The organism is Streptomyces sp. NPDC050161 (assembly GCF_044460025.1).
Classification (GTDB): domain Bacteria; phylum Actinomycetota; class Actinomycetes; order Streptomycetales; family Streptomycetaceae; genus Streptomyces.
In genome coordinates this window covers 112,624-158,932 of the sequence record NZ_JBITJM010000018.1, presented here as the reverse complement: position 1 = coordinate 158,932, position 46,309 = coordinate 112,624, and the positions used below count along the sequence as shown (strand labels likewise).

Annotated in this window: 38 protein-coding genes and 1 riboswitch (1 of these 39 cut by a window edge); of the genes, 24 read left to right on the top strand and 14 right to left on the bottom strand. The window is 71.8% G+C overall.

Translation table 11 applies throughout. From position 1 onward, the window contains the following. The first annotated feature begins 560 nt into the window (after positions 1–560). Together ACIBK8_RS26695 and ACIBK8_RS26690 are read left to right on the top strand one after the other, a co-directional pair. Positions 561–1,337, top strand: coding sequence for an IclR family transcriptional regulator (locus ACIBK8_RS26695; RefSeq protein WP_399044394.1), 777 nt, complete (start codon positions 561–563; stop codon positions 1,335–1,337). A 104-nt stretch (positions 1,338–1,441) separates the two neighbouring features. Then, the gene (locus ACIBK8_RS26690) at positions 1,442–1,867 is read left to right on the top strand and encodes an SsgA family sporulation/cell division regulator (RefSeq protein WP_227050771.1); all 426 of its coding nucleotides are present in this window, start codon (positions 1,442–1,444) and stop codon (positions 1,865–1,867) included. Positions 1,868–2,060: 193 nt separating this feature from the next. On the opposite strand, the gene ACIBK8_RS26685 is transcribed toward ACIBK8_RS26690, so the two are convergent. Then, on the bottom strand, positions 2,061–3,473 hold the full coding sequence (locus ACIBK8_RS26685) for a YibE/F family protein (protein WP_399044393.1): 1,413 nt from the start codon (positions 3,471–3,473) through the stop codon (positions 2,061–2,063). Positions 3,474–3,543: 70 nt separating this feature from the next. Continuing rightward, a riboswitch (TPP riboswitch) is annotated at positions 3,544–3,700 on the top strand. Here ACIBK8_RS26685 and thiC point away from each other — a divergent pair. The 3 genes from thiC to ACIBK8_RS26670 all read left to right on the top strand — a co-directional run bounded on the left by thiC (position 3,695) and on the right by ACIBK8_RS26670 (position 7,843). Then, entirely contained in the window at positions 3,695–5,479 is a 1,785-nt protein-coding gene (gene thiC, locus ACIBK8_RS26680; protein ID WP_399044392.1) for a phosphomethylpyrimidine synthase ThiC, read from the top strand. It overlaps the preceding riboswitch by 6 nt. Positions 5,480–5,574: 95 nt before the next feature. Continuing rightward, complete coding sequence (locus ACIBK8_RS26675; RefSeq protein WP_399044391.1) at positions 5,575–6,522, top strand: LysR family transcriptional regulator; 948 nt, start codon at positions 5,575–5,577, stop codon at positions 6,520–6,522. A gap of 67 nt (positions 6,523–6,589) precedes the next feature. Further along, positions 6,590–7,843, top strand: coding sequence for an MFS transporter (locus ACIBK8_RS26670; RefSeq protein WP_399044390.1), 1,254 nt, complete (start codon positions 6,590–6,592; stop codon positions 7,841–7,843). Positions 7,844–7,921: 78 nt separating this feature from the next. Here the strand turns inward: ACIBK8_RS26670 and ACIBK8_RS26665 are convergent, their stop codons facing one another. The 3 genes from ACIBK8_RS26665 to ACIBK8_RS26655 form a co-directional block, all read right to left on the bottom strand. Further along, on the bottom strand, positions 7,922–8,797 hold the full coding sequence (locus ACIBK8_RS26665; protein WP_399044389.1) for a hypothetical protein: 876 nt from the start codon (positions 8,795–8,797) through the stop codon (positions 7,922–7,924). A 213-nt stretch (positions 8,798–9,010) separates the two neighbouring features. Continuing rightward, the gene (locus tag ACIBK8_RS26660) at positions 9,011–10,114 is read right to left on the bottom strand and encodes a metallophosphoesterase (RefSeq protein WP_399044388.1); all 1,104 of its coding nucleotides are present in this window, start codon (positions 10,112–10,114) and stop codon (positions 9,011–9,013) included. A gap of 415 nt (positions 10,115–10,529) precedes the next feature. Continuing rightward, positions 10,530–11,630 carry a LacI family DNA-binding transcriptional regulator gene (locus tag ACIBK8_RS26655; protein ID WP_393684479.1) on the bottom strand — a complete coding sequence of 367 codons (1,101 nt, stop codon included), beginning with the start codon at positions 11,628–11,630 and terminating at the stop codon, positions 10,530–10,532. Positions 11,631–12,058: 428 nt separating this feature from the next. Between ACIBK8_RS26655 and hisC the strand changes: the two genes are divergently transcribed. The 5 genes from hisC to ACIBK8_RS26630 all read left to right on the top strand — a co-directional run bounded on the left by hisC (position 12,059) and on the right by ACIBK8_RS26630 (position 21,617). Then, positions 12,059–13,135, top strand: a complete 1,077-nt coding sequence (hisC, locus tag ACIBK8_RS26650) for a histidinol-phosphate transaminase (RefSeq protein WP_399044387.1) — start codon at positions 12,059–12,061, stop codon at positions 13,133–13,135. 461 nt (positions 13,136–13,596) lie between these two features. Beyond that, positions 13,597–15,105: a cytochrome ubiquinol oxidase subunit I gene (locus tag ACIBK8_RS26645; RefSeq protein ID WP_399044386.1), complete on the top strand. Its 1,509-nt coding sequence runs from the start codon at positions 13,597–13,599 to the stop codon at positions 15,103–15,105. A 9-nt stretch (positions 15,106–15,114) separates the two neighbouring features. Then, positions 15,115–16,116, top strand: a complete 1,002-nt coding sequence (gene cydB / locus ACIBK8_RS26640) for a cytochrome d ubiquinol oxidase subunit II (protein WP_399044385.1) — start codon at positions 15,115–15,117, stop codon at positions 16,114–16,116. A 60-nt stretch (positions 16,117–16,176) separates the two neighbouring features. Further along, a complete protein-coding gene (gene cydD, locus ACIBK8_RS26635) occupies positions 16,177–19,830 on the top strand; it encodes a thiol reductant ABC exporter subunit CydD (RefSeq protein ID WP_399044384.1) in 3,654 nt (1,217 codons plus the stop codon). Positions 19,831–19,937: 107 nt separating this feature from the next. After that, positions 19,938–21,617 (top strand): GAF domain-containing sensor histidine kinase, encoded by a 1,680-nt coding sequence (locus ACIBK8_RS26630; protein ID WP_399044404.1) that lies wholly within the window; start codon positions 19,938–19,940, stop codon positions 21,615–21,617. 12 nt (positions 21,618–21,629) lie between these two features. On the opposite strand, the gene ACIBK8_RS26625 is transcribed toward ACIBK8_RS26630, so the two are convergent. After that, complete coding sequence (locus ACIBK8_RS26625; protein ID WP_399044383.1) at positions 21,630–22,709, bottom strand: HAD hydrolase family protein; 1,080 nt, start codon at positions 22,707–22,709, stop codon at positions 21,630–21,632. A gap of 152 nt (positions 22,710–22,861) precedes the next feature. Between ACIBK8_RS26625 and ACIBK8_RS26620 the strand changes: the two genes are divergently transcribed. From ACIBK8_RS26620 to ACIBK8_RS26610, 3 genes are all read left to right on the top strand, one after another. Further along, positions 22,862–23,755, top strand: coding sequence for an LLM class flavin-dependent oxidoreductase (locus ACIBK8_RS26620; protein ID WP_399044382.1), 894 nt, complete (start codon positions 22,862–22,864; stop codon positions 23,753–23,755). Positions 23,756–23,933: 178 nt separating this feature from the next. Then, positions 23,934–24,833: a zinc metalloprotease HtpX gene (gene htpX, locus ACIBK8_RS26615; RefSeq protein WP_399044381.1), complete on the top strand. Its 900-nt coding sequence runs from the start codon at positions 23,934–23,936 to the stop codon at positions 24,831–24,833. A gap of 131 nt (positions 24,834–24,964) precedes the next feature. Next, positions 24,965–25,528 carry a hypothetical protein gene (locus tag ACIBK8_RS26610; RefSeq protein WP_399044380.1) on the top strand — a complete coding sequence of 188 codons (564 nt, stop codon included), beginning with the start codon at positions 24,965–24,967 and terminating at the stop codon, positions 25,526–25,528. A 148-nt stretch (positions 25,529–25,676) separates the two neighbouring features. Here ACIBK8_RS26610 and ACIBK8_RS26605 read toward each other — a convergent pair whose 3' ends face one another. Beyond that, positions 25,677–26,246: a PadR family transcriptional regulator gene (locus ACIBK8_RS26605; RefSeq protein WP_393684494.1), complete on the bottom strand. Its 570-nt coding sequence runs from the start codon at positions 26,244–26,246 to the stop codon at positions 25,677–25,679. A gap of 117 nt (positions 26,247–26,363) precedes the next feature. Between ACIBK8_RS26605 and ACIBK8_RS26600 the strand changes: the two genes are divergently transcribed. Beyond that, the gene (locus tag ACIBK8_RS26600) at positions 26,364–26,945 is read left to right on the top strand and encodes a hypothetical protein (RefSeq protein WP_399044379.1); all 582 of its coding nucleotides are present in this window, start codon (positions 26,364–26,366) and stop codon (positions 26,943–26,945) included. 4 nt (positions 26,946–26,949) lie between these two features. Next, complete coding sequence (locus ACIBK8_RS26595) at positions 26,950–28,275, top strand: carotenoid oxygenase family protein (RefSeq protein ID WP_399044378.1); 1,326 nt, start codon at positions 26,950–26,952, stop codon at positions 28,273–28,275. Positions 28,276–28,375: 100 nt separating this feature from the next. Here ACIBK8_RS26595 and ACIBK8_RS26590 read toward each other — a convergent pair whose 3' ends face one another. The 4 genes from ACIBK8_RS26590 to ACIBK8_RS26575 form a co-directional block, all read right to left on the bottom strand. Further along, on the bottom strand, positions 28,376–29,455 hold the full coding sequence (locus ACIBK8_RS26590) for a MerR family transcriptional regulator (RefSeq protein WP_399044377.1): 1,080 nt from the start codon (positions 29,453–29,455) through the stop codon (positions 28,376–28,378). Positions 29,456–29,466: 11 nt separating this feature from the next. After that, positions 29,467–30,384 (bottom strand): metal-dependent hydrolase, encoded by a 918-nt coding sequence (locus tag ACIBK8_RS26585; RefSeq protein WP_399044376.1) that lies wholly within the window; start codon positions 30,382–30,384, stop codon positions 29,467–29,469. 224 nt (positions 30,385–30,608) lie between these two features. Continuing rightward, a complete protein-coding gene (locus ACIBK8_RS26580; protein ID WP_399044403.1) occupies positions 30,609–32,339 on the bottom strand; it encodes an SDR family oxidoreductase in 1,731 nt (576 codons plus the stop codon). Positions 32,340–32,461: 122 nt separating this feature from the next. Then, positions 32,462–33,328, bottom strand: coding sequence for a M24 family metallopeptidase (locus ACIBK8_RS26575; RefSeq protein ID WP_399044375.1), 867 nt, complete (start codon positions 33,326–33,328; stop codon positions 32,462–32,464). 281 nt (positions 33,329–33,609) lie between these two features. Between ACIBK8_RS26575 and ACIBK8_RS26570 the strand changes: the two genes are divergently transcribed. From ACIBK8_RS26570 to ACIBK8_RS26540, 7 genes are all read left to right on the top strand, one after another. Further along, complete coding sequence (locus tag ACIBK8_RS26570) at positions 33,610–34,677, top strand: ABC transporter ATP-binding protein (protein ID WP_399044374.1); 1,068 nt, start codon at positions 33,610–33,612, stop codon at positions 34,675–34,677. After that, positions 34,667–35,587: an ABC transporter permease gene (locus tag ACIBK8_RS26565; RefSeq protein WP_399044373.1), complete on the top strand. Its 921-nt coding sequence runs from the start codon at positions 34,667–34,669 to the stop codon at positions 35,585–35,587. Before ACIBK8_RS26570 ends, ACIBK8_RS26565 begins: the two co-directional genes overlap by 11 nt. Positions 35,588–35,648: 61 nt before the next feature. Continuing rightward, positions 35,649–36,560: an ABC transporter ATP-binding protein gene (locus ACIBK8_RS26560; RefSeq protein WP_399044372.1), complete on the top strand. Its 912-nt coding sequence runs from the start codon at positions 35,649–35,651 to the stop codon at positions 36,558–36,560. A gap of 79 nt (positions 36,561–36,639) precedes the next feature. Further along, complete coding sequence (locus ACIBK8_RS26555) at positions 36,640–37,359, top strand: ABC transporter permease subunit (protein ID WP_399044402.1); 720 nt, start codon at positions 36,640–36,642, stop codon at positions 37,357–37,359. A gap of 211 nt (positions 37,360–37,570) precedes the next feature. Then, entirely contained in the window at positions 37,571–38,212 is a 642-nt protein-coding gene (locus tag ACIBK8_RS26550) for a DUF3159 domain-containing protein (RefSeq protein WP_399044371.1), read from the top strand. A 146-nt stretch (positions 38,213–38,358) separates the two neighbouring features. Further along, on the top strand, positions 38,359–39,576 hold the full coding sequence (locus ACIBK8_RS26545) for a cytochrome P450 (RefSeq protein WP_399044401.1): 1,218 nt from the start codon (positions 38,359–38,361) through the stop codon (positions 39,574–39,576). Between the two features lie 71 nt (positions 39,577–39,647). Next, entirely contained in the window at positions 39,648–39,842 is a 195-nt protein-coding gene (locus ACIBK8_RS26540; RefSeq protein WP_399044370.1) for a ferredoxin, read from the top strand. Between the two features lie 47 nt (positions 39,843–39,889). Here ACIBK8_RS26540 and ACIBK8_RS26535 read toward each other — a convergent pair whose 3' ends face one another. Next, positions 39,890–40,498, bottom strand: a complete 609-nt coding sequence (locus tag ACIBK8_RS26535; RefSeq protein WP_399044369.1) for a TetR/AcrR family transcriptional regulator — start codon at positions 40,496–40,498, stop codon at positions 39,890–39,892. A gap of 124 nt (positions 40,499–40,622) precedes the next feature. Here ACIBK8_RS26535 and ACIBK8_RS26530 point away from each other — a divergent pair, with 124 nt between their 5' ends. Next, the gene (locus ACIBK8_RS26530) at positions 40,623–41,366 is read left to right on the top strand and encodes an adenosylcobinamide amidohydrolase (RefSeq protein ID WP_399044400.1); all 744 of its coding nucleotides are present in this window, start codon (positions 40,623–40,625) and stop codon (positions 41,364–41,366) included. Positions 41,367–41,493: 127 nt separating this feature from the next. On the opposite strand, the gene ACIBK8_RS26525 is transcribed toward ACIBK8_RS26530, so the two are convergent. From ACIBK8_RS26525 to ACIBK8_RS26515, 3 genes are all read right to left on the bottom strand, one after another. Continuing rightward, a complete protein-coding gene (locus ACIBK8_RS26525; RefSeq protein ID WP_399044368.1) occupies positions 41,494–42,774 on the bottom strand; it encodes a CynX/NimT family MFS transporter in 1,281 nt (426 codons plus the stop codon). Positions 42,775–42,890: 116 nt separating this feature from the next. Further along, positions 42,891–43,601 (bottom strand): FadR/GntR family transcriptional regulator, encoded by a 711-nt coding sequence (locus ACIBK8_RS26520; RefSeq protein WP_399044367.1) that lies wholly within the window; start codon positions 43,599–43,601, stop codon positions 42,891–42,893. Between the two features lie 263 nt (positions 43,602–43,864). After that, positions 43,865–45,478 (bottom strand): MFS transporter, encoded by a 1,614-nt coding sequence (locus ACIBK8_RS26515; protein WP_399044366.1) that lies wholly within the window; start codon positions 45,476–45,478, stop codon positions 43,865–43,867. 268 nt (positions 45,479–45,746) lie between these two features. Between ACIBK8_RS26515 and ACIBK8_RS26510 the strand changes: the two genes are divergently transcribed. Continuing rightward, a protein-coding gene (locus tag ACIBK8_RS26510; RefSeq protein WP_399044365.1) for an Lrp/AsnC family transcriptional regulator crosses the window boundary here: on the top strand, positions 45,747–46,309 show its 5' portion. Its footprint extends 520 nt past the window's final position; 563 of the gene's 1,083 nt are visible here — the first part of the coding sequence; its start codon is at positions 45,747–45,749; the stop codon falls past the right edge of the window.

The following is a 46,309-nucleotide window of genomic DNA, read 5'->3' as shown; positions in this document are numbered from 1 at the left end:
GGGGGGGGGGGGGGGGGGGGGGGGGGGGGGGCGGGGGGGGGGGGGGGGGGGGGGGGGGGGGGTGGGGGGGGGGGGGGGGGGGGGGGGGGGGGGGGGGGGGGGGGGGGGGGGGGGGGGGGGGGGGGGGGGGGGGGGGGGGGGGGGGGGGGGGGGGGGCAGAGAACGGAAGCCAGCCGCCCACCCCTGGCCCCTCCCACCCCACCCACCCCCTCCCCACCCCAGCCCTCGCGCAGATGTGCGGCCGTTTTCCCGTACTGCGTTGCCTGAGCGGGGTGTTGGGCCTGCACGGGCAGTGTGCGGCGCTCTCTCCATGGTCACTGTCGGTCAAGGAGTGCGCCAGGTGAGTTAACTCGCAGGCCGATCGGGTTACCACTCCGATCCGCCGAGTTAGAGTGCCGTCGCAGGCGTCTTCCGGATGCTGACGTTCCGGAAAATACCGAGTGAAGCGAGATCGGGCCGGACGTCGAGGATGGGGCGGCCCTGGGAGACGCGCGCGACGCGGGAACGATCCCGCGACCGGGGCCCCCGTGCCCCATGGCGATCGGACCTGGGGGTTGACGTTGGCAGTCGTGAACGGTGAATCCGTTTCCCACCCCACCTTGATCGGATCGGTACAGCGTGCGCTGAGGCTGCTGGAGGCGGTCGGCGCGCACCCCGAAGGGGCGCCGGCCAAGCAACTCGCCCGGGAGGCCGGGCTGCCACTGCCGACGACGTACCACCTGCTGCGCACCCTGACGCACGAGGGTTATCTGCGCCGGGAGAACGGCGTCTTCGTGTTCGGTGAGGCCGCGGACTCCATCGGCCGCGCCGGGGCGCACCGCCGTCAGCGCCATCAACTCGCCGAAGCACTGGCCGTGGTGAGCAAGAAGTTGAACGCCGCTGTCTACTTCGCCGTCTACCGCGAGGGTGAAGTGGAGGTGCTGGCCGTCTCCAACGAGCCGGGCCGGCCGCCGGTCGAGGAGTGGGTGGACTTCCGCGCCACCGCGCACGCGCATGCGATCGGGCAGTGCCTGCTCGCCCAGCTCGACGAGGCAGCGCGTAAGGAACATTTGTCCCGTTACCCGGTGCAGTCGATAACCCCCTTTTCCGTACGAACTGAGGACGATCTGCTGCACCGTTTGGATACGGTGCGTCGTGGTCAGGTCGCGTATGAGCATCAGGAATATGCCCTCGGCACCGTATGTTCCGCGATTCCCATCCAGGTCGGCTCCGTGGTCGCGGCGTTGGCCGTTTCTCTCCCTGCCGAAGAACTGCACCGATTGCGCTCTGTCGCGGACCGACTACGGAAAATGGCGGAGGCGACGCTAACGACACTCGCCTTCTCTATCAGTATCTGAAAACTCACTCCTTGTGATCTGCTGGCACGTGACAGACGATGGCGTCAATAGGGCTACGGGGGACGAATCCCGGCCATCTCCGATCAAGTGCGGGGCAGTGGTTGATGACCGACACAGTTCAGGCAGAAGTGATCATGAGCTTCCTCGTCTCGGAGGAACTCGCCTTCCGGATCCCGGTGGAGCTGGACTTCGACAGCGCCGATCCGTACGCCGTACGCCTCACCTTCGACCTGCCCGGCGATGTGCCCGTTACGTGGGCCTTCAGCCGTGAGCTGCTGCTCGACGGGCTGAGCGGGCCGTCGGGGGAGGGTGACGTACGCGTCGAGCCTGCCTCCGGCGGGCATCTCAGCGACGTCTTCATCAGCCTCCAGGTCGGCGCCGAACGCGCGCTCTTCCGCGTCAGCGCACCGCCGTTGGTGGCGTTCCTCGACCGGACGGACCGGCTGGTGCCGCTCGGCGCGGAAGAGGTGTGCGACACCCTGGAAGCCGTGCTGGACCGCATCTTGACGGAGGCGTCCAAGGCGAGCTGACCCACCACCGCCCGGTCCTCCCCGGCCCTTTCGGGGCGGGCGCTGTCCCGGTGCGCCGGGCGGGTCCGTGACGAAGAGGGCGCCGGATCCTGCTCGCCCAGGGGATGGCGTGTCGGCCCGATGCCCGCTGCGCCGGTTTCCGCGCCGGTCGGCGGAGGTCAGTGGGCCGGTGCGGCCCCGGGCCGCGGCTCCGTCATGCCTTGCGGCGTCGGCCGCGCGTCCCACGCGACCCTCGTGTCGCCCGTGCGCCGCGCCGCGCTGCCGCCCGTCCCACGGTCGTGCCGGTTTCCGTCGCGCCACCCGTGCCCCAGGTGCCGTCCTCTGCTCCGCTCTCGTCCCCCGGAGCGGCCTGGGGCCTGCGGTCGGCCGAGACGACCAGCGCCGCGAGCAGTGTCGTCAGCGGTACCGATGCGACCAGACCGATGCTGCCGACCAGGGTCCGGACGATCTCCTCGGCGACCACTTCGCTGGTGGCGACCGTGCCCACGCTGCTCTGTGCGATCGAGAACAGCAGCAACAGCGGCAACGCCGCGCCCGCGTAGGCGAGTACGAGGGTGTTCACGACGGAGGCGATGTGGTCCCGTCCGATCCGCATGGCGGCGCTGTACAGCTTGCGCCGGCCCGCCGACGGGTCGGCCTCCTTGAGTTCCCACACCGCGGCGGTCTGGGTGACCGTCACGTCGTCGAGCACCCCCAGCGAGCCGATGATGATGCCTGCCAGCAGCAGTCCGCGGATCTCGATGCCGGGGTACAGCCCGTGCACCAGCCCCGTCGTGTCGTCCGTGTTGCCGGTCAGCAGTGCCCAGCCGATGAAGACCGAGCCGAGCAGCCCGATCAGCAGCAGCGAGGCGAGCGTGCCGAGCACCGCGACCGAGGTTCTGGCCGTCAGTCCGTGGCACATGTACAGCGCGATCAGCATGATGGCGCTGCCGCCGATCACCGCCACCAGCAGGGGATTTGATCCCTGAAGGATGGCAGGGAGGATGAACAGCGTCAGGACCCCGAAGCTCGCCGCCAGGGCGACCAGCGCCAGCACCCCGCGCAGCCGCCCGACGATCACGACGGCGCACGCGAAGATCGCGGCCAGCACCCACATGGGCAAGGTCCGGTCCACATCGCTGATCGAGTACTGCAGATCCTTGGGCGCCTTGGGGGAGTACGCGACGACGACCTCCTGCCCCGTCGTGTAGTGCCGCAGCGCGTCCGGTGTCACGATCGTCTCGAAGGTCCGGCCGGTGTTTCCGCCCGACGTGACCTCGACCGTCGCGCGTTCGCAGTGCTTTCCCCGCTCCGCTCCCCCGGTCGGCGGGCCGCCCGGAGTCGCCGGCTGTTGCTGCTGCTCGGCGTGCACGTCGGCGCAGTTGACCTCCTCCACCTTGGTCACCCTGGCCTGTTCGGTCGGCTGGTCGAAGCCGACGCCAGACGGCCGGTGATCGGGCGCGCCGCCCGGCCACAACACCGCGAGGCCGACCACCACGGCGGCGGCGAACGGGATCAGCACCGCGGCGATGACCTTGCGCAGATGCCGGGATACGGGCGAGGCGGGGCCGTGCCCGTGCGAGTGCGCATGGCCGTGGGAGTGCGTATGAGGATCGGTGCCGGTCACCGACCGATCATCGCAAGAAGCGCAGGGCCCCCTGTTCACCACGCCACATCGGCCGCTACCGTGGTGGCACCTTTGCAATCGCGGGAGCTCGGAGCACCGGGCTGAGAGGGCGCTGATCCTCGTCCCAGCGGCGTTTCACGTGAAACGCCCGTGGGCGGGAGCCGCTGCGTCGACCGCCGAACCTGTTACCGGGTAATGCCGGCGTAGGGAGTTGGGTCTCCATGACTCTGCAGGATGCACGCACGCCCGAAAACGGCGAGTCCGGCCAGGACGCCTCCGCCAAGGAGATCGGCTGGCACAAGGGCTACCTCACCGGATCCCGCCCTGACCTGCGGGTTCCGGTCCGGCGAGTGCACCTCACCAACGGCAAGGACGTGACGCTCTACGACACGTCAGGGCCGTATACCGACGCTCACATCGAAACCGACGTCCGCCGTGGACTGGCGCCGCTGCGGGAGAACTGGATCATTTCGCGGGGCGACACCGAGGAGTACGCGGGCCGCCCGCTGCGCCCCGAGGACGACGGCCTCAAGCACACCTCGCCGCGTGGCGGTCTGAAGAACCTCGACGCGGTCTTCCCCGGCCGGCCGCGGCAGCCCCGCCGCGGCCGGAACGGCGCCGCGGTCAGCCAACTCGCCTATGCGCAGCGCGGCGAGATCACCGCGGAGATGGAGTACGTCGCCCTCCGCGAGAACGTCACGCCGGAGTTCGTACGTGACGAGATCGCGGCGGGTCGCGCCGTCCTGCCGGCCAACGTCAACCACCCGGAGATCGAGCCGATGATCATCGGCAAGAACTTCCTGGTGAAGGTGAACGCCAACATCGGTAATTCCGCGGTCACTTCCTCCATCGAGGAGGAGGTGGACAAGATGACCTGGGCGACGCAGTGGGGTGCGGACACGGTCATGGACTTGTCCACCGGTCGCAACATCCACACCACGCGGGAGTGGGTGCTGCGCAATTCCCCCGTGCCGATCGGCACCGTTCCGCTCTACCAGGCGCTGGAGAAGGTCGACGGCAAGGCTGAGGAACTGACCTGGGAGATCTACAAGGACACGGTCATCGAGCAGGCCGAGCAGGGCGTGGACTACATGACGGTGCACGCCGGTGTGCTGCTGCGTTACGTCCCGCTCACCGCCCGGCGCAAGACCGGCATCGTTTCGCGGGGCGGTTCGATCATGGCTGCCTGGTGCCTGGCGCATCACCAGGAGTCGTTCCTCTACACGCACTTCGAGGAGCTCTGCGACATCCTCGCGGCCTACGACGTGACGTTCTCGCTCGGGGACGGTCTGCGTCCCGGTTCGATCGCGGACGCCAACGACGAGGCGCAGTTCGCGGAGTTGCGGACGCTGGGTGAGCTGAACACCATCGCCAAGCGGCACGGTGTCCAGACGATGATCGAGGGCCCGGGGCACGTCCCGATGCACAAGATCAAGGAGAACATCGACCTTCAGCAGGAGATCTGCGAGGAGGCGCCGTTCTACACGCTGGGCCCGCTGACCACCGACATCGCGCCCGCGTACGACCACATCACCTCGGGTATCGGTGCCGCGATGATCGCTTGGTGGGGCACGGCGATGCTCTGCTACGTCACGCCCAAGGAGCACCTGGGCCTGCCGGACCGTGACGACGTCAAGACCGGCGTGATCACGTACAAGATCGCGGCCCATGCGGCGGATCTGGCCAAGGGGCATCCCGGTGCCCAGGAGTGGGACGACGCGCTGTCCGACGCGCGCTTCGAGTTCCGCTGGGAGGACCAGTTCAATCTGGCCCTGGACCCGGCCACCGCGCGTTCCTTCCATGACCAGACCCTGCCGGCCGAACCGGCGAAGACGGCCCACTTCTGTTCCATGTGCGGGCCGAAGTTCTGCTCGATGAAGATCTCCCAGGACATCCGCCGGGAGCACGGCGGTGATCTGGCGGTCGACGTGGAGGCGGGCATGGCGGAGAAGTCGAAGGAGTTCGCGGCGGCGGGGAACCGGGTGTACCTGCCGCTTGCGGACTGACGCTCATCGTGCCGGAGTGCCCCCGGACCTGAGGACGGTCCGGGGGCCCGAGGCCGCCTCGACGGCCGGGACCGGACACGGCTAGCGTGACCCAGGTGCTGGAGAGACTGGAGATCGAGAGCTTCGTGATCCTGGCCGAGGAGCTGCACTTCGGCCGTACGGCCGAGCGGCTGAGGGTCACCAGGGCCCGGGTGAGCCAGACGATCCAGCAGGTGGAGCGCCGCGTCGGGGCGCCGCTCTTCGAGCGCACCAGCCGTCGGGTGCGGCTCACCCCGCTCGGCCGAGAGCTTCTCGACGACATCGAGCCCGGTTACCGCGCCATCATGCGGGGTCTGGCCAGGGCGCAGGCCGCTGCCAAGGGGATCGAGGGCAGCCTCACGGTGGGCTATCTCGGACACGCGGCAGGGGAGTTCGTCATGGAGGCGATCGACGCCTTCACCCGCCGGTACCCGGGCGTGGCCGTGCGGATCCATGAGACGCAGGTCAAGTCCATGTTCGATCCGCTGCGTGACGGTGAGGCGGAGCTGCTGGTCACCCAGTTCCCGGTCGATGAGCCAGACCTGGTGCGCGGTCCTGTGGTGCTGCGTGTGCCACGGATGCTGGCCGTACCGGCCAACCACGTGCTCGCCAAGCAGGACACGGTGTGCGTGGAGGATCTGGCCCGGGACCGGGTGTTCGCCTGCACCGGGCATGTCCCCGACTACTGGCAGGAGCATCTCGCCCCCTCCCGTACCCCCGAAGGACGGCCGGTCCTGCGCGGCCGGTCGGCGGCGACGCTGCAGGAGACCCTCGCCATGGTCGGCGCCGGTCAGGGCATCTCCCCCGTGGGCGCCGACGTTGCCGCGTACTTCGCGCCGCGGGGCGTCGCCTATGTGCCGTTCCGGGACGCCGAGCCATTGGAGTACGGACTGGTGTGGCGTGCGACCGGGGAGACCGCGCGGGTGCGCGCCTTCGCGGCCGTTGCGGTGGACAGGGCACGGGAGCGGACGGGCGGGACGGCGCGCAGCGCAGCGGAGTCGCTGCCGGCCGGACACGATCGGTAAGCCAGGCTTACCGATCATTGCGGAATCGGAGGCTGATCCGCACGCGCGCGGGCGGCAGTCTGATGCCATGTCCCATGATCTTTCTGCCGATTCGGCCACCTCCCGCGTCCCGCCTGCTCCCCTCCCCCAGGAGACGCTGCGGACCGCCCGTCCCCGGGCCTCGGGGCGTTCGGCGACTGCGGCGCTGCTCGCACTCGCACTCGGTGCGTTCGCCGTCGGCACCACCGAGGTCGTCATCACCGGGCTGCTGCCCGAGGTTGCCGGCGACCTCCGGGTACCCATTCCGACCGCTGGACTGCTGGTGTCGGGCTATGCACTGGGCATGGTCGTCGGGGCGCCGTTGCTGACCGCGCTCAGCACCCGGGTCGCCCACAAGCGGATGCTGCTGTGGCTGGTCGGCTTGTTCATCGTGGCCAGTGTGGTCAGCGCCCTCGCGCCGGGCTTCACCATCCTGCTGACCGGGCGGGTGCTGTCCGCGCTGGCCGGCGGCGCGTACGTCGGAATCGCCGCTGTCGTGGCGGCCGGACTTGTACCGGCGGAGCGGAAGGCCCGCGCCATCGCCTCCGTGTTCATGGGTCTCAGCCTCGCCAATGTCCTGGGTGTGCCCGGCGGCACCGCCCTCGGGCAGGCGCTCGGCTGGCGGGCCACCTTCTGGGCGGTGACCGCGGTCGGGGTCGCTCTGCTGATCGCGCTCACCGTGTTCGTGCCGTACGAGCCCGCCGCACAAGGCGCGGGCCTCCGTCGCGAATTGGCTGCCTTCCGGCGCGGCCGGGTCTGGCTGTCACTGGCCACGACTGCCTTCGGCTGGGCGCCCTTCCTGGCCGTCCTGACCTATGTGGCGCCGCTGTTGACCGAGGTCACCGGGTTCGGCGCGCGCACCGTTCCACTGATGCTGGTGTTGGTCGGCGTCGGCATGGTGATCGGCACCCCGCTGGCCGGCCGGCTGGCGGACCGGGCGCTGCTGCCCACGCTGTACGGGGCGCTCGCTGCCGTCTCGGTGACATCCCTGCTGCTGTTGGCGGCGGTGCACAGCGAACCGGCCATGGTCATCGGATTTCTGCTGTTCGGACTGGTCGGCGCCGCTGTCATCCCGCCGTTGCAGACATCCGTACTGGCCACTGCGCGCGGCGCCGACAACCTTGCCTCCGCCGCCAATATCTCCGCCTTCAACGTCGGTAACGCCGGCGGCCCTCTGCTGGCCGGCGCCGCCCTGTCCGCCGGCGCGGGCTACACCGCGCCCCTGGGCATCGCTGCCGCGCTGGGTGGAGTGGGCCTGCTGCTGGCGTGGGCGGCGGGGCGCGGTGCGCGGTCCGAGTCCTGAATCGCGCTGCCCGACCGCAATGATGATGCGGCGTCTCAGGGCAGCCCAGGCGCTGCCTCATGTGCCCGCACGCCCGCCCTACTGCGGCCGTTCCTCGGATCCGTCGTGGTCGGGGCCGGTGAAGTCGGGGCTGGAGTAGCGGGGGCGGGTGCCTGCCGATCCGGTGTCGGGGCTGCTGAAACGGGGACGGGAGTAGCCGAGGGACGGGATGCGGCTCTTGCGTACGCCGGTCCGGCCCGGGGTGTACGGGGCGGGGGTGTGGTCGGCGGCTGCCGCGAGGGTGTCGTGGAGGAAGGGCAGCAGGCCCTGTTCGACGAGGGCGCGGTGCCATGCCTCGCGCGCGCGGTCGAGGTCGTGGTGGCCGGTGGCCTCGCGCGGCGACGAGCCGTTGCGCAGGGCGGTGATCACCAGGCCGGCCATCGCGACCAGTGCCCCCGCCGCGGCCAGCGCGGCGAAGATCCAGCCGACGGTGATCAACGGCCGGGCGACGGCCTGTTCGGGGCTGATGGCGCTCAGGGCGTAGCCGATGAGGAGGAAGAGGACCGCCGCGATGCCCGCGAGGACCGGGGCGAGGACGGCGATCATGGCGCCGAGTCCCGCGCCGGCGGCTTCCGGTGCGCCGTCCGGGCCGGTGGCCGCGGCGGCGAACGGGTCCGCGGCGGCGGGGCTTCGGGCATCTTCGCCGTCGGCGGTCGCGGCATCGGCGGGCGCGCCGTCCGGGTCGCGCAGCCGGTCGCGCAGCCGTACGTAGTGCCGGTACTCGGCCGCGGCGTGGGCGGCGATGGTGGAGGTGGCGTCGAGTGCCAGCGTGCGCAGTTGCTCGGTGGTGAGGTGCTCGCTCGCTGCGGTGGCGAGATCCGGGCGGTGGGCGGCGGTACGCAGCGCTTCATCGAGGAGTCGCGCGAAGTCCTCGCGGTCCTCGTTGAGCAGATGCGGAGCGCTGTTCATGTGCATCCCCCGATGCTCCGTAGGGCCGTACGGGCCGACGATGGCCGGGCAGTTGGCGGAAACGGAGGAGAGCCTGCTACGGATAGCCCGATGGTAGAGCGCCTCCGGCACGGGGTGACAGGGGGTTTCCGGAAATTGGGCCCGGCCCTGAACGGAACCGTCCGGTCACGCCGTGCGCCGCCCGCCCGCCGACTTGGCTTTCACCTGCCCGGATAACGCTCAGTCAGTCAGGGGAAGTTGAACGACAAGCAATTTTCCGGCCATGGTGACCCCGCCGTCCATGGCGATGGCCAGCCCGTCGGCGTAGACGTGCGGCTCTTCGACGACGACGGGCTCGCCGTCGGTGTCCTCCGTGCCCACCTCGCCCAGGAGGTACGGGATCGGGCTGTGGCCGTGCACCACGCGCGTGCCGCCGTAGGCGTCCAGGAGCCGGCGTACGGCCTGCGCGCCGCATTCGTCACGGAAGGCGAAGCGCTTGGTGAACTTGCGGAACAGGTCCCAGACTTCGTCGGCCTCGCTACGGGTCAGCACGTCGTGGACGGTGTCGTTGACGGCTTCGATGGAGTCGCCGTATTCGAGGTAGGCGGTGGTGTCGGAGTGCACGAGCAGGTGCCCGTCCTCCTCCATCACGGCGTCTAGGCGGGCCATCCACTGGAGGTGGTGGTCCTCCAGGCGGTCCATGTCGGTCTTCTGGCCGCCGTTGAGCAGCCAGGCGGCCTGGAAGGACGCGGTGCCGGCGCCGGACTGGACGGGGGTGTCGCCGAACCGCTTGGCGCCCAGGAGCAGCAGTTCGTGGTTGCCCATCAGCGCCTTGCAGTACCCGCCGGCCGCGGCGGCCTCGGCGGACAGCTGCATGACGAGGTCGATGACGCCGATGCCGTCCGGGCCGCGGTCGGTGAAGTCGCCCAGGAACCACAGCCTGGCGTTGCCCGCCGACCAGCTGCCGTCGGCGTCGATCAGCCCTTCGGCGGCGAGGGCCTCGCGCAGCTCGTCGTAGTAGCCGTGTACGTCGCCGACGACGTACAAGGGGCCCGGCCCCTCGGCCGGTTCGCCGTCAGGTGCGGCCTCCGGGGCCGGTACGGGTCCGGCCGCCGGCTGGTCGATGAGGGTGTCGGTACGCCCTGGTGCGCCGACGACGGGGAGGTCGCGGGCGGTCGCGGTGTACTCGTCGGGCAGTTCCGTGGCGTGTGCGGGGAGCTGCGCCTGCGGTGCGGCGGGGAAGTGCGGGGGGACGGTGTCCGCCGGCGGTGCCACGGGTGCGCCGGGGGGCGGTCCTGGCGGCTGCGGGGACGCCGGAGTGTGTGCCGCCATGGTCCACGCCATGGGTCCTTGACCGGCCCCCTGAGTCATTGACCCCTCCACCATTGCGCCGCCGTGTACCTCTCGGACCTTTGCCTGGTCGACGGCGGTCCGCGGTGTCGTTCGCCCATCATAGGAACGCTGCTCGCGGGTTGTGACGCACCCGGGGGTGGTCAATCGACGGGAGCTCGGCGTTCCCTGCGGTTTTATCCCGAGATCACCCTGATTTTCCCTGGCCGTGGGGGCTGACCGGGCCGCTGCCGGTGCGTCGCCCGCGCCGGTTTCGGGAGCGTATCCAACACGCGGCGTCCGGATCATGGCGTGAATGCGACGGTCGGCGTGGCGTGGAACGTCCCGAACGGGAGGCCGGCGGGCCGGCCGGGGAGGGGCACCCGCTCGGTGCCCCTCCCTGCTGTCGGCGCTGCGCCGACGGTAGGGGTCAGTCGCCGGCCGGGCCGCGCGGCGGGCTGACGGTCGTGCGGGGGGACCGGCGCTGGGACGAGGTCCGCACGATCAGGTCGGTCGGTATGACCTGCTCCACCGGGCACCCGTCGCCCAGTCCTTCGATCGCGTCGATGAGGATCTGGACGACGGCGGTGCCGATGCGGCGGGGTTTGAGGGACAGGGTGGTGATCGGCGGTTCGGTGTTGGCGTAGACGGTGGACTCGCTGCAGCAGACCAGCAGCAGGTCGTCCGGGACGCGCAGGCCGTAGCGGCGGGCCGCGGCGAGCAGGTCCGTGCCGTTGGGGTCGAAGAGGCCGTAGACGGCGTCGGGGCGGTCGGGCCTGGCCAGCAGCCGGTCGGCGGCGACGGCACCGGCGCACGGGTCGTGTGCCGGGTAGGACTCGTAGACCGGGTCCTGGCCGACTCGTTCGCACCACCGGAGGTACGCGGTGGTCGACAGCCGGGTGTAGGTGTCGGTGGTGGTGCCGGTGAGGAGGCCGATGCGGCGGGCGCCGGCGTCGGCGAGGTGGTCGAGCAGGCCGAGTACGGCTGCTTCGTGGTCGTTGTCGACCCAGCCGGTGACGGGGAGGGTGCCGCCGGGGCGGCCGTCGGAGACGACGGGGAGGCCGTGCCGGACGAGTTCGGTGACGACGGGGTCGCCGTCGGCCGGGTCGATGACGACCGTGCCGTCGAGTGCGACGTTGGACCACACGTCGTGGCGGGAGGTCGCGGGGAGGATGACGAGGGCGTAGCCGCGGGCCAGCGCGGCGGAGGTGGCGGCTCTGGCCATCTCTGCGAAGTACGCGAATTCGGTGAAGGTGAAAGGTTCATCCCCGTACGTGGTCACGGTCAGGCCGATGAGGCCCGATTTGCCGGTACGGAGGGTGCGGGCGGCGGCGGAGGGGCGGTAGCCCAGCCGTTCGGCCACCTCGCGGACGTGGCTACGGGTGGCATCCGGAAGCCGGCCCTTGCCGTTGAGCGCGTCGGAGACGGTCGTGATCGATACGCCGGCCGCGGCGGCCACATCCCGGATGCCTGCCCGCCCCAGCCGGCGACCGGTCGACCGGCTCACCTGGTGCTTCCCTGCTGCTGTCATGGCGAGCCGATAGTAGGGCTCGGGCGGCCTTTTCGCGGGAGTCGGCCGTCGCCTTGCAGAAGGCACGTTTCTGCAAGGTGATCAGTCGTCAATACCCTTGGAAGATAAGGGAGTTGTGGGTTTCGGGTGGAGTTGGCCGGGTCGCCGAGGGTGTTCGCCTGGCGATCTCGTCAGGTATCGAAGAGGTCTCAAGTCACCTTCACGGGGGACGCGCGCCACGGAGTGAGCTACCGGCGCGCGCAGATATGGCGAGCGCGCCCCGGGGGTGAGCGGGCGGTGCGGTACGGGCGTCCGGCTCGCACCGTACGGGGGTGTCCCCCAGTGCCGTGGGAGGGGCGGCCGGGAAGCGGGGGTCTGCCGCCGAACGGGGGAATCCTCTTAAGGTGTGCAGTATTGGAGTCGAGTGGGACGGTCGAGGAGGACCTGCGGTGAGCGAGAAGACCCCGAAGCTGCGTGCTGCGCTGGACGGCATCCCCACCTACAAGCCGGGCCGGCCGGCCCCGGAAGGGCCCGCCGCGTACAAGCTGTCCTCCAACGAGAATCCCTATCCCCCGCTGCCCGGCGTCCTGGAGACCGCGGTGGCCGCCGCCGGGGCCTTCAACCGTTACCCCGACCTGGCGTGCACCGGTCTGATGGCGGAGCTGGCCGAGCGGTTCTCGGTGCCGGTGGAGCACCTGGCGACCGGTACCGGATCGGTGGGGGTGGCGCAGCAGCTGGTGCAGGCGACGGCCGGCCCCGGCGATGAAGTGATCTACGCCTGGCGGTCGTTCGAGGCGTACCCGATCGTCACGCAGGTCTCCGGTGCCACGTCCGTGCAGGTTCCGCTGACCTCCGACGAGGTGCACGACCTGGACGCGATGCTGGCGGCGATCACCGACCGCACCCGGCTGATCTTCGTCTGCAACCCCAACAACCCCACGGGCACCGTCGTGCGCCGTGCCGAGCTGGAGGCGTTCCTGGACCGGGTGCCCGGGGACGTTCTGGTGGTGCTGGACGAGGCGTACCGCGAGTTCATCCGCGATGCCGAGGTGCCGGACGGCGTGGACCTCTACCGTGACCGGCCCAATGTCTGTGTCCTGCGGACCTTCTCCAAGGCGTACGGGCTGGCGGGGCTGCGGGTCGGTTTCGCGGTGGCGCACGCGCCGGTGGCCGCGGCGCTGCGCAAGACGGCGGTGCCGTTCGGCGTCAGCCAGCTCGCGCAGGAGGCGGCTGTGGCCTCGCTGCGCAGCGAGGCGGCGCTGCTGGAGCGGGTCGACGCGCTGGTCGCCGAGCGGTCCCGGGTGGTCGATGCGCTGGCCGGGCAGGGCTGGACGGTTCCGGAGACGCAGGCCAACTTCGTCTGGCTGCGGCTGGGGGACCGTACGACGGACTTCGCGGCTGCGTGTGAGCGGGCCGGTGTCGTGGTGCGGCCGTTCGCCGGTGAGGGTGTGCGGGTGACGATCGGCGAGAGTGCGGCGATGGACCTGTTCCTGCAGGCCGCCGAGGAGTTCCGCAAGGCGTTGTGACGCGCGGTTTTTCCGGCCTTGGGGCCGCGGGCCTGACGGCTCGCGGCCCCAAGTCGTTGTGCCAGGCCCTGTCGTCGAACTCCCGTCTGCCCTGCGGCGCCTGGCACGCACGCTCGCTGCGTTGTCGGGCTCTTCCCGGTACGCCCAGTACCGGGAAGACCCTCCGCCTTGCGAGCGCACGCACCAGGCGCCGCGGGGCCTGCCCTCCGGGCAGACGACGGGAGTTCGACGACAGGACCTAGGCCGCCGGGTGCCGGCGCGGAGGCTGCGCGGTGGGTGCCGTGCTGTGGATTCCTGCGTGACCGCGGTCACGCACCCCCCGTAAGAATGGCTGGAAGCGGGTGAGAGATAATGCTTGTGAATGTGAACGCGTTCACAAGCGCGCCCTTTATGCCCCGCTTCATTGGGGGCAAAAGGGGCAGATTGCCGTAGTGCAAGCGGCGAGGTAAGGAGAGAATGACGTGGAACTGGCGTTGGCGCCAGAGACTCTGGCGCGATGGCAATTCGGCATCACGACCGTCTACCACTTCCTGTTCATCCCCCTGACGATCTCCCTCGCCGCCCTGGTGGCCGGACTTGAGACCGCCTGGGTGCGAACCGCGAAGCAGAAGTACCTCAAGGCCACCAAGTTCTGGGGCAAGCTCTTCCTGATCAACATCGCGATGGGTGTCGTCACCGGCATCGTCCAGGAGTTCCAGTTCGGCATGAACTGGTCCGACTACTCGCGGTTCGTCGGTGACGTCTTCGGCGCCCCGCTCGCGTTCGAGGCGCTCATCGCCTTCTTCTTCGAGTCCACCTTCATCGGTCTGTGGATCTTCGGCTGGGACAAGCTCCCCAAGAAGATCCACTGCTTCTGCATGTGGATGGTCTCGATCGGCACGATCCTGTCGGCGTACTTCATCCTCGCCGCCAACTCCTGGATGCAGCACCCCGTCGGCTACAAGTACAACGCCGCGAACGGCCGGGCCGAGCTGACCGACTTCTGGAAGGTGCTCACCCAGGACACCACCCTGGTCGTGGTGTTCCACACGCTGACCGCCGCCTTCCTCACCGGCGCCGCCTTCATGGTCGGCATCTCCGCGTACCACCTCATGCGCAAGAAGCACATCAAGGTGATGCGCACCTCGCTGCGGCTCGGCCTGGTCACCCTCGTCATCGCCGGTGCCCTCACCGCGATCAGCGGCGACCAGCTCGGCAAGGTCATGTTCAAGCAGCAGCCGATGAAGATGGCCGCGGCCGAGGCGCTGTGGGACAAGGAAGAGCCGGCGCCGTTCTCGGTCTTCGCCTACGGCGACGTCGACAAGGGCCACAACAAGGTCGCCATCGAGATCCCCGGTCTGCTCTCCTTCCTCGCCCACAACGACTTCACCTCGCCGGTGCCCGGCATCAACGACGTCAACAAGGCCGAGCAGCAGAAGTTCGGGCCCGGCGACTACCGGCCCAACATCCCCGTCGCGTACTGGGGCTTCCGCTGGATGATCGGCTTCGGCATGACGTCCTTCGTCATCGGACTGGCCGGACTCTGGCTCACCCGCAAGAAGTTCTGGCTCTCGCCGGGGCTGCGGACCGGGGACGAGGAGCCACCGCGGCTGGCCGTCACCAAGAACAAGGTGCTCGGCGCCCGCCTCACCAAGTGGTACTGGTCGCTCGCCTTCGTCACCCTCGGCTTCCCGCTCATCGCCAACTCCTGGGGCTGGATCTTCACCGAGACCGGCCGTCAGCCGTGGGCCGTCTACGGCGTGCTGCGCACCTCCGCCTCGGTCTCGCCCGGTGTCTCGCAGGGCGAGGTGCTCACCTCGCTGATCGTCTTCACCGCGGTCTACGCGATCCTCGCCGTCGTCGAGGTGAAGCTGCTGGTGAAGTACATCAAGGCAGGGCCCCAGGAACTCACCGACTCCGACCTCAACCCGCCCACCAAGGTCGGCGGCGACAGTACCGACGCCGACCGGCCGATGGCCTTCTCGTACTAGGAGGCGACTGTGCATCTCCACGACGTCTGGTTCGTCCTGATCGCCGTTCTCTGGACCGGGTACTTCTTCCTCGAAGGCTTCGACTTCGGCATCGGCGTCCTCACCAAGCTGCTCGCCCGTGACCGCAAGGAACGGCGGGTCCTGATCAACACCATCGGCCCGGTCTGGGACGGCAACGAGGTCTGGCTGCTCTCCGCGGGCGGCGCGACCTTCGCCGCCTTCCCCGAGTGGTACGCCACCCTCTTCTCCGGCTTCTACCTGCCGCTGCTGCTCATCCTCGTCTGCCTGATCGTGCGCGGAGTGGCGTTCGAGTACCGCGCCAAGCGCAGCGAGGAGCGGTGGCAGCGGAACTGGGAGCACGCGATCTTCTGGGCCTCGCTGCTGCCCGCGCTGCTGTGGGGCGTGGCGTTCGGCAACATCGTCCGCGGCGTGAAGATCGACGCGCACAAGGAGTACGTCGGCAGCGTCTTCGACCTGCTCAATCCGTACGCGATCCTCGGCGGTCTGGTCACGCTGACCCTGTTCACCTTCCACGGCGCGGTGTTCACCTCGCTCAAGACGGTGGGGGACATCCGCGTGCGGGCGCGCCGGATGGCGACCGTGCTCGGTCTCGTCACCGCCGTCCTGGCGATCGGCTTCCTGAGCTGGACGCAGGCGGACAAGGGCGACGCCGGCAGCCTGATCGCCATGATCGTGGCGGTCGTCTCCCTGGTCGCGGCGCTCGGTGCGAACCGGCTCGCCCGGGAGGGATGGGCGTTCGCGTTCTCCGGGGTCACCATCGTGGCCGTGGTCGCGATGCTGTTCCTGACGCTCTTCCCGAACGTCATGCCGTCGTCGTTGAACGGGAGTTGGAACCTCACGGTCACCAACGCCTCGTCCAGCCCTTACACGTTGAAGATCATGACCTGGTGCGCCGGCATCGCGACACCGATCGTGGTGATGTACCAGGGGTGGACATACTGGGTGTTCCGTAAGCGGATCGGCACCCAGCACATCGCCGAGGCCCACTAGCCGTAGCCCTACGCCGAGTTCGCCTCTTCGGGGGCGAACTCGGCCGGCTCATCTGGACGGATGTTTCACGTGAAACCGGTCGACCCGCGCCTGCTCCGATACGCCCGCGCCACCCGGGGATTCCTCATCGCGGTGGTGGTGCTCGGGCTTGCCGGGGCGGGCCTGGTCATCGGCCAGGCCATGCTGATCGCCGAGATCGTGGCCGGGGCCTTCCGGCACGCGCTCGGTCTCGGCGATCTGGTCACTCCCGTGGCGCTGCTCGCCGCCGTCTCGGTCGGGCGGGGGCTGGTCTCCTGGCTCACCGAGCTGGCCGCGCACCGTGCGAGCGCCGCGGTCAAGTCCGAGCTGCGGATGCGGCTGATCGAACGGGCGGCGCGGCTCGGGCCCGGCGCCGAACTCCGCCGCCCGGACGGCGGGACGGACGCCGGGACGCAGGCGACCGCCACCCTGGAGATGCGGACCGGCGAACTCACCACCCTCGCCACCCGCGGAATCGACGCGCTGGACGACTACTTCGCCCGCTATCTGCCGCAGCTCGGCCTCGCCGTCGTCGTCCCGGTCGCCGTGCTGGCCCGGATCGTCACCGGCGACTGGATCTCGGCGCTGACCATCGTCATCACCCTCCCGCTGATCCCGCTGTTCATGATCCTCATCGGGTGGGCCACCCAGTCGCGGATGGACCGGCAGTGGCGGCTGCTCGCCCGGCTGTCGGGCCACTTCCTCGACGTCGTCGAAGGGCTGCCCACCCTCAAGGTCTTCGGCCGGGCCAAGGCCCAGGCCGCCTCCATCCGCGCCATCACCGGTGACTACCGCAGGGCCACCCTGCGCACGCTGCGGATCGCGTTCCTCTCCTCCTTCGCACTCGAACTCCTCGCCACCCTCTCCGTCGCCCTGGTCGCCGTCGGCATCGGCATGCGGCTGGTCAACGGCCACCTCGACCTCTACACGGGGCTGATGGTGCTGGTCCTGGCACCGGAGGCGTATCTGCCGCTGCGGCAGGTGGGCGCGCAGTACCACGCGGCGGCCGAGGGGCTCTCGGCCGCCGAGGAGATCTTCGCGGTGCTGGAGACCCCGCCGCGGGCGCCAGGCACCGCCGCCGCCCCGGCCGGTACCGCGCTGACCGTCGACGGGCTGACCGTCCGCCACCCCGGCCGGAGCACCGACTCGCTGCCCGCCACGTCGTTCGAGGTGCGGGCCGGGGAGACCGTCGCGCTGGTCGGGCCCTCGGGGGCGGGCAAGTCCACCCTGCTCAGCGTGGTGCTCGGCTTCACCGAGCCGACCGCGGGCCGGGTCCTCGTCGACGGGCAGGACATCGCGTCGCTCTCGCCCGACGACTGGCGCAGCCGGATCGCCTGGGTGCCGCAGCGACCGCACCTCTTCGCCGGCACCATCGCCGAGAACGTACGGCTGGCGCGCCCGGACGCCGATGACGCGGCGCTGCGCGGGGCGCTGCGGGACGCGGGCGCGCTGGACTTCGTCGACGCGCTGCCCGACGGCGCCGCGACCCGGCTCGGGGAGTTCGGCGCCGGGCTCTCCGCGGGCCAGCGCCAGCGCATCGCGCTCGCCCGCGCCTTCCTCGCCGACCGTCCCGTCCTGCTCCTGGACGAGCCGACCGCGGGCCTGGACGGCGGGACGGAGGCGGCGGTCGTGGACGCGGTGCGCCGTCTGGCGGCCGGGCGTACGGTCCTGCTGGTCGTGCACCGGCCGGCGCTGCTCGCGGTGGCCGACCGCATCGTGCGGCTGCCGGACCCGGCGGACGGCGGCGGCGCCACCCGGGCCGGTGCGGCGCAGGTCCCGGCGCGGCCGGTGTCCGCCGCCCCGGCTCCGGTGGCCGCCGCCCCGGCCGCCGCGCCCGAGCCTGCCGGTATGGGCGCAGGGGCCGGGTCGGCGCTGTCGCGGCTGCGCCGGCTGGCCCGTGCACGCAGGTCCAGGTTCGCGCTCGCGCTGCTGCTGGGCAGTCTGGCGCTGGGCAGCGCGGTGGGGCTGATGGCGACGTCCGGGTGGCTGATCTCGCGGGCTTCGCAGCAGCCGCCGGTGCTGTATCTGATGGTGGCGGTCACCGCGACCCGGGCGTTCGGCATCGGCCGCGCCGTCTTCCGGTACGCCGAACGGCTCGTCGCGCACGACGCGGTGTTCCGGATGCTGGCCGATGTCCGGGTCGCCGTCTTCCGGCGGCTGGAGAGGCTGGCGCCCGCCGGTCTTAAGGACCGCAGCCGCGGCGATCTGCTGTCGCGTCTGGTGGCCGATGTCGACGCCGTGCAGGACCACTTCCTGCGGTGGCTGCTGCCCGTGGGGGCCGCGGTGCTGGTCGGCGCGGGCACCGTCGGGTTCACCGGCTGGCTGCTGCCGGAGGCGGGCGGGCTGCTCGCCGCGGGGCTGCTGCTGGCGGGCGTCGGGGTGCCCGTGGTGTCGGGTGCGCTGTCCCGTCGTGCGGAGCGTCAACTGGCGCCCGCGCGGGGGCGGCTGTCCACCCGGATCGTCGACCTCCTGACCGGCACGGCCGAGTTGACGGTCGCGGGCGCGCTCGCGGGCCGTACGGAAGCGGTGCGGCGCGCCGATCGGGAGCTGACCGGCATCGCGTCCCGCTCGTCGGCGGCGGCGGGAATGGGGGCCGGTCTTTCGGCGCTGCTGTGCGGGCTGACGGTCGTCGCGACCGCGGTGGCCGGGGTGCAGGCGGTGCGCGACGGGCGGCTGGACGGGGTGGCGCTCGCGGTGGTCGTGCTGACGCCGCTGGCCGCGTTCGAGGCGGTGGCCGGGCTGCCGCTCGCGGTGCAGTACCGCCAGCGCACCCGGCGGGCGGCGGAACGGGTCTTCGAGGTGCTGGACGCCCCCGATCCGGTCGTCGAACCGACGGCCCCTGCTCCCGCTCCCGCCTCGCCGTTCCCGCTGGCCGTAAGGGATCTGACCGCGCGTCACGCCGGGCAGGCCGGCCTCGCGCTGGACGGTGTCGGGTTCACCCTGGACGCCGGCCGGCGGCTCGCCGTCGTCGGCACCTCGGGCTCGGGCAAGACCACCCTCGCGCAGGTGCTGCTGCGTTTCCTGGACCGGGAGGCGGGCTCCTACACGCTGGACGGTGTGGACGCCGCGGAGCTGGACGGCGAGGCGGTGCGGCGTCTGGTCGGGCTGTGCGCGCAGGACGCGCACCTCTTCGACAGCTCGCTGCGCGAAAACCTCAGGCTCGCCCGCCGGAACCCGGACCCCGCCGCGTCCGGTGACGACGGGCAGCCGCCCGCTGACGACCAGGACCTGTGGGACGCGCTCGGCAGGGCGCGCCTCGCGGAGTGGGTGCGCGGGCTGCCCGACGGGCTCGACACCATGGTCGGCGAGCACGGGGCCCGGCTGTCGGGCGGCCAGCGGCAGCGTCTCGCGCTGGCCCGCGCGCTGCTGGCGGACTTCCCCGTACTCGTCCTGGACGAGCCCGCCGAACACCTGGACCTGGCCACCGCCGACGCGCTGACCGCCGACCTGCTGGCCGCGACCGAGGGCCGGACGACGGTCCTGATCACCCATCGGCTGACCGGTCTCGACGAGGTCGACGAGGTACTGGTCCTGGAAGGCGGCCGGGCCGTGCAGCACGGCGGGTACGCGGAGCTGGCCGCGGCCGACGGGCCGTTCCGCCGGATGCTGGAACGCGAGCGCGCGGTGGATGCGGCGTACGGCCTGGCGGAGCCGGCGTCGCGCGCACGCACCGGCGTCCCGGCCCTGCCCGCATAACTGGACTTTCCTCGGAAAAGCGTCGTTATTAGGCTCAAGGCATGGCAGCCACGGCAGGACCTCAGGACCCCGCGGACTTCCGGTCCGCCGGATCGGACCCCGATCCGATGCGCGCCGCGACCGAGGCGACCCGCAGCCTGCAGGGCCTCTCGTCCGAGCTGACCGCACGGGTGCCGCAGCTGCTGGAGGCGATGCGCACGGTCGGCGCCGGTTTCGACCTGCACATCACCCTCGACCGGATCGTGGAGACCGCCGCGGAGCTGGCCGACGCCCGGTACGCCGCGATCGGCATCATCGACGACGCGCGCGAGGGCCTGTCCGACTTCGTGACGTACGGCGTGACCGCGGCGGAGCACCGGCGTATCGGTGAGCTGCCGGACGGCCACAAGGGGCTGCTGGGCGCGCTCATCCACGACCCGCAGGCGATGCGTCTCGCCGACCTCACCCAGGATCCGCGGTCGGCCGGCTTCCCACCGGGACACCCGCCGATGCGGACGTTCCTGGGGGTGCCGATCCGCGTCCAGGGCGAGATCTTCGGCAACCTCTATCTGACGGAGAAGCGCGGCGGCGGGCAGTTCAGCGAGGGGGACCTGCACATGGTGCGGGTGCTGGCCACCGAAGCGGGCATCGCGATCGGCAACGCCAGGCTGTACGCCCTCACCCGGCAGCGGGAGCACTGGATCGACGGTTCGGTCGCGGTGACCACCGAACTCCTCGCGGGCAGCGACGTCGACGACGCGCTCGCCGTGGTGGCCGAACAGGCGCGGCGGCTGGCGGATTCGGCGGCCGGGATCGTGCTGCTGCCCGACGAGGAGGGCGGCCTGGAGATCGTCGCGGTGTCGGCGGACGACCCGACCGGGATCATGGGGACGCAGATCCCGCCGGACAGCCCGGTGACCGCGCAACTCCTGGCGGGCGAGCCGGTGTTCGTGGACGATTCGGCCACCGACCCGCGCATGATCACCGCCATCGCGCCGCGTTTCGGACCGAGCATGATGCTGCCGCTCAAGAGCGACGGCCGGGTCCTGGGCACACTCGCGACCCCCAGGAACCGCGGCGGGCGTGCGTTCACCGCCGCCGAGCGCACCCTGGCCACCCAGTTCGCCGCGCAGGCCGCGCTGGCCCTGGTGCTCGCCGACGCGCAGCGGGACCGGGAACGCCTCGCGGTCTTCGAGGACCGCGACCGGATCGCCCGTGACCTGCACGACCTGGTCATCCAGCGGCTGTTCGCCACCGGGATGCTGCTGGAGAGCGCGCAGCGCAGGGCCGAGGTGCCGGAGGTCACCCAGGGCATCGGCAAGGCCGTGGACGAACTGGACGTGACGATCCAGGAGATCCGCACCGCGATCTTCGCGCTCCAGCAGGGCCCGGCCGAGGCGCCGTCCGGGCTGCGCACCCGTGTGCTGCGGGAGATCGGCGCCGCCGCCGTGCCGCTCGGTTTCCAGCCGTCGGCGCACTTCGTCGGACCTGTCGACTCCCGGGTCGGCGAGCTGACCGGCAAGAACCTGATCGCGGCGTTGCGGGAAGCGCTGTCGAACGCGTTCCGGCACGCGCGGGCGTCCCGGATCGAAGTCGTCGTCGACGCGACGGTGACGCTGCCCGACGGCACGGACGGGGTGCGGCTGACCGTCACGGACGACGGGGTCGGCATCCCGGAGGGCGGTCGGCGCAGCGGCCTGAAGAACCTCGCGAAGCGCGCCGAGTCGCTCGGCGGATCGAGCGTCCACGGGCCGGGAACCGGCGAAGAGGGCACGGGCACCAAGGTCACCTGGGAGGCGCCGCTCTGAGTCCGGGGGCGGCTACGCCTTGAGGATCTGCTCGATGACGGCCGCCACGCCGTCCTCGTTGTTGGAGACCGTCCGGCCCGTGGTGGTGGCCAGCACGTCGGGATGGGCGTTGGCCATGGCGTAGGAGGTGCCGGCCCAGCCGAGCATCTCTATGTCGTTGGGCATGTCCCCGAAGGCGACGACCTCCTCCGGGGCGATGCCGCGTTCCGCGCAGCACCGGGCGAGCGTGCCGGCCTTGCTGACCCCGGGGCCGCTGATCTCCAGGAGGGCGGTGGGGCTGGAGCGGGTGAACGAGGCGAGGCCGCCCGCGGTGCTGCGGGCCAGGGCGAGGAACGCGTCGGGATCCAGGTCGGGGTGGTGCGCGAGGAGCTTCAGGACGGGCTGGCCGGGGCCGGTGGTGGGGATCTCGGTGCCGGAGATGCCCGGAGTGAGGTGCGGGGTGCCGGTGGCTGGCGTCTCGAAGGCGGCCGTCGTCGCTCCGGTGTCGTACGCCGCGGCGTACGGAGCGCCGTCCTCCGCGCCGCCGGGCCGGGCGAGGCCGTCCGGGGCCGCCGGGTCCGTGCCGTCCGGCAGGTCCGTCCCGTTCAGGCGGGTGGGCGCGGGGCCGGGCGGCGGTGCGAAGTCGTCGGCGAGCAGCTTTTCGGCCGGGGCGATGGACGCCGCCGGATCGAGGTGGAAGGGCGGGTACTGCGGCTCGTAGTGGATGCCGCCGGTGCATTCGACCGCGAAGGTGGTGCCGGGCGCCGCGCTGCGCAGCGCGTCCACGACGGCGCGGGCCGCGGCGCGTTCCAGCGGGCTGACCTCGACGATGCGGCGGCCACGGTGCAGGTCGACGACGGCCGCGCCGTTCGCGCAGATCGCCAGGCCGTGACCGTGCACGTGATCACTGACCACGCCCATCCAGCGGGCCGGGCGGCCGGTGACGAAGAAGACCTCGACACCGGCCGCTTCCGCGGCGGCGAGCGCGGCGATCGTGCGGTCCGAGACCGTTTTGTCGTCGTGCAGCAGGGTGCCGTCGAGGTCGGTGGCGATCAGCCGGGGCGCGAGGGCCGGCTCGGGCACCCGGTGCGGCGTCGCAGAGGCATCAGTCACCGGTCCATCTTCCCGTACCGCGGCGCACAGGCGTGCGGTGGGGCGCGCGCCTGAGCCCGTGGGATGGCCGGTACGGGGCGCCGGGGCGGACGCCGGGGCGGGTCCTTCCGGCGCCCTGTGGGTGATCGGGCGGCGGCCGTAGGCTCGGGGGTATGCGACTGAGCACCGTGATCCTCCCCGTCCGCCGTTGGTCCGACGGCGGAAAGGAGGTGTGGCAGCACGCCGAGGAGCTGGGCTTCCACACCGCGTACACCTACGACCACCTCTCCTGGCGGAGCTTTCGCGACCAGGCGTGGTTCGGCGCGATTCCGACGCTGACGGCAGCCGCAGCCGCGACCTCCCGGCTGCGCCTCGGCACCCTCGTCACCTCGCCGAACTTCCGCCACCCGGTCACCCTCGCCAAGGAGTTGATCTCGCTCGACGACATCAGCGAAGGACGCGTCACGCTGGGCATCGGCGCCGGCGGGAACGGCTTCGACGCCACCGCGCTCGGCCAGAACCCGTGGACGCCGCGGGAGCGGGCCGACCACTTCGGCGAGTTCGTCACCCTCCTCGACCGGCTGCTGACGCAGGACGTCGTCTCGTACGAGGGCGAGCACTACTCCGCGCACGAGGTCCGCAACATCCCCGGGTGTGTGCAACGGCCGCGGCTGCCGTTCGCGGTGGCGGCCACCGGGCCGCGCGGTCTGAAGCTGGCCGCCCGGCACGGCCAGGCGTGGGTGACCACCGGTGATCCGAAGTTGTACGCGGAGGGGACGCCGGAGCAGTCGGTCGCGGCCCTGAGCGGCCAGGTGGAGCGGCTGGGCAAGGCGTGCGCCGACGTCGGCCGCGACCCCGGTGAGCTGCGGAAGATCCTGCTGACGGGGTTCACCCCCGACCGGCCGCTGGACTCGTTCGACGCGTTCGTGGACTTCGCCGGCACCCATGCCGAGCTGGGCTTCGACGAGATCGTGCTGCACTGGCCGATCGCCGATTCGATGTTCGCGGCCGATGTCGCGGTCTTTGAACGGATCGCCACGGAGGGGCTGGGGCAGCTCGGCGTCTGACCGCCTCCTGGACCGCTGCTCCCTCCGGGGCTCATGGTGCGCCGCCGGCCTGGGCTTTATCCCGCACAGAGCCAAGAAGAGGGAGAATCGGTGCAGCGGCGTACTGTGCGGGCCCCGCGCCCGGGAAGCCGCGGCCTCGGGCCCGCACGGTGCGCGGAACGCGACGTGTGGAGGAGCCATGGCACAGACCCGTTTCGCACCCGACCGCGGGCTCACCTCCCGCATGGTCATGACGATGTTCTTCATCGGACTGCTGTACGTCGTGGTCGTCGGGGTGCTGGTGGTGCTGCTCAAGGGCGCGTGGGTGGTGGTGCTGGTCATCTCGGGCGGGCTGTTCATCGCGCAGTTCTGGTTCAGCGACCGGATCGCCGCGTTCAGCATGGGAGCCCATGAGGTGACCCCCGAGCAGGCGCCCGAGCTGCACGGCGCCGTCGACCGGCTGTGCGCGCTGGCCGACATGCCCAAGCCGCGGGTGGCCATCGCGGATTCGGACGTGCCGAACGCCTTCGCCACCGGCCGCAACCAGAAGAACTCCATGGTCTGCGCCACGACGGGACTGCTGCGGCGGCTGGAGCCCGATGAGCTGGAGGGGGTGCTGGCCCACGAGCTGTCGCACGTCGCGCACCGCGATGTCGCGGTGATGACCATCGCCTCGTTCCTCGGCGTCCTGGCTGGAATCATCACCCGGGCCGCCCTGTGGAGCGGCGTCGGACGCAACAACCGTGACCAGAACGCGGCGGTCGCCGTCCTCATCGTCACCGCGGTCAGCGCGGTCGTGTACGCCATCAGCTTCCTGCTGACCCGCCTGCTGTCGCGCTACCGCGAGCTGTCGGCGGACCGGGCCGCCGCGATCCTCACCGGCCGCCCGTCGTCCCTGGCCTCCGCCCTGACGAAGATCACCGGGCAGATCGCGCGGATCCCGACCGACGACCTGCGCAAGTCCCAGCCGTTCAACGCCTTCTTCTTCGCCCCCGCCTTCAACAAGGAGACCTTCAACCGGCTGCTGTCGTCCCACCCGACGCTGGAACAGCGCCTTGACCAGCTGGGACGGATCTCGGCGCAGCTGGGCAGGCCGTGACGGTGCGGCCGGCGCACCACGGTGCGGCCCGGTGCCCCGGGCGCCGCTGACGGCCGGACGGGAAGGACGGCGGCGCCCGGCACGGCCTGTGCCGGGCGCCGGGACCACCGCGAGCGAGGAGTATGGACCGCATGGGATTTCTGGACGCCCTTCTGGGCCGCAGCAAGCCGGTACGCCCTGATCTCGACCGGCTGTTCGCCCTGCCGTCCGCGGCGGTCACCCTCCAGGCCGCCGCCGGGTTCACCCCCACGGGACTGGGGTCGGTGTGTTTCGCCAGCGTCGAGGGCGCGGAATTCGCCCGCATCCAGGACGAGGTGCGGGCCCTCCTGGGCACACCGGTCGAATTCAGCCAGGACGCGTACGGCTACACCTGGATGCAGGCGCGGCACGATCCGGAGGACGCGGCGGGTCTGGTCAACGACCTGCACGCGGTCAACTCGGCGTTGGAGGGCGCGGGGTTCGGGCCTCAGCTGCTCTGCTCGCTGATGGGATTCCGCAACGAGCGGGGGCAGCGTCTCGCGCTCGTCTACCTCTACAAGCGCGGCACGTTCTACCCGTTCGCGCCGAAGGGCGACGGCGCCCAGAAGCGGGACAATCCGCTCGAACTCCAGGTGCGGGCGATGCTCGCGGACGACCTGACGATCGAGGAGGACCTCGGCCGGTGGTTCCCGGTGTGGAGCGCGCCGGGCCTGTGAGGGGCGGGCGGCCCGCCCGGCGGCGGTACACGGTCGGGCGGGCCGGACGCCGTCGGCGCCGACCCGGACACCCGGAACACCCGGCCTGCCCGGTGCCGTCCGGTGGGGCCCGCGGCGACCTGCCGTGCGGGCCCGGCCGGGCGGTGCCTCACTCCTTGTGCGCCTGCCGGTCCCTGACCCGCTCCCCCGCCTTCCTGGCCTTCGCGGATTCGATCTCCTCCGCAGCCCACTTCGCCCATTCCTCGTGCATCGTCGACATCCGCAGGCCGTACTCCAGGGCGAGCCGCCCGTAGACCGAGATCATGTCCTCGTCCCACTCCGTGTGCTGGTCGATCTCCTCGTACCGGGCGCGTGCCCGAGCGGCGTCCGAGCCCATCTTCAGGAGGTAGGCGCGGGCTTCGAGCGGGGTGAGGACGCCGAGGAAGAAGACCCGCAGCAGGCCGTCGTGGCGGGCGGGGCCGTTGGGTTCGACGTCGGTGAGCCAGTGCCGCAGCTCGGTCAGGCCGTCGTCGGTGATCGCGTATTCCTTACGGCCGCGCGGGCCGTGGGCGGCGACCTCGACCAGCCCCGCGGTCGTGAGCTTGCCCAGCTCGCCGTAGACCTGGCTCTGCGTCGCCGGCCAGACCTCGGCCAGCGAGATGTTGAACAGCTTCATCAAGTCGTAGCCGCTGGCGGGGGCTTCGGACAGCAGTCCGAGCACGGCATGTCTGAGGCTCATGACCGTCACTTTACCTTCCAGTCTTGACATGTCAAAGATGCACCTTCTATCTTCGACATGTCTGAAGTGGAATGTGGGGCCGGGGATTTCCGCGGCCGGCACGCGAAATGGGGGGTCATGATTTACCTGAGGGGCTTTCTGCCGTGGCTGGCGTTCGCGGGCGCGTCCTCGTTCGGCTGGCAGTGGGGTGCGCTCGCCGGACTCGCACTCGCCGTCGTGCTGCTCGTGGCCGACCGTGCGGCGGGCTGGTCACCGGCCGCCCGCACGCTGGAGTACGGCACGATCGTGTTCTTCGTGGCGCTCACCGTGCTCGCCTTCGCGCGGCCCGACAGCGGCCTGGAGTCCTACAGCAACGGGCTGTCCACGGGCTGGCTCGCGCTCATCGCCTGGCTGTCGATAGCCGTCAGGTGCCCGTTCACCCTTGCCATGGCCCGTCGCATGGCGCCGCCCGAGGTCTGGGACAGTCCGCTCTTCCGGCGGATCAACGTCGTGATCACCGCGGCGTGGGCGCTGTCCTTCACGCTCACCGCACTCGCCCAACTGGCGGTCGTCGCCTACGGGTTGGGCACGATCTTCTCGATTCTCGTCCAGGTCGCCGGGTTCGTCGTTCCGATCAGGTTCACCGCTACGTACCCGGACCGGGCCCAGGCCCGGTTCGCCCGGGAGACCGGTATCCAGCCGCAGCCCCAGGAGGCATGACGTCATGACCACCGCATCCACTCCCGCACCCCACATGGCAGGCAACTTCGCCCCGGTGCCGGACGAACTGACCTGCTACGACCTGCCGGTCGACGGCGCCATCCCGCCCGAGCTGAGCGGCTGGTACCTGCGCAACGGCCCCAATCCGCGAGAGGCCGCCTCGCGGCACTGGTTCCTCGGCGACGGCATGGTCCACGGCCTGCGCCTGGACGGCGGCCGGGCCGTCTCCTACCGCAACCGCTGGGTCCGCACCTCCACCTTCACCGACGGTGCGAAGGTGGTCGACGAACAGGGCCGCTTCGACCGCACCGCCGGCCTGGCCAACACCCACATCGTCCGGCACGCCGGCCGCACCCTGGCGCTGGTGGAATCCTCGTTCCCCTACGAAGTCGACTGCCGCCCCGGCCATGAGCTGGAGACCATCGGGCCGCACGACTTCGCCGGCCGGCTCACCACCGCCATGACGGCCCACCCCAAGACCTGCCCCGCCACCGGCGAACTGCATTTCTTCGGGTACGGCGCCCCCAAGCCCCCGTTCCTCACCTACCACCGTGCCGACGCGGCAGGGGAGTTGGTGGTCAGCCGCCCGGTCGAGGTACCGGGGCCCACGATGATGCACGACTTCCATCTCACCGAATCCCACGTGGTGTTCATGGACCTCCCGGTCGTCTTCGACCACAAGCTGCCCGGCTTGCCGTACGGCTGGGATCCGGAGTACGGCGCCAGGCTGGGCGTGCTGCGCCGTGACGACCCGTTCGGCGAGGTCCGCTGGCTGCCCATCGACCCCTGCTACGTCTTCCACGCGCTGAACGCCCACGACGACGGTGACCACCGCATCGTCCTGTACGTCTCCCGGTACGCCACGTTCGGCGGTCGCTCCCCCGCCCATCTGTGGCGCTGGACCATCGACCTCGCCACGGGCACGGTCGCCGAGGAACAACTCGATGACCAGTTCTGCGAGTTCCCCCGGGTCGATGACCGGCTGGCGGGCGGCCCGGCCAGGTTCGGCCACGCAACGTCGTGCGAGTTGCCCGACTCGGGCCCGGCCGCGGGTGCGCTGCTCCGCTACGACCTGCGGACCGGATCGGCCGTCCGGCACGACTTCGGTCCGGGCCGCACCCCGGGGGAGGCGGCCTTCGCGCCGGCGGACGACACCCCCGGCGGCCCCGGCTGGCTGATCACCTATGTCCATGACGCGGCCACCGACACCAGCGATCTCGTGATCCTCGATGCCGACGACGTAGCCGCGGATCCTGTGGCGACGGTCCGTCTTCCGCAGCGGGTTCCCTACGGGTTCCACGGCAACTGGCTGCCCGACCCGGTGAGTTGACGATTGAGCTGACGATCTGCTCCGGTGCGCGTCGGCGCTCATGGACCGTTCTTTGACAACTGCACAGTGACGCTCGGGCCGGCCGCTGCCGCCGTCCGGGTCAGCCGCCGTCGCGGTCGTGGTCGCCGTCGAGGTCGGCCGTCGTTGCCTTCGTCCTCGCAGCGGCGGCGGTCCGGCCGTCCCGGGTGGCGGGTGCGGCCAGGGCGTCCATGGTGCGGGCCTGGACCTCGCGCTGGGCGGCGGCTGCGATGAACTCCGCTGTGTTCTCCGGCCCCACCAGATCTCGCACGGCGCGCACGGTCGCTGCGGGGAGGGCCACCGGATCCCGGTCGGCGGCGGGGCCGGTGGGTGCCGCGCGCTCACCGTCGGGCAGCAGCTCTCGGCGTGCCGACGGCGCCGTCGCCGTGACCGCGGGCCGGTCCGCGGGGGCCGGAGGGAGGGATTCGACGAGGTGGTGGCGGAGGTGCCGGGTGGCGAGGGTGCGCATGGCGCGGGCCAGTTCGGCATCGATGGTCTGCTGGGCCAGCGGGCGCAGCCGGCGGATCAGCGCCGCCGCTTCGACCGCCTCCGCCTCCGTCGGCGGGTGGTCCAGGAAGGGCCGGAAGACATGCTCGGTGGTGAAGTCCAGGAAGCGCGAGGCGATGTGCTCCACCTCGGCCCGCACCTCCCGCAGATGACGGGCGATGGCCGCCAACGGGACGCCCGCGGAGTGCAGTTCGGCGGCGACGGCGAGTTCCTGGGGGCTGGGCACCAAGAACTCGTCGTCCCGGCCCGGGATGCGTTCCAGGACACCCAGCTCGACGGCCTCGGCGAGCGCCGCGTCGTCCGGTACGCCACCGAACGCGGTGTGCAGGTCGGCGCGGCCGATGCGGGACGCCTTCTCGTCGCTCCAGGGCCCGTCGATCTCGGCCACGAGACCGAGCACCCCGCCGAGGTCACGGCCGGCGTCCCACGCCTCAAGAAGTTCCTTGATGCTGGCGAGGGTGTAGCCGCGTTCCAGCAGGTCCGCGATCTGCCGGAGGCGGGCCAGGTGAGCGTCGCCGTAGACGTTGGCCCGGCCCCTGCGCTCCGGCCGTGGCAGCAGGCCGCGGTCCTGGTAGGCGCGGATCGTCCGGACCGTGGCACCGCTGAGATGGGCCAGGTCCTCGATGCGGTACTCCGGCTGCGGCTGGTCGGTCAAGACGGTGCTCCTCACGAGATGGCCGCGCGGCCCACCGCACCTGCCGCGGCCCGTGCGGCCGGGGAAGACGCCAGGTAGGCGACGGCCGTGCGCAGCGACCCTTCCTGCGAGGGATGGTACGACCGGCGGAGGTAGCGCGGTATCGCCGCTCCCAGCAGGCGCCAGCCGGGCAGCAGCCCCTTCCGCACGGCACGGTGGTGTTCCCGCAGCGAATAGCGGGAGCGGACGGCGAGTTGGGGATCGTGCCGCAGCAGATAGGCCGCGCCCCAGACCCAGAGGTGGAGCAGGACGGGCGCCGTGACGGCCATGCCCAGCTGGCGCCGGAGGTAGCGGGCCGGATCGTCACCGCCGGTGTGCTGGTACATGTCGAAGGCCACCGCGCGGTGCTCGACCTCCTCCGCGCCGTGCCAGCGCAGCAGATCGAGCATGACCGGGTCGGGGCCCGCCCGGTCCAGACCGTCGGCTTCCAGTACCCAGGAGCCGAGCACGGCGGTGAACTGCTCGATGGCGGCGACGAGCGCGAGGCGGAAGCGCAGCCACTCCCGCGTGGGGACCGGGACGCCGAACGGGGCCCGCTCGCCCAGCAGGGTTTCGAAGAGGAAGTCGACGTGCCGGGTGTAGGGGCCGGTGTCGAGACCCTGGTGTGCCAGGTGCTCCAGGACGTAGGAGTGCTGGACGCTGTGGGTGGCCTCCTGGCCCATGAAGCCCTTCACGTCCCTGAGCAGGTCCTCGTCCCGGACCAGGGGCAGCGCTTCCTTGAAGACCTTCACGAACCACCGTTCACCGGCGGGCAGCAGCAGGTGCAGCACGTTGATGACATGGGTGGCGGTGGGCTCGTCGGGTATCCAGTGCAGCGGGGTGTCGCGCCAGTCGAACGAGACCCGGCGCGGTGCGATGGGGTGGTGCTCCTCCGGTCGTGGCGTATTCATGCGCAACTCCTGTTGTGGCGGCGCTCCTGACCTGGTGTTTCTTCCTTCTGGTATCCGGACGGTGTCCGGGCGGTGTCCGTGTGGCGCCCGGGGCGGTCCCGGGCGGTGCGTCGGCCGTACGCCCGGGGCCCGGCCCGCACCAGGCCCCTACCTCGCGCACCGCCCCCGCTCCTACTGGCACGCCGCCCGCCCCCGCCTCTACCGGCGCGCCGCCCCCCCCGCCCCTACAGGCGCGGCTCGATGCGGGCGATGGCGCGCAGGGCCCGCGGGGCGAAGCGGGAGAGCAGGTGGGCGCCGCGTGCCTCGGGGGTCACCGGGACCACCGCCTGGTTGCGGACCACCGCGCGCAGTACGGCGTCGGCGACCTTCTCCGGCGGGTAGTTGCGCATGCCGTACGCGCGGGCGGCCTTGGCCTGGCGGCGCTTCTCCTCTTCCGCCGAGACGCCGGTGAAGCGCGACGTGCTGGTGATGGCGGTGTTCACCAGGCCGGGGCAGATCGCCGAGACGCCGATGCCCTGCCCGGCCAGTTCGGCGCGCAGGCATTCGCTGAGCATCAGCACCGCTGCCTTGGAGGTGCTGTACGCGGGAAGGGCCCGGGAGGGCTGGAACGCCGCGGCCGACGCGGTGTTGACGATGTGGCCGCCCTGCCCCCGGTCGGCCATCCGCCTGCCGAAGGTCCGGCAGCCGTGGATGACGCCCCAGAGATTGACGTCGAGGACCTTCTTCCAGTCCTCGGGCGTGGTCTCCATGAAGGATCCGGACAGGCCGATGCCGGCGTTGTTCACCAGGACGTCGACGGTGCCGTACTCCGCGTCGACCTTGTCGGCGAGCTTCTCCATGGCCGCCGCGTCGGAGACGTCGACGACCTCGCTGAACGCCTGCGGCGCGCCGATCAGCCGCGCCATGTCGGCGGTGCGCGCGGCCCCCTCCTCGTCCCGGTCCACGGCGATGATCCGGGCACCGGCCTCGGCGAACGCGAACGCCGTCGCCCGGCCGATGCCGCTGGCCGCGCCGGTCACCAGCACCAGCTGGCCGCCGAAGCGGTCCGCGTGCGGGCCGCGCGCCGCGACCTCCTTCGCCGGGTCGCCCTCCTCCTGGGCGGTCACGAACTCCGTGACCCAGGAGACCAGTTGGTCGGGCCGGGTGCGCGGCACCCAGTGCTTGGCCGGCAGGGTGCGGCGGGTCAGCCGGGGGGCCCACTGGTCGAGGTCGTCGTAGAGCCGCTCCGAGAGGAACAGGTCGCCGGTCGGGGTGATGAGCTGGACGGGGCAGTGCGCGTAGGCGTCGGCGCGCGGGCGGCGCAGCCGGGCCCGGACGTTGTCGCGGTAGAGCCAGGCGCCGTGGGCGGCGTCGGTGGGCAGCGATGAGGTCGGGTAGCCGCCGCCCGGCACCTTTTCGAAGCGCTCCAGGATGGCGGGCCAGCGCTTGCCGAGCGGGCCCTTCCAGGCCAGTTCGGGCAGTGCCGGGGTGTGCAGCATGTAGACGTACCAGGACTTCATGCCCTGGCCGAGCAGCTGGGCGGCCCGCCGCGGCGAGGGGCGTGACATCCGCTGCTTGATCCAGTGGCCGAAGTGGTCGAGTGAGGGGCCCGACATCGAGGTGAAGGACGCGATCCGGCCCTCGGTGCGCGGGACCGTGACGAACTCCCAGGACTGCACCGATCCCCAGTCGTGGCCCACCAGGTGCACCGGGCGGTCCGGGCTGACGGCGTCGGCGACGGCCAGGAAGTCGTCCGTCAGCTTCTCCAGGGTGAACCCGCCCCGCAGCGGCTGCGGAGCGGTGGAACGGCCGCAGCCCCGGACGTCGTAGAGCACCACATGGAAGCGGTCGGCCAGGCCGCGGGCGACCTCGGACCACACCTCCTTGCTGTCCGGATAGCCGTGCACCAGCATCACGGTGGGCCGCGCCGGATCGCCCAGTTCGGCGACGCACAGCTCGACGCCCCCGGTACGCACCCGGTGCTCCCGTGCCCCCGGAAGCCCGCCGTCCGCCCCGCGGGGCCCGGCGCTCTCCGCACCCTTCCCCGGGCCGAGCCCCTGCCCGCGCCCCTGCCCACGCTCCTGTCCACGTTCGGTGTTCACGCGGCCTTCTCCTCCTGCCAGCGCCGCACATGCGGCAGATCGTCGTCGAGCCAAAAGGCGCTTTCCTGCGGGTCCTTGGAGTCCGTCACCACGAGGATCTCCTCGAACTTCGCCCCCGTGCCCCGGAAGCCGAGGTGCGGTTCGACCGCCCAGAGGCCCGGCTGCGGCGGATGGTCGGAGAAGGTGTACGGGCTCCACAGCGGGGACCAGCCGTCGCGGTGTCCGTGCAGCGCGTCGCTCGCCAGGCCCTTGAGCGACTGGGTGCCGAACCCGAAGAGGGTGGGTGCGAAGCGGCGTTCCCTGACCCGGTCGATTTTGTGGGCGATGACGCCGAAGGGGTAGGCGCGGTGCCGGTTGGTGTACCCCTGGCGCACCATGAGCCGTTCGACGTCTTCGTAGATCTCGCGCAGCGGCCGGCGTTCGCGGACCTCGCGCAGGATCAGCTCGCGGTGCGCCTCTAGGTCGGCCAGCAGCCGGTCGTGCACGGGATTGAGCCCCAGACAGCCGGAGTAGCCGATGTCGGCGGTGAAGCCGTTGTGGACCGGCGCCAGGTCGAGGATGAAGGCCATCCCCGGCTCCAGCGCGCGGTGGGTGGGGAAGAACTGCAGCGGGACACGGAAGTTGGCGAAGGCCGTACGGTCGCCGAACCACGCGAAGGGCAGGTGGAACCAGTCCCGTACGCCGCGCTCGCGCAGCCAGGTGCGCTGCATCCGGGCCGCATCCCGCTCGGTGACGCCGGGCCTGAGCTGGGCGGCGACGGCCTCGGCGCAGGCGTAGGCGAGACGCTGGACCTCCCGGAAGCCGCGCAGTTCGGGGGTGAGCCGGCCGCCTGCCGCCGGGGTCACTGAGGTCACTGCAGCCATCGCCAACCGTCCGTCCATCCGTCAGCAGATCATTGCGGTACGTGCGCGTAACTTGACACTGATGAATGTGACAATGACTGGAGGCTGCGTCAAGAGGTGTGCAGCACGGGCCTCGGGGCGCCGGTCCGTGCGCCGATCCGTGCGCAGGTCCGGGTGCCGTCACCGGAGCCGGATGCGCCCCAAGGAGGGGATCCCCTACGGGCCTGTCGTCCCGGAGGGGTAGGGACACACCATCGCCAGGGCTGACGACCGGCGTGCCGGGCGCCACTACGGTCGATGACGTGACTGTGATCGTGACCGAAAGCCTGAGCAAGCGGTTCCCGCGGGTGACCGCATTGGACCGGCTGTCCGTCGACATCGCCCCCGGCGTGACCGGCCTGGTGGGTGCCAACGGCGCCGGAAAGTCCACCCTGATCAAGATCCTGCTCGGCCTGGCCCCGGCCACCGAGGGGACCGCGCACGTCCTCGGCATGGACGTGACCGCGCACGGCAGCACGATCCGTGAGCGCGTCGGCTACATGCCCGAGCACGACTGCCTGCCACCCGACGTCTCCGCCACCGAGTTCGTCGTCCACATGGCGCGGATGTCCGGGCTGCCGCCCACCGCGGCCAGGGAACGCACCGCCGACACCCTGCGCCACGTCGGCCTGTACGAGGAGCGCTACCGCCCCATCGGCGGCTACTCCACCGGCATGAAGCAGCGGGTGAAACTGGCCCAAGCCCTGGTCCACGACCCGCAGTTGGTGTTCCTCGACGAGCCGACCAACGGCCTGGACCCGGTCGGCAGGGACGAGATGCTGGCGCTGATCCGGCGCGTCCACACGGACTTCGGCATCTCCGTTCTGGTGACCTCCCACCTCCTGGGCGAGCTGGAGCGCACCTGCGATCACGTCGTCGTCATCGACGGCGGGAAGCTGCTGCGTTCGTCGGCCACCGACGACTTCACGCAGGTCACCGCCTCGCTGGCGGTCGAGGTCACGGACACCGACGCGTGCCCCGACGGCACCGGGGCGTTGCGCGCCGCGCTGTCCGCAGCCGGCGCCGCGGTGACCTCGGCGGCCGTCGGCACGGACGGCTCGGCCGCATCCGGGCACCTGCTGCACGTCGAGGTGACCGGCGACGAGACCTACGACCTGGTGCGGGACACGGTCGCCGGGCTCGGTATCGGGCTGGTCCGGATGGAACAGCGGCGGCACCGGATCGCCGAGGTCTTCCGCGACGCGGACGCGGACGCGGCGGCCGGAACCGGGGCCGTGGCCGGGACCGCGGCGCCCGCAGGCCGCACCGCCGCTCCCGCCCCCGCCGTCTCGTACGCCCCCCAGGAAGGAGGTGCCCCCGATGTCGCGTGAGACCACCGCGAAGCCCACCGCGCAGGCGCCCGCCGCCGCGCCCGACGTCATCCACAACATCGGCTACCGCCACTACGACGGCCCGCGCCTGGGCCGTGCGTACGCCCGCAGGTCACTGTTCTCGCAGAGCCTGCGCGGCGCCTACGGACTCGGCCGCTCCGCCAAGTCCAAGGTGCTGCCGATGCTGCTCTTCGCGGTGATGTGCCTGCCCGCGGCGATCATGGTGGCGGTGACGGTCGTGACCAAGGCGAGCAGCCTGCCCGTCGGCTACACCCGCTACGCGATCTACGTCCAGGCCGTCATCGGCCTCTACCTGGCCGCCCAGGCACCGCAGTCCGTCTCCCGTGACCTGCGCTTCAAGACCGTGCCGCTGTACTTCTCGCGCCCCATCGAGCGGGTCGACTACGTCGTGGCCAAGTTCGCCGCCATGGCGAGCGCGCTCTTCCTGCTCACCGGCGCCCCTCTGGTGATCCTGTACGTGGGGTCGCTGCTGGCGAAGCTGGACTTCCTCGACCAGACCAAGGGCCTGGCCCAGGGCCTGGTGTCGATCGCGCTGCTGTCGCTGCTGTTCGCCGGCATCGGCCTGGTGGTCTCCGCGCTCACCCCGCGCCGCGGCTTCGGCGTCGCCGCGGTGATCGCCGTACTGACCATCCCCTACGGGGCGGTGAGCGCCGTCCAGGGCATCGCGTTCGTGCAGGGCAACGAAGCGGCGGCGGGCTGGCTCGGCCTGTTCTCGCCGATCACCCTCATCGACGGCGTCCAGACGAAGTTCCTCGGCGGCACCAGCTCCTTCCCCAACGGCCTGGAGCCGTCGACCGCCGCGGGATACGTCTACCTCCTCGTCACGCTGGGTGTCATCGCCGGCTGCTACGCCCTCCTGATGCGCCGCTACCGGAAGGCGGGCCTGTGAGTCACGTCCCGCCGCCCGCCCCCGCCCCCCTCGCCACCCTCCGAAGGAATGGGCCCCGCCCATGAGCACTCTTCAGATCGACCACGTCTCCCGCTGGTTCGGCAACGTCGTCGCGGTCAACGACATCACGATGACCATCGCCCCCGGCGTCACCGGGCTGCTGGGCCCCAACGGTGCCGGGAAGTCCACCCTCATCAACATGATGGGCGGCTTCCTCGCCCCCTCCAACGGCACGGTCACCCTCGACGGCACCGCCGTCTGGCGCAACGAACGCAGCTACCGCCACATCGGCATCGTCCCCGAACGCGAGTCGATGTACGACTTCCTCACCGGCCGCGAATTCGTGGTCGCCAACGCCGAGTTGCACGGCCTGGGCCGCGCCGATGCGGCCAGGGCGCTGGGCACCGTCGAGATGGAGTACGCCCAGGACCGCAAGATCTCGACGTACAGCAAGGGCATGCGGCAGCGGGTGAAGATGGCGTCGGCGCTGGTGCACGACCCGTCCGTGCTGCTGCTCGACGAGCCGTTCAACGGCATGGACCCGCGGCAGCGCATGCAGCTGATGGAGCTGCTGCGACGGATGGGGGACGAGGGCCGCACGGTCCTGTTCTCCTCGCACATCCTCGAAGAGGTCGAGCAACTCGCCTCGCACATCGAGGTGGTGGTCGCGGGCCGGCACGCCGCGTCCGGCGACTTCCGCAAGATCCGCCGGCTGATGACCGACCGCCCGCACCGCTACGTCGTACGGTCCGACAACGACCGTGCGCTGGCCGGTGCGCTGATCGCCGACCCGTCGACGGCCGGTATCGAGGTGGACATCGCCGAGGGTGTACTGCGCGTCCAGGCCGTCGACTTCCCCCGGTTCACCGCACTCCTGCCACGCGTCGCGCGGGACCACGGCATCCGCCTGCTGGCGGTCTCGCCGTCCGACGAGTCGCTGGAATCCGTCTTCTCCTACCTCGTAGCGGCCTGAGGCCGGAAAGGAGCCCCGACGCATGTCCACGACCTCTCCGACGGCCCCGCCGATGAACGCACCGGCCGCGTCGCACTCGCTGTTCCACCCGACCGTCGCCCGGCTCACCTACCGGGCCCTGCTCGGCCGCCGCCGCGCGCTGATCCTGTTCGCGCTGCCCGCACTCCTCATCGTGATCGCCCTGGTGGTCCGCGCGCTGAGCGGCGCCGACGACTCCACGGCGACGGGTGTCCTGGGCGGTTTCGCGCTGGCCACGATGGTGCCGCTGATCGGCGTCATCGCGGGTACGGGCGCGATCGGCCCGGAGATCGACGACGGCTCCGTGGTCTACCTCCTGGCCAAGCCGGTCAGACGGTCGACGATCATCTTCACGAAACTGCTGGTCGCGATCGGGGTGACGGTGGCGTTCTCGGCCGTGCCGGTACTGATCGCCGGGTTCGTCCTGAACGGCAACAGCCAGCAGATCGCGGTGGCCTACGCGGTGGCTGCGGCCGTCGCCTCGGTCGCCTACAGCGCCCTGTTCCTCTTCTTCGGCACCATCAGCCGGCACGCCGTCGTCTTCGGCCTGGTCTACGCCCTGGTCTGGGAGACCCTGTTCGGCAGCCTGGTGGCGGGGGCGCGCACGCTCAGCGTCCAGCAGTGGGCGCTCGCGGTGGGCCAGAAGATCGCGGCCGACGGCGCCCTCACCTCCGAGGTGCAACTGCCGCTCGCCATCGGCCTGCTGGTCGTCGTCACCGTCGGCGCCACCTGGTACGCGGCGCACCGGCTGCGGTCCCTGACGCTGGCGGGGGAGGAGTGACGGGCGGGGACCACTGATGCCCCATGACGCGGCCGGGGGGGGGCCCCGGGGGGGGGGGGGGGGCGGGGGCGGGGGGGGGCCCCCCGCCGCCCCCCCCCGGCCCCCGCCCCCCCCCCGGGGCCCCCCCCCGGCCGCATGTCTGCGCGGGCCTCCGGAGGCTGACAGGCTCCGCTTATTACAGTGTTACTGCAATAGTGGCACACTCATCGGAATGACAGCACGAACGAACGCCGTCCCGGCACCGCGACGGATGCCAACCGCGGGGCTGCGTCACATAGTTGACGCGGCCGTGCCGGTCGGCTGCTTCCTCGCAGGCAACGGACTGGCCGGCCCGGCGACGGGCGCCGTCTGCGCGCTCTTAGGGGGCGGGGCCGTCGCCGTGGTCCGTCTGCTGCGCGGCGACTCGCTGAAGATCGTCGCAATCGCGCTCGGCGGCGTCCTGGCGCACGCGCTGTTCGCCCTGTACGTCGGCGACGGACGGGCCTTCTTCCTGCCCGAGCTGCTGCTCAACGTGGTGCTCGCGGTCCTGTTCGCGGGGTCGCTGCTGATCGGCCGCCCGGTGAGCGGCCCCCTGGCCAGGCTCCTGCGCGCCGAGCGCCAGGACTGGCGGTCCGACCCCCGCCGACGCCGCCTCCATTGGCAGATCACGTCCCTGTGGCTCGCCCTGTGGTGCGCCCACCTGGCCATCTGGCTGCCGCTCTACCGCGCGGACGCCGTCGCGCTGCTCGGCGTCGCCAACGTGGTGCTCGGCAAGCCGGCCGCCGCGGTCTGCGGCTGGCTGACGTGGCGCAGGCTGCGCCGCCCGGAAGCCCGGACCGCAGAACCCGCCGGATCACCCGAGCCCGCGCCGTAACGGGCCACCGCCCGCACTCCCGCCCCGCCCGGGGCCCGCCGAACCGGAACCGGAACCGGAATCAAGGAGCCGACATGCCTTCCCCCGCAGACGCCCTCGCAGACGTCCCCGCAGGCACCCCCGTCGACGTCCCCGTGGATCTCCCCGTGGACGTCACCGCACTCCCGCCGCTGCCCGTCGAGCCGCCGCCGGGCTGCCCGTTGGACCCGCCCACGGGGCTCGCCCGGCTGCGTACCGAGGCCCCGGTGTCCAGGATTTCCCTCGCCGACGGCAACTGGGCCTGGCTGCTCACCCGCTACGCCGACATCCGCACGGTGCTCGGCGACCACGCGCGCTTCAGCTCCGACCCGTTCAAGCCCGGCTTCCCGCGGTCCGGGATAGAAGGTGCCCCCACCCAGGAGGGCCGTGCCTTCATCCGGATGGACCCGCCCGGGCACACCCGGCTGCGCCGCATGGTGACCAGGGAGTTCATGGTCAAGCGGATCGATGCGCTGCGCCCGCGGATACAGGAGCTGACCGACGAGCTGTGCGACGCGATGGCCGCCACCGAGCGGTCCGCACACCCCGTCGACCTGGTGCGTGCCCTGGCGCTGCCGCTGCCCTCGCTGGTCATCGGCCTGCTGTTGGGTGTGCCCGACGAGGACCACCCGCTGTTCCAGAACCTCACCGCCACACTGCTCTCCCGCACGGCCACCGAGCAGGAACTCGGCGCGGCCCGCCGGGATCTGGTGGCCTATCTCGACTCCCTGGTGACGGCAAAGGAGAAGGCCCCGGCCGACGACATCATCGGCCGCCTGATCGTCGAGCAGCAGGCGGACGGAAAACTGACACACCGTGAACTGATCGGCTTCGCCGGCATTTTGCTGGTGGCGGGCCACGAGACCACCGCCAACATGATCGGGCTCAGCGCGCTGACGCTGATGCGGGATCCCGCCACCGCCGAGCGGCTGCGCCGCGATCCCGCGCTGCTCCCCGGAGCCGTCGAGGAACTGCTGCGCTTCCACAGCATCGTCCGCAGCGGTCCGCGCCGCGCGGTCCTGGAGGACGTCGAGATCGGCGGCCGGCTGCTCAGGGCGGGCGAGGGCGTGGTGTGCGCGCTGCCGTCCGCCAACCGCGACCCGGAGACGTTCGGCGACCCCGACACCCTCGACGTGTCCCGCGCCCACGCCCAGCGTCACGTCGCCTTCGGCTACGGCATCCACCAGTGCCTCGGCCAGGCCCTGGCCCGTGCCGAACTCCAGGTCGTCATCGGCACGTTGCTGCGCCGCTTCCCCACGATGCGCCCTGCCGTACCGCTCGACGCGATCCCGTTCCGCACCGACATGGCCATCTACGGCTGCCACACGCTGCCGGTCACCTGGTAGCCGCTGCCGGCCGCGCCCCGGCCGCCCGCGCGGTGGCCCGGTACCCCTTCCCCCCAGAACAGGAGCCCCCTATGCAGATCACCGTCGACGAGGACAAGTGCTGCGGCGCAGGACAGTGTGTGCTGCTCGCCCCCGAGGTCTTCGACCAGCGCGAGGAGGACGGCATCGTCGTCCTCCTCGACTCCGAGCCGCCCGCCGGTGAGCACGACACCGTCCGCGAGGCCGCCGCGGTCTGCCCGGCCGCCGTGATCCGGCTGACGGCGTAGGGCGCTTCTGACGGATCTCCGCGGCGTCGCGGCGCGGGCCCGGGGCCTCAGCCCTTCTCGCGCAGCACCGCGAGGACCGTACGGCGCGCCGCCCGGGTGACGCGCTCGCGGTCCGCGCCGCGCTGCTCCGACAGGTGGTACCGGAAGGGCCAGCCGAGCACCGGTTCCAGGATGTCGAGGAGTTCGGCGCCCGCCGCCTCGTCGACCGCCGACAGTTCCGGCGCGAAGACCTCGGCCAGCCGGGCCCGGTATTTCCGGTTCGTCTCCGCCATGACCGCGGCGAGCGCCGGGGACTCCTGGGCGTGGACGAGAGCGGCGATCCTGACCCGTGTCTGGAGCGCGAACACCTCTTCCTGCTGGGCCAGCAGCGTGTCCAGGCGCTTCTCCAGCGGCCACTCCTGCGGAATCGGCGTGACCAGCTTCGCCACCCGCTCGGCCTGCTGCCGTGCGACCGCCAGGCGGAGGTCGTCGAGATCACGGAAGTGGACGAAGACGCTGCGCTCCGACACCCCGGCCCGCTGGGCGATGTGCCGGGCGGTCGGGGCGATCTCGCCCTCCTTGACGGCGCTCAGCAGCGCGTCGACGATCGCCTGCCGGGTGCGCTGGGGGTTGCGGATGCGGCGCGGTGGCCTGGCCTGTCCTTCACTGGTGTCCACCGAACAATTCGACCACGCCGCCGCGGTGGCCCTGCCGGTACGTACCGGCAGGGGCGGCTTCCGGTGCGCCAAGGGGGCGCCGGCGGCCGGTCCGTAGGGTTGCGGGGTGACACCCCCGAAAGCGTTGATCACGACTGAGACCGTGCAGCACCGCGACGCGCACGGCGCGGGCGCGCTGCCCGCGCTGCTGTGGCGGGCCGGTCCCGGCTGGCGCATGATCTCCAGCGCGGTGCTCGGCGGCGGCATCGGTACGCGTTCCTGGGTGCTCAACGCCCAGGTGGGGCACGGCTATACGCGCCGCGACCCGGCGGCGCACCTCGCGGAGATCGCCGCGGGCGCACGGGCGGACCCGGGCGGGGCGGGGAGTGCGGGCGTTGGCCTGATGACCGCGGCCGATGTGCTCGGCACCCGCTCGCACGCCGTGGACGACGGTGCGGAAGCGCTGGTCACGGCAGGTGTGGGGGTCTCCGGATGGGCCGCGGTGCCGCCCGCGCGGTCGCTCCCGCACCCCGGGCCGGGCACCATCAACACCCTCGTCGCGCTGCCGGTGCCGCTGTCCGACGCGGCCCTGGTGAACGCGGTCGCCACCGCCACCGAGGCCAAGGTGCAGGCCCTCCTGGAGTACGGCTGCGACGCGTCGGGCACGCCGACCGACGCGGTGTGCGTCGCGGCCCGCGCGCCCCAACCGGGCGAACCGGCCGAGGAGTTCGCCGGACCCCGCTCGCTCTGGGGCGCCCGGCTCGCCCGCGCCGTCCACCGCGCCACGCTGCGCGCCGTCACCCTCGACGCGGCCTCCAGAAGCCCCGAAGAGGAGCGGGCCCCCGGAGGACCGCCGCTCGTACCGGCCACTTCCCTGCGCGACGCGTGAGCCGGTGCCCCGTAGGCCGGTGCCCCCGTAGGCCGGTAGGCCCGTGAGCCGGTGCCCCGTAGGCCCGTAAGTCGTACAAGGGCCGGGGACACCGGCTCACGCGCCGCGCCGTCGCACCGTCGCGTCGTCAGGCAGCCGACCCGATCCGGCGGTCACGGCCCGCGCCCATGCCCAGGAGGGCGAGCCCGGCGCACACGACCAGCAGCAGGGCGAGCGGGACGGTCCAGCCGTCGGTGAGCTGGTGGACCGCGCCGAGGATCAGCGGGCCCACCGCCGCCAGGAGGTAGCCGCCGGTCTGCGCCATGCCCGAGAGGCGGGCGGCGGTGTGCGCGTCACCGGAGCGCAGCACCATCATCGTCAGCGCCAGGCCCAGCGCGCCGCCCTGCCCGATACCGAGGAGCACGGCCCACAGCCACGCGCCCGCCACCGGCGCCACCAGGAGCCCGACGACGCCGCACGCCATCAGCGCGGAGACGGCCACACCCAGCAGCCGCTGGCGCCGCATCCGCCCGGCGAGCATCGGCACCACGAACGAACCGGCCATCTGCACCAGCGTGCTGAACGCGAAGACCAGGCCCGCCTGGCTCTTGCCCATCCCGTGGTCGGTGAAGAGCGTCGGCAGCCAGGCGATCATCACGTACGCGATCAGGGACTGCGATCCCATGAACAGCGTGACCTGCCAGGCCAGCGGCGAACGGCCCAGCCGGGGGCCGGTCTCGGCGGTGTGCGCGGGTGTCGCCGCGGCCTGGCCGTGGTGGGTGCCGCGGCGGGCGATGACCGCCTGCGGGATCCAGAGGAGTGCGGCGACGGCGGCCAGCAGTGCCCAGGAGACCAGCGAGCCCTGCCAGCTGCCGAGCGCGTTCTCCAGGGGGACCGCGGTGGCGGCCGACACGGTGGCGCCCATGATCATCGCGGTGGAGTAGAGCGCGGTCATGCCCGCGGCCTTCTCCGGGAAGTCCCGCTTGATCAGCCCCGGCATCAGGACGTTCAGCAGGGCTATCGCGGTGCCGACCACCGCGCAGCCGACGAACAGCGCGACGACCGGCGGCGCGATGCGCAGCACGATGCCGCCGCACAGCAGGACCAGCGCGCCGCACAGCACCGCTTCGGTGCCCCAACGGCGGGCGAGCCGCGGCGCGATGATCGAGCCGAGGCCCATGAAGACCAGCGGGATGGTCGTGACCAGGCTGCTGGCGGTGGCGGCCAGGTGGAAGTGGCCGCCGATCTCGCTGAGCAGCGGCGAGACGCCGGCCAGCGCCGCCCGCATGTTGAGCGAGGCGAGGACGATGCCGGCCAGCAGGAGCGCCGGGTGCGCCCGGAGCCGGCGGCGGGCCGCGGTGACCTGCGGTGCCGCGGTCAGGTCCTCCTCGGCGTCGATCAAGGGTGCGTCGGGTCTGATCGCTGACATGGGTGCGTTACCTCGCCAATCGTGGGGTGTGCGCGGGCGGTTGGCGCGCCGATGAGCTGCGGCGGCGCCCATCGCCTGGCGGGCGGGAAAAGGAAAAGGGGGGAAATGGGGTGGTGTCAGCGGGCGGCGAGCAGGGCTTCCACGGCCTGCTTCGGCTTGTCCAGAAGCGCGCGGGTGGCCCGCTCGGCCGCCTCCGGGTCGCCCGAGGCGATGGCCTCCATGACGGCGTGGTGATCGCCGTGCACGATCTTCGGGATCTCGTGGTCGTCGAGCGCGGTGACCAGCGCCTCGCGCACCGAGCTGCTGAACCAGCCGTAGGTCGCCGTCAGCGCGGTGTTGTGGGCCGCCTCGACCACGGCTCTGTGGAAGGCGATGTCGTGATCGGCGTACAGCTCCAGGCTGTCGGACGCCGGGTGACCGGGGGTGACCTCCAGGGCGGCCTGCGCGTCCAGGGCTGCCCGCATCCGTTCCAGGTCGGCGGGTTCATGGCGGACGGCGGCCAGTCTGGCGGCCTCCGCCTCCAGCGCGATCCGCAGTTCGAGCACGTCACGGATGCCGGCCCGCTGGACGCCGCGCATGATGTCGCCCGGGTCGGCGGTGGACACCACGAACGTGCCCTCGCCCTGCCGTGACCGCAGCATCCCGGCGTGCACGAGCACCCGTACCGCCTCACGGACGGTGTTGCGGCCGACCTGGAGCTGTTCGGCGAGTGCGTGCTCGGTGGGGATGCGGGCACCGACCTTCCACTCGCCCGCGGTGAGCTGTGCGCGCAGCGCCTCGACGACCGTGTCCACCAGGGACTGCCGTCCCGCCGCCTGTAGCGCCATCCGCTTCCCGCCTCCATGTGCCCGGTTGACCGGTCATCCTACAACTGAATGTATTCAGCGTACACGGATATCGGGCGGACTCACCGGGCCCCCGGGCCGGAAGTCGCGGGAGCGGGCGGGAACCGCGGCGTGCGCTCGCACGTTTACGGAGAGTGATCAGGCGATGGGTGTCAGACGGCGGGCCGCGGTGGCGGCTCCGGAACGGCAATCAGGGGCGACGCACGGTCGCGCGTCGCCCCTGGTACCGCCCTGCTCGGGCTCGGTTACTCCCCGCTCGGGCCGGCCCCGATCCCGGCCGTGGCCGGGGTGGTGCCCTGGCCGCTTTCTGCGCCCTCGCCCCGCGGCGCGGACTTCCCGGCGGCGGGTGCGGACGGCGCACCGGCCCCGGCGTCCGAGCGGCGTACGACCGCCAGGACCAGCAGGCCGGTCACCACGGCGACGACACCCGAGAGCAGGGTGATGTCCGTCAGACCGGAGACGTACGCGGCGCCGACCGCCTTGCCGCCGCCGTGCCCGCCGGCCGCGGCGCCCGGTGCCGCGTCGCGCAGCGCGGTGGCGAAGACCGTGCCCAGGACGGCGATGCCGATGGCGTAGCCGAGCTGACGGAAGGTGTTGACGGCGCCGCTCGCCATGCCCGCCCGCTGCGGGGGTGCCGCGCCGAGCGCCGCCGAGACCAGGACCGGCATCGCCATGCCGATGCCGAGGCCGCTCACCGCGAGCCCGGGGGTCAGCGTCGCCCAGCCGGCGTCGGTGCTGCCGTCGAGGAGCAGCGCGTGCAGCAGCCCGCCCGCGCCGGTGAGCAACAGGCCGCAGCCGATGGGTATCTGCGGCGCGAGCTGGGCCAGCCGACGGCCCCCGAGCGCGCCGATGAGCAGCGACATCAGGGCCATCGGCGTCACCGCGAGGCCCGCGGCGACCGGGCTCAGACCGAGGATGTTCTGCGTCCACAGCCCCACGTACGTCAGGTACGGGAAGGCCGCTGCCTGGAGCAGCAGGGCCGCCAGCATCAGCACCGCGAACGACGGCCGGCGCAGCAGCCGCAGATCAAGCAACGGCTGCCGCATCCGCCGCTCCACGGCGACGAACACGATCAGCGCCAGGGCGGCGACCACCAGCGAGGCGAGCGTCCCGGACTCCGTCCAGCCGTGCTCGCCGCCGCGGATCAGCCCGTACATCAGCGCACCCGCGCAGGCTGTGAAGGAGGTGGCGCCCGCCCAGTCGATCCTGGCCGTGCGGTCGCCGTGCGACTCGCGCACGTGGCGCACCGTGATCCACACCGCGATGGCCGTCAGCGGCAGGTTGACGAGGAAGATCGCCCGCCAGTCCGTGTACTCGGTCAGCAGGCCGCCCAGTACGGGCCCGACGGCCGCCGCCGCGCCGCTCGTGCCGCCCCAGATCCCGAAGGCCACGCCGCGGTCCCTGCCCTGGTAATGGGCCATCAGCAGCGGGGTGTTGGTGGCGAACATCGCGGCGGCGCCGAGGCCCTGGACGGCTCGCGCGGCGATCAGGGTGCCCGCGTCGGGGGCGAGGCCGCAGGCGAGCGAGGAGAGGGCGAAGAGCGCGAGGCCCGCCAGGTACAGGCGGCGCCTGCCGAAGAGGTCGGCGGCCGATCCCGCGACCATCAGCAGCGCGGCGAGCGCCAGCGCGTAGATGTCCATCACCCACTGGAGCGAGGTGAAGGACGCGCCGAGACCGTCGGCCATCCGCGGCAGCGCGGTGTTCACGATCGTGACGTCGACGAGCAGCATGAAGTTGCCGAGGGTGATGGCGACCAGGGGCCACCACTTGCCGCGCGCCACGGGCCGGTGGCCCGCCGGGCCACCGCCGTCCGCGGCGGGGGCGACCGCCGCGTTCCCCCGATCCGCCGCGTGGTGCATGAGAGTCCTCCGTTGTGGTCAGGCCGGTGCTGGCGGCCGTGGTGTCGGGTGGGATCCGGCCAGGGGTGTCCGGCGGCGGATCCAGGTGTCGTGCGGGCCGCGGGATCGGGCCGTGCGATCCGGCCGCGGAGTGCGGCCGTGGGCTGTGCCCCATCGGGTCCGGTCTCCGGTGCCCGTGGTCGGTGCGTCGCCCACAATCCGTCCTGTGGGGGCGGATCTCCCAGCCAGTTCGCCGACGGTGGTGCAATCCGACACGGAGTACTGTCGAATGGTGATATCCGACAGGTACGACGCCTTCGACCGGCAGCTCATCCACGCGTTGCAGCTCGACGGACGGGCGCCCTTCAGCCGTATCGCCGCGGTCCTGGGAGTCTCCGACCAGACCGTGGCCCGGCGCTACACCCGGCACCGTACGGCCGGCACGCTCAAGGTACTTGGCCTGACCGACCCGGCGACGCTCGGCGAGGTGGAGTGGCTGATCCGGGTGCAGTGCGCGCCGGACGCGGCGGTGCCGGTGGCCGAGGCGCTGGCCCGCAGGTCGGACACCACCTGGGTGAGCCTGACGTCCGGCGGGACGGAGATCGCCGCGGTGTGCCGGGCGGCGGACAGCGAGCACAGCGACGCGCTGCTGCTGGAGAAGCTGCCGCGCACCCCGAGCGTGGTCGGCGTCACCGCACACTGCCTGCTGCACGAGTTCTACGGCGGCGCCCAGAGCCTGGTCAACAAGGCGGGAGAGCTGACCGCCGAGCAGATCGCCCGGCTCGGCGGGACACCGCCGCCCGCGGATCCCGCATCCGTGCCGGGCCCGCCCGCCGCCGTCCCGGGCCGGGA

Coding starts and splice junctions, on each gene's coding strand:
- htpX (WP_399044381.1), top strand. CDS start 23,934: ATGGCACAGACCCGTTTCGCACCCGACCGCGGGCTCACCTCCCGCATG.
- ACIBK8_RS26550 (WP_399044371.1), top strand. CDS start 37,571: ATGACAGCACGAACGAACGCCGTCCCGGCACCGCGACGGATGCCAACC.
- thiC (WP_399044392.1), top strand. CDS start 3,695: ATGACTCTGCAGGATGCACGCACGCCCGAAAACGGCGAGTCCGGCCAG.
- ACIBK8_RS26665 (WP_399044389.1), bottom strand. CDS start 8,797: ATGCACATGAACAGCGCTCCGCATCTGCTCAACGAGGACCGCGAGGAC.
- ACIBK8_RS26660 (WP_399044388.1), bottom strand. CDS start 10,114: ATGGCGTGGACCATGGCGGCACACACTCCGGCGTCCCCGCAGCCGCCA.
- ACIBK8_RS26520 (WP_399044367.1), bottom strand. CDS start 43,601: ATGGCGCTACAGGCGGCGGGACGGCAGTCCCTGGTGGACACGGTCGTC.
- ACIBK8_RS26560 (WP_399044372.1), top strand. CDS start 35,649: ATGAGCACTCTTCAGATCGACCACGTCTCCCGCTGGTTCGGCAACGTC.
- ACIBK8_RS26595 (WP_399044378.1), top strand. CDS start 26,950: ATGACCACCGCATCCACTCCCGCACCCCACATGGCAGGCAACTTCGCC.
- ACIBK8_RS26630 (WP_399044404.1), top strand. CDS start 19,938: ATGCGCGCCGCGACCGAGGCGACCCGCAGCCTGCAGGGCCTCTCGTCC.
- ACIBK8_RS26620 (WP_399044382.1), top strand. CDS start 22,862: ATGCGACTGAGCACCGTGATCCTCCCCGTCCGCCGTTGGTCCGACGGC.
- ACIBK8_RS26670 (WP_399044390.1), top strand. CDS start 6,590: ATGTCCCATGATCTTTCTGCCGATTCGGCCACCTCCCGCGTCCCGCCT.
- ACIBK8_RS26565 (WP_399044373.1), top strand. CDS start 34,667: ATGTCGCGTGAGACCACCGCGAAGCCCACCGCGCAGGCGCCCGCCGCC.
- ACIBK8_RS26575 (WP_399044375.1), bottom strand. CDS start 33,328: ATGGCTGCAGTGACCTCAGTGACCCCGGCGGCAGGCGGCCGGCTCACC.
- ACIBK8_RS26655 (WP_393684479.1), bottom strand. CDS start 11,630: ATGACAGCAGCAGGGAAGCACCAGGTGAGCCGGTCGACCGGTCGCCGG.
- ACIBK8_RS26515 (WP_399044366.1), bottom strand. CDS start 45,478: ATGCACCACGCGGCGGATCGGGGGAACGCGGCGGTCGCCCCCGCCGCG.
- ACIBK8_RS26605 (WP_393684494.1), bottom strand. CDS start 26,246: ATGAGCCTCAGACATGCCGTGCTCGGACTGCTGTCCGAAGCCCCCGCC.
- ACIBK8_RS26540 (WP_399044370.1), top strand. CDS start 39,648: ATGCAGATCACCGTCGACGAGGACAAGTGCTGCGGCGCAGGACAGTGT.
- cydD (WP_399044384.1), top strand. CDS start 16,177: ATGTTTCACGTGAAACCGGTCGACCCGCGCCTGCTCCGATACGCCCGC.
- ACIBK8_RS26690 (WP_227050771.1), top strand. CDS start 1,442: ATGACCGACACAGTTCAGGCAGAAGTGATCATGAGCTTCCTCGTCTCG.
- ACIBK8_RS26610 (WP_399044380.1), top strand. CDS start 24,965: ATGGGATTTCTGGACGCCCTTCTGGGCCGCAGCAAGCCGGTACGCCCT.
- ACIBK8_RS26525 (WP_399044368.1), bottom strand. CDS start 42,774: ATGTCAGCGATCAGACCCGACGCACCCTTGATCGACGCCGAGGAGGAC.
- ACIBK8_RS26600 (WP_399044379.1), top strand. CDS start 26,364: ATGATTTACCTGAGGGGCTTTCTGCCGTGGCTGGCGTTCGCGGGCGCG.
- ACIBK8_RS26585 (WP_399044376.1), bottom strand. CDS start 30,384: ATGAATACGCCACGACCGGAGGAGCACCACCCCATCGCACCGCGCCGG.